The sequence below is a fragment of the Collibacillus ludicampi genome, from assembly GCF_023705585.1.
GTDB classification, from domain to species: Bacteria; Bacillota; Bacilli; order Tumebacillales; family BOQE01; genus Collibacillus; species Collibacillus ludicampi.
In genome coordinates, this window is sequence record NZ_BOQE01000001.1 from 863,874 (window position 1) to 921,544 (window position 57,671).

Consider the following 57,671-nt stretch of genomic DNA (forward strand, 5'->3'; position numbering starts at 1 on the left):
AGCCGGATCGAAATCCGACTCACATGAGTGATTTTATAAAGACGTCGAGCTTGCAATCATTGTTAGAGCTGTCCGTCGAAAAGCTTGAACAACGCTTGCGTTCCGCTGTTCTCCTCTCCTTTTTCGGCCAGTATCTCATATAGCTCTTTCGCCAATTGAAGGCCAGGCAACTTCACATCCATTTCTTCTGCCGCTTCCAGTGCGATCTTCATATCTTTAATGAAATGTTTAACATAGAACCCCGGGGAAAAGTCTCCGCGAAGCATCCTCGGAGCAAGATTGCTGAGAGACCAGCTCCCTGCAGCGCCCGTCTGTATGCTTTGCAGTACCTTTTCCGGATCTAAGCCCGCTTTTTTGGCGTACGCAATCGCTTCGCAAACACCAATCATGTTGGAAGCGATCGCGATCTGATTGCACATCTTGGTATGTTGCCCCGCACCGGGCCCTCCTTGAAGCACGATATTGTTGCCCAGAATCTCAAAAATAGGTTTGACAGCTTCGAACACTTCCGGGTCTCCGCCAACCATAATCGCGAGTCTCGCTTCCCGTGCCCCTACATCGCCTCCTGAAACCGGCGCATCCAACGCATAGATCCCCTTCGTTCGCGCCTCGTTGTAGATTCTTCGTGCCAACAAGGGGCTCGATGTCGTCATATCAATCACGTATGTACCAGGCTGAGCATGGGGAACAATCCCATTGGGGCCAAGATACACTTCTTCAACATCTCGCGGAAAACCGACCATTGTAACGATCACATTCGCTTGAGAAGCCAGTTCGGCGACACTTTCTTTCCAAACGGCCCCTTGCCGAATCAGTTCGTCTGCCTTTGATTTCGTCCGATTGTAAACGAGAACCGGGTAACCCGCTTTCAACAGATGACCAACCATACTTTTTCCCATGACACCCGTTCCGATAAACCCGATGATCGTGTTATCTTTCGTGAGTACCACGCGATCTCCCCCTTTTTCGATTTTTTCGACTCTTTTTCTATTATACTTGAGATTGATGGGGTATCAAAATTTGTCATTGTACGAAGAGTAGTCACATGAGTAGTCCAATCTGGAGAGAGGTTGAAGTTCAGAACAAAAGCCCAACTTTATTAGGGATAAGCGCCCTTTTAGGGGATACGAGCATAGTCTGAATCGTGATCGAAATTACAAAAGGGAGGATCTCTCATGAGTAAACTTGATTCAGATCGCCAGTATGGTCAATATCACCCTTATCCCCACCCATTGCCATACCCTGGTCATCATTACCCATGGTTCCACTATCCGCACCCATTCCCGCATCCCTACTTCCATCACTTTCCTTACCCGTTCCCTCATCATGGTTATTATCCTCACTATTGGCCAACTCATCCGGGAATGCATCCGTATAGTCAACGGTAATCAACATTGATGATATTCATCTTTATGAAAAACTCCTAAGTCTGCACAAGTGTGCCAGCGTCACTTTTTACATGTCTTTTATATAACTAAACCTAAACGCCGATCCTCTTGGCCATTCAACCAGGATCGGCGAATCTTTTGATTTCGAATTGTATAGGGTGAGCCTCATAATGTTATTTAAATCTCTTCACAAATCGATATCCAGTAATTTCATACCCTAATTCTTTATAAAATGTAGGAGCCTGTTCTTCTCGTCCAAATCCACTCACAAGCCAAGTTACGATACATCCCTGCTCAGCTGCTAAATTCTCTGCGAACTCCATGAGAAAGCGACCTACACCTTGACGACGGGCTGCTGAATCAACGACAATCACTGATATTTCTCCATATTTACTCACTTCTTCTAAATTCTCACGGACACTAATCCCAATAGTCCCAAAATCGTATCATGATCTTCACAAACATATAGAAAATCGAATGGGCTATCATCAATGAACTGTAAGCGATTCTCCATGTCCTCAAAGGATATCTCATGTCCCGTTAATTCATACATTAAATGACATAACGATGGAATATCATCTTTTTTAACGGTACGGATGGTGAACGACATATGACTATCTCCTTCTATCTTTTACCGTAGCTCGCCTTTGACAACTGTCACCGCTTGCCCAGCCAATAATACACGCCCTTCTTGAATCTGTACTTTCAAAATACCCTCTCGCACCGACAATTGTTTGGCCAGGAAATGGTTTTTTCCTAACTTTGACTGCCAGTAAGGTGCTAACGCGCAATGGGCCGATCCCGTAACGGGATCCTCATTCACCCCAACAGCCGGAAAAAAGCAGCGCGACACAAAATCAAACGGCTCTTCCTCCGCCCGACTGGTAACCAAAATTCCCCTTGCTTTTATGGTAGCTAGCTTCGTAAAATTCGGCTGAAGTTCTCGAATTTGACGCTCTGATTCCACTTCTACCAGTACATCCATGCGATTCGATCCGACAAACAGGAGTTCCACACCAAGGGCATCTTCTAACGGCTCAGGCACTTTACAAGGCTCCACTTTTTCAAGCGGAAAATTTAATTCAATCCAGTCCTCATCCATCTTCGCGGATAACCACCCGCTTTTCGTCAAAAACCGGAGTTCTTTTCCTTTCGGCTCGATCCCTGTCTCCCACAGATAATGGGCACTCGCAAGGGTTGCATGTCCACACAGATCCACCTCTTTCACCGGCGTGAACCACCTCAATTCATACCCATCTTTTAACGGATACAGAAAAGCGGTCTCCGACAAGTTCATCTCCATGGCGACGTTCTGCATCCATTGATCACCTTTTCGTTCCTCCAACAGACACACGGCAGCCGGATTTCCTTTAAACGGTTCATTCGTGAAAGCATCAATGATGTATAGATTCATATGGATCCACTCCTTTGGTATGGATTGATCGCGGGTTCTTTGTATCCAAAATCGCATTCCAGTCCATGGGTAGATAATTTTAGATTGGTTACTAATCATGAAAGATTTCTTAACGAGTGTTTGGGAACCTGAGAAAACGATTAACCAGAAAATTCCTAACTCTTATTGTACCATCATATACCAAAACAGAAAAGATACTATACAAGAAATATAGTAATTTTAAAAATAATTGAGGAATTGTCATGTCGCGTATTTGTATCATGTCAAACGTCTTTATTTCATTGGTATATGATGGTATTCTATTAGACAGGAAGTTTTTGGTGGAATACATGGAGATTAAAAAATGGAAGGGAGGTAGAATAGTTAAATGAAAAATAGCCTATACGTTATATATGCTATCGTTTTGGCAGCAATCTCCATATACACTCGTGAAATAGTAACTTTTATCATGCTTGGATTCATTTTGCTAACCTTAAATAACATCTTAAAGATATTAGTTAAATTCTAGATATCGTAAGCAAAAAGTGAATGATTCAGTTGATCCCGGTCTTAATAAACGAATGGTTCATTCTCGAATAAACAAACAAATCATTGTCATCGAATGATTTTTTAGATCTTTTATTATTAACAAATTACTCTTGAAATAAAGATGGTGAAATTTTAAGATAATACCTAAAGCAAACGGAGGTGGATATGTATGAAAACACTCGAACGAATCAGTCAATTTGTCGGTGGAACCTTTGCAGTTTGGGTACTGCTTTTTGCAACTCTTGGTTTTTTCTTACCGAACACATTTATAACATTTAAATCCTACATCTCCCCGCTCTTAGGAATTGTAATGTTTGGAATGGGTCTTACTTTATCCGGTAGTGACTTTAAAGAGGTATTTAAGCGGCCCAAAGACGTGGCTATTGGCGTTATCGGTCATTATATTATTATGCCGCTTGTGGCTTATCTCCTTGCCATTGGGCTTCATCTTCCGCCTGAAATCGCCATCGGCGTGATTCTGGTTGGAAGTTGCCCGAGTGGTACGGCATCCAATGTTATGACCTTTCTCGCCAAGGGGGATGTGGCGCTTGCCGTCTCAATCGCGACCGTTTCCACTCTGCTCGCACCTTTTGTAACGCCGTTTTTAATCTCCGTTTTGGCAGGTAAATGGACACCTGTCGATCCACTGGCTTTATTTAAAGACATCATTGAAATCGTCATTTTACCGATCGCGTTGGGGATCATTGTCAAAGCGTTCTTTAAAAAGCAAGCCCAGGCGAGTGTCAAAATGCTTCCGCTTGTCTCTACCTTGGCCATTGTTTTGATCATTTCTGCGGTTGTAGCCGGAAGTCACGACCGAATCTTGAAAACAGGTTTTTTAAATTTTTGCCGTTGTCATACTACATAACGTTTTAGGCTTTTTGTTAGGCTATTTCTTCACGAAACTGTTTGGTATGGAGCTACCCAAAAGAAAAGCGGTCGCATTTGAAGTCGGCATGCAAAATTCCGGGCTTGGGGTCGCACTCGCAACCGCCCACTTTCATCCTTTAACAGCCGTTCCAAGCGCTATCTTTAGCGTTTGGCACAATCTATCGGGATCGATTCTCGCAACGTTTTTTGCCAAAATGGAAGAAAACCGAGAAACAGGTATAGAAACGAGAAATAACCTGACCAAATGACAAACTAGTGCTTGGGTGGGTGTATCGCTTTGCGCTTGGGTTCGATGAAGGTCGTCCCGCCTGGATTCTTAACAGTGGTTGCGGAACGACCTTCAACTCACCTCTGCGCTGCAAAGCGATACAACCCACCCAAAAGACACTCGGTTGCATTAGGCAGCTTAATTCTCTCTTCCCGTACAAGAAACTTTTCATCCTCTGATTTCGCTGATTGCGGCATGGGAGACTATTTTGAAATCGACGGAATGGGTGCCCTGCTGATTCAAGCAGCAGGGCGCTTCTGTCTACCGTCGCTCTCTATGCTATTTGTCGCTTTTCGTTACATCGATAAACGGAGTTGCACCACCCGTCACTTGTGGAAGTTTTCCATCCCATTTCTCGAGCGCTTTTTCTTGAACTTCAATTTCTTTGAGACGTACAAGTTCGGGTGTCACCTCTTGCTTTTTCAAGCGCAACGCTTCAGCTTCTGCTTTTGCCTGCTCGACTCTTTGTTGCGCTTCAATCTGGATTCTTTTCAGGTCGTTCTCTGCTTTCATCGCTTGTTGAGCGGCTACCTGTTTCGCTTCGATCGATTGATTGAACGCATCGGAGAAAGTAAAGTTTACGATCGATATATCGGCCACTTGCAAATCATAACGAGATAAGCGCTTCGTCAGGCCCTCTTGCACCTGGGAAGCGACCACATCACGCTTGGAAATCAATTCTTCCGCAGGATAACGTGCTGTCACCTCTTTAAGCACTTCCTGAATGGCTGGTGCTATAATCTTCGTTTCATATCCTTCACCAACATTCATCAGTAACTTATACGCAGATGTCTCGTCCACTCGATAGTTCACTGCGATATGAGTTCGTACAGGTTGCAAGTCTCTTGACGATGCACTTGCATCCGCCTCCGCTTTTGCCACTTGCACATTGACCTGAATGATGTCCTGAATAAACGGCCATTTAAGATGTATGCCGGGTTGAAGAATGTCCTCCCCCAATTTACCAAATGTTTTTCGTAGTCCCACATGGCCGTAATCGACTTTAGCGAACGAACCAAAAACTACTGATATCGCGACGATTACAACCACAGCACCTATCATACTCTTTCGAATCCATCCAACATTTGCGGAATTCTTTTCAGGATTAGGTTTTAAATCCACCACATCAATCCCTCCGAATTTTTGATTGAATCAGTAGTTTTTTCCATTATCTCATTATTTTTTCTCTTTTACCACCTCGATTCACAAGGTCAAGCTTATTAAAAGCTTACGTTTTTATCCGGTTATACGTCCGTTCGCTCATAAGGAATCATATGCGTTGTCAAATAGAATAGCCCTGCCGATTCAAGCAGGGCTCCGATTCGCACCGCTATCGATTTTATCTTCCGCGGTGTTTCGCTTTTGCTTTTTGGATTTTAATCTCGCGTTTTTTTTCTTTCAGCAATTCGCGCTGCATTTTTGAAAAGGTTTTTCTTTCTTTTTTCGCACTCTCGAACTGTAATCGGATAGCTTCTTGTGCTTTGGTTGAAATCCCCTTTTGTTTCAGCGTTTTAGCCACTTCCCTTTGAAGCCGCTTTGGGTTCAGTTTCTTCTCGCGTTTTTGCACGATCTCGATGCCATCATGACGGCTTTGTGCCATAAGGGGCAGCAACCGGTACTTGACGAAGTGGAAAACTTCCGGGTCACTTGGTTCCGTACCAAAAACATACCGGTACACGCTCAACTTGGATTTCATCACTTGTTCGATGACTCCAACCCAAAATTGACCATCATGATATACGGTCAATTTCACGTTGATCCCTCCTCTGAAAACACTCTGTGGAATGATGGACATCCCGAGGAGGGGAAGGTTACTGACATCGTGGTAACGATGCGCCCGGACTACCAACCGGACCGTGTTTTTTCATTCCATAATTGATAGTATATGACATTTCTATTTTCAGCGCATTGTATTTGCCGTCGATGACGCACCATTGTGCCTCAATTCCTTGCCGCTTGTCACTCAAACGTGAAAAATCCTTTAATATTACTTCATTGCACGAACGGTGACCAATGGAAGAGCGAGCATTGTGACTTTTCCTCTTTACTTATTGAAGTAACGGGCAGTATAGTTCAACATAATATGGGGGAAAAATTTAATCTGACTGGAGTGAAATTCATATGAACTTTGAAGTAAAAACCAAAATTAAAATATTAAAGCCAGTAAGTGATGTATTCGAAGCTATCGTAGATCCTGCAAAAATGTCCAATTATTGGTTTTCATCGGGTTCTGGAAGATTGGAACAAGGTAAGACAGTTACGTTGAGATATGATGAATATGATGCAAAATTGGATATAAAAGTAATTGAATACGAGGTTAATAAGAAAATTGTGTACTTGTGGTCGGCAAGTGGTGAAGAAACGGTTGTTACAATTACACTGAAAGAGTTAGATACTACGGGTACAATTATTGAAGTTAACGAAAAAGGTTGGAAAAAAGATGATGATTCATTAATAAGCAAATTATTAGGACAAAAAGAAGGTTGGGTTTATGTATTGACTTGTTTAAAAGCGTATCTTGAATTTGGTGTTAATTTGAGAGGAGCATTGGTATTCTAGTGTTTCTCTAAATGGAGTACAAATAAAGATCACTTATGCAATAATTTTAATCGGGAATCGATAACGTAATAAACAAATGCCGGTTCTTCCTTCCTTAGCGTAGGAAAAATCGGCTTTTTGTTTCGAAAATATGTATTATTGCACGTTTTCCGCGTTTTGCTGGTACTACCCCATTAAGCGATTAGGGGTCGAATCATGAAAGCGCACATCACAAGTTGTCCACCAGTCCTTGGAATCAAAATTTTTCTTTTAGGAAACCTAAAAAGAAGGAGGCGAGAGTATGAAAAAAAGACGATTCGCTAGTATGATGATGGCTGTCCCGATGACTTTCGGTCTGATCTTGGGAACACCTGTTGCTTTTGCCGGATCCGACATCGATTCCTTTGATGCGTTGGAAGTGCAAACACAGGAACAAACACATCCGCACAAACATCATCGTCCGACGTTTAAAAGCTCTGTTCAACTGACGGATGAACAAGAGAAGGAGGCACATTTAGCAGCCCGGGAAGCGTTCGAGCGGGCGATGCGTGAAAAACTGGGCAAATTGGCCAAAGTCAGCCCTGAACAAGCAAAGAAAGCGGCGCTTCAAGCATCTCCAGGATACACCGTTCATCACGTGATTTTACGCCCCGTCCATCATAACCTGGTATACGTTGTATTCATGACCCACAGAGAGAAGGCCCGTCTCATTGCCGTCGTAGATGCCGGGAACGGAAAAGTCTTGGAGAAACATGAGTTAAAACCACACCCAGAGCATCATAAACGCACGTTTGAGAAGCAGGTCAACGTGAACGAATGAATCATTTCATGAACCTTTTCCTTCAACAACAGCACCCACGTCTTTTGCATGGGTGCTGTTTTCAATCGATTTCATCAATCGAATCAAATGGATCGGCGCTATTTTCAATGATGGTAGACCGGTCGAACCCCAGTCACTTTGGCCGTAAAATCATCGAGAGCCGCGAGATCTTTTTTCGAGACTTCCTTGATGCTTCTTTTTCCAAGTGCGCGAACAGAGATTTTCATCTCTTCCATACATGAATGTAAATAATTGGCCAGGTGTAGACTGGCGAGAGCAGGGTCAAGCTTTTCTTTATGTTTCCCCGTGTAGAAAACCATTTGTGTAGGAGGCTCCCAAGGAACCGCTTTGAACACTTGTGTATGTGCCATCGCATAGAGAACGGAAGTCCCCAAGTAAACTGCATCAGCCCCGAGAGCGAGCGCTTTCAAAAAGTGATCGGGGGTGAAGAGACCCCCGCTGACAATAAGACTGATTTGCTCCCGTTTTCCGCTCTGTTCAAGAAAGTGAACCGCACGTGATAATGCGTATATGGTTGGCAGTCCGAAATCGTCTTGAAAAATCGGCGGGCTCTCATGTGAACCCCCTTGTCCTCCGTCAATGGCTATCACGTCCACACTTGCTTCAAGCGCAATTTGCAAGTCCCTTTCCATCCAGTTACCCGCAGCAAACTTGACACCAATCGGAATACCTTCCGTAAGCGTTCGCAACTTCTCGACTAATTTCCTGAGATCCTCTGGGTCTTGCACCTCTTCATGCCGGGAATGGAGAACGGCATCTTCTCCAGGTCGTAGATTCATGATCCGACGGGCACGCCCTTGCAATAACTCCGGTTGAATCCGCTCGGCCGCCCCTGCGATCGCACCTTGTCCGAATCGGATTTCAATCATATCCGCCTGTTTAAGAATGCTAGGATCCTTTGACCATTTTCCTGTGTGATATTGGAGAATTAAGTGTTTCGCGAGATTACGTTCTTCCGGTAGAAAGCCGCCTTTTCCCACATTGCTCGCCGTTCCAACCATCGAGGTTCCCAATGCGAAAGCCAGTCTCGCTTGTTCGCTGACACCTACCCCATAGCCCATGGCCGATACAATTAACGGTATATCCAAAACGAGCGGCTTCTTGCTAGCGGGGCCGATCATTGTCGTCGTTTCCACAGGCGTATCTTCGGGCGTAGGAAGCTTCGCAACCTGAGCGGGAGAAAAAATCAGCCCGTCAAAGTTCAGAAACTTGCGAGGACTCCCCAGAGGCCGTTGGATAACGCTTCCCGTATGAGCACGGAGAGCATTTTCCAAAACCCATTGGGGTGACATGCGTGTGAGAGCAGAAACCAGTTCCCATACATTCTCTGCATATCTGTCCGACATGAAACGCTTGACCACACCCTTGACCATCGAAGCAAGGACAACCCTTCTCACCATATACATCATGAATAAAAAAACGCTCAGCCCCAGAAAAACGGCAAACACTTGGATGACTATCACTTTCCATGTCGTCAAGCCAGACACTCCATTACACATTTTTTATAAAATGTGTCCAGAACATGGATTGTATTCAAATGGAGATCTCACGCCCGATCAAAATCTTTTTTTAACCATTCGATCAGTTCCCGTTCCCGCTCTTCGTTCATTTTCTGCGAAAATTCGGGTGTCCATCGATAGAAACCCTCTCCATTCTTCTGGCCATATTTCCCCTCGTCGACCAAACGGCGCATGGTAGGCAAAGACTCTTGCTGGGTACCTAAATCGGGGAATAAGTAATTGGAAATCGAATCAAATACATCCAAGCCTCCCATGTCAGCCGACATAAACACTCCCGTTACCGGGAGACGTCTCCCGATGCTGTAACGGACTGCCGCATCAATATCCTCTACAGTTGCAATCCCTTGTTCGAGGATATTCTGTGCCTCCCTAAACAGTGCAAACTGCAAACGATTGCCGATAGAACCCAGAATTTCTTTTTTCAAAACCACCGGTTTTTTGTTCATCTTGTGCAGTAACGCCAACGTGCGATCTACAGTAGCATCGGAAGTATATGTACCGCGAACGACTTCAACAAGTGGGATCAGATGGGCGGGATTCCAAAAATGAGTAACGATCGTTCTCTCCTTATGGACAGTATGTAATGCGATATCAGTAGGACTGAGTCCCGATGTATTGCTCGCCAGTATTACATTCGTAGGACATTGCTCATCTAATGATCGGAACCACTCTTGTTTCAGAGCGAGATCTTCCGGTATCGCCTCAATCAAAAAGGTGGCATTTTGCACACATTCATCCAACTCGCAAGTAAATGTCACTCGCTCTTTAATCGCCTCAGACTCAGGTGAACGGATGGCATCATAACGAAGCAGCACCTGAAGTTTCTCCGCGATTCCTTTTCGTCCCCGTTCGATATCTTCTTGATCTTGCCCCCAGACGTTCACAGACATGCCAGCCAGCGCTGCAGACAAAGCGATCGAATGTCCCATCGTTCCTGTACCCAGTACCACAAGTTTCTCTTGTTCAGTCATGACGATTCCCCTCTTCCAGAGTTTTTCGAAGGCATCAGTAATTAGAAAACGAGCAAAACCACTGAAACGGATATAATTATAATTTTAATATGAGTGGAAATCGTTCGCAAAAATTAAGTTCCATCGTCGTATATGAAGAAGCCTGCCGCTTTCGTTCGTGTGAAGCAATATGGTTTCGCAGTGAACACACGAAAAAAGCATGCCCTGTTTCTCAAGGCATGCCAAGATCATCGATCATTTTGTTTTTCCTTTCATATCCTGTTTTCCATGGCGGCGTTCCAATTCGGCGAGAACTTCATCGAACGGAAGTCCTTGTTGGCGCAACAGAACGAGCAAATGATACATCAAGTCGCCCGCTTCGCATGTCAATTCATGCGCATCATGATTCTTCGCGGCGACGATCACTTCCGTGGACTCTTCCCCGACTTTCTTAAGGATCTTATCCAATCCCTTCTCAAACAGATAGGTGGTATATGCGCCTTCCGGCCGTTCCGCGTCGCGACGGGCGATCGTCTGAATGAGTTCATCCAAGATGGCGAAACGGTCACCTTCCTGTACATTCCGTTCACCACCTGCAGCCGGTGTAAAGAAACAGGAGTATTTTCCGGTATGGCAGGCAGCCCCCGTTTGTCTGACTTCCACGAGTAGAGTATCTTTGTCGCAATCATAGGAGATGCGCACCACTTTCTGAATATGACCGGAAGTCGCCCCTTTGTTCCAATACTCCTGACGTGAGCGGCTCCAAAACCAGGTCGTTCCCGTCTCGATCGTCTTGATCAACGACTCCCTATTCATGTACGCCAGCATCAGGACTTCTTTGCTCTGCACATCTTGCACAATCGCCGGTATCAACCCGGTCTCTTTATCAAACTGAAGCGTATCGATCCAAGCGTATTCACTCATCGAATCGGAACCCCTTTGCTTTTCAAGTAATTTTTCACTTCGCCGATCGATGTTTCTTTAAAGTGAAAGATCGATGCGGCAAGCGCCGCGTCTGCCTTTCCTTCCGTAAACACATCATAAAAATGTTCTTTCTTTCCTGCGCCACCTGATGCGATCACAGGAATCGATACCGCTTCGGAAACCAGCGCGGTCAGTTTGAGGTCATATCCGTCACGCTGCCCATCCTGGTCGAACGATGTCAACAAGATCTCCCCCGCTCCCAAACTTTCCACCTTCTTCGCCCATTCGATCACCGAGAGGCCTGTCGACACGCGTCCTCCACTGATCAACACTTCCCAGTCGCCTTTGTTCCGGTCATATCGTCCGTCGATCGCCACAACGATACACTGCTGGCCGAACCGCTTGGCGCCTTCCGCAACGAGCTGGGGATTTTTCACCGCCGATGTATTGATCGATACCTTGTCCGCGCCCGCTTTCAAGATCTCGCGGATATCATCGACAGAAGAGATCCCGCCACCAACCGTGAAGGGGATGTATACCTGTTCCGCCGTCCTGCGCACGATATCCATCATCGTCGAACGACCCTCCAACGATGCGGATATATCCAAAAGCACCAACTCGTCTGCGCCTTGTTCATCATAAAAGCGCGCGAGTTCCACCGGGTCGCCCGCATCCCTCTGATTGGTAAGAAACGATTGGAATTTGACGACACGTCCGTCTTTCACATCGAAGCAAGGAATAATTCGCTTCGTTAACATCTCATGCACCGCCTCAGCTATTCTAAAACTTTGTGGTTCGTAAGCGTATCCATTCTAAGGCAATTTGTACTCATAGGATAGCATCTGCCTATGCGGCAAGGGTGGCTACTTGGCAGTCCTTTCAATCTCCGCAATCGCCTGACGCAAATCGATATTCCCTGTGTAAATGGCTTTGCCGATAATCGCGCCCGCTACCCCTTGATTCCGGTATTCCGCGAGTTTGAGCAAATCGCTCGTCTCTTTCACGCCTCCGGATGCGATCACGGAAAGCTCCGTTTGCTTCGCCATTTCGACGATCGCCGGAATGTTAGGGCCCGTCAGCGTCCCATCGCGCGAAATGTCTGTAAAGATAATCCGTGTGGCGCCCCATTGTTTTAATTGCTTGCCAAGCTCGATAGCAGAAACGCTGGATGTTTCGAGCCAACCATTGACAGCCACCCTACCGTCTTTCGCATCGATGCCGATAGCGATCTTCTCACCGTACTCTTTTAATGCGTCTTTGACAAAATCGGGCTTTTCCACAGCGGCCGTACCGAGGATACAACGAGAGACACCGAGTGCAAACAGCGCTTCCAACGTTTCGCCGTTGCGAATTCCGCCGCCCACTTGCACGGGCACCTGCACACTTTTGACGATTTCAGCGATCACCGCGCGATTTTGTTGGCTTCCTTCTTTGGCGCCGTCCAAATCGACGACATGTATGAAGCGCGCTCCCTGTTCCTCAAACCCTTTCGCGACAGACGCAGGGTTGTCGTTATAGACCGTCACCGCATGATAATCACCGCGCAACAACCGCACCGCTTTCCCCTCATGGATGTCGATCGCCGGATATAAGAGAAACTCTTTCATGCATGCACACCGTCCTTGACGAGCTTGGCGAAATTCGTAAGCATCTGCAGTCCCGCATGGGAACTTTTTTCTGGGTGAAACTGGATACCGAATACGTTATTTTTTTGCACGATCGCCGGTACGTCCCCGTGATAGTCGGCCGACGCGAGGATCACCTGCCGATCCATAGGCTCCACATAATAGCTGTGTACAAAGTACACATAGTCACCGTTCTTCACATGCTCGAGAATCGGGCTCTGCGCATGTAAGGTCAGCGAGTTCCAGCCCATATGGGGAATCTTGAAATCCCCTTTGAAACGGCGGACATGACCGGGGATCAAATTCAAGCCGACATGCATCCCATGTTCCTCGGATGTGGAAAAGAGCAGTTGCATCCCTAAGCAAATCCCGAGAAAAGGGGTTCCCTCTTTCACGACTTTCTTGATGGCGTCGATCATGCCTAAGTGTTTCAAATTGTACATCGCATCCCCGAATGCGCCCACTCCCGGCAAAATGACACCGGAAGCGCGTTTCACCTCTTCGGGGTCGCATGTAACGATCGCCTGATATCCCACTTTTTCAATCGCTTTCTGTACGGAGCGAAGGTTTCCCATACCGTAATCGATAATCGCGATCATCACAAAACCCCCTTCGTGGAAAGAACACCACGGATCTTCTCGTCCCGCGCCACCGCTTCCGCAAGCGCACCGCCGAACGCTTTGAAAATCGCTTCAATCATATGATGGGTATTCGTGCCGTAATGGAGATTCACGTGGAGTGTCACACCGGCATTGCTAGTGAACGCGCGGAAAAACTCCTCCACAAGTTCCGTCGGGAACGTGCCGACCCTTTCACTGGGGAATTCCGCGTGGAAGACGAGAAACGAACGTCCAGAAATATCGATCGTTACTTGCGCCAACGATTCGTCCATCGGTGTGAAGCGATTGCCGTAACGGCGAATCCCTTTTTTATCGCCGATGGCTTGTCGGAACGCCTGCCCCAGGCAAATGCCGATATCTTCGACCGTGTGATGATCATCGATTTCCACATCGCCTTTCGCGTCAAGCGTTAAGTCAAAGCCGCCATGTTTCGCGAACAAATCCAACATGTGCGCCAAAAAGGGGACAGGGAGCGAAAGATCCCGTTTCCCTTCTCCGTCCAGATTGAGTGTCAAAGAAATTTGCGTTTCTGTCGTTTCGCGCCGGATCGTTCCTATACGTCCATCCACGCTCATTCACCCTTTCCCTCTTTTTCAAGCCGGATGCGGATCGCATTCGCGTGTGCTTCAAGCCCTTCCACCTGAGCCATCTCGATAATTTTCCGGCCGTTTTTCATGAGTGCTTCTTTGCTGTAACGAATCAGCGACTGTTTCTTGAGGAAATCATCTACGTTGAGCGGGGAGGAAAAACGTGCGGTGCCTTCTGTCGGCAACACGTGATTGGTTCCGCAGAAATAGTCGCCGACCGGTTCGCTCGAATAGGCTCCCACGAAAATCGCCCCCGCATTTTCGATTTGGGAGATGTATTCTTCCGCATCGCGAACCAAGAGTTCCAGATGCTCCGGCGCCACACGGTTAGCGATGGCAACCGCCTCTTGCAGATCTTTCGTCACGACGATTGCCCCCATGTTGCGGATCGCTGCTTCCGCAATGGCACGACGCGGCAATTTCGCTACTTGGTGAACGATCTGCGCAGCCACCTGTTCGGCCAATGTCCGTGAAGGGGTCAGCAAAATCGCTTGAGACAGTTCTCCATGTTCCGCCTGTGAGAGCAAATCGGCCGCAACATATTCCGGATCTGCGGAATCGTCCGCAATCACAAGGATATCGGACGGTCCAGCCATGCTTTCGATTCCCACTTTTCCGAACACCGCTTGCTTGGCTAATGCGACATAGATGTTTCCGGGACCTACGATCTTGTCGACAGCACGTATCGTTTCCGTACCGTAAGCGAGCGCGGCGATCGCTTGCGCGCCTCCGATACGGTAGACCTCCTTCACACCGAGCTCGTGGATGGCCACCAGCACCCCGGGGCTGATATTCCCTTCACGATCCGGTGGGGTGACGAGCACAATTTCTTTCACACCTGCGACCTGTGCGGGAATCACGTTCATCAAAACGGATGACGGATACGCTGCTGTCCCGCCCGGTACATACACTCCAACCCGTTTCAGCGGGCGAATCAACTGTCCCAATAACACCCCATCCGCCATCGGCGTTAAAGTGGACGGCCGTAATTGTCCTTCATGATACTTGCGGATATTGCGAATCGCATCACGCAAGGCTTCCAAAAACAGCGGGCTGACTTGTTGGTAGGCAGCTTCATACTGTTCGAAAGGGACGCGAAAATCATGTAGATCGATTCCGTCAAAACGACGGGTGAAAGCACGTACGGCTTCATCCCCGTGCTGCCGGACCTGTTTGATCATGTCGATGACGATTTCCCGCTCTTTTGCATGCAAATCCTGTTCTTCCCGTTTCAGCGTGAACTCATCCGACTGTACGATGCGTATCATAGGACATCCCCCTTCACTACTTGGCGCAGACGTGTAATCATGTCGTCAATCAAGGCGCTTTTCAAGCGGAAACTCATGCGGTTGGCGACGACACGCGTGCTGATCTGGATGATTTCTTCATGGATCACGAGACCGTTTTCTTTCAAGGTTCGCCCCGTTTCAACAAGGTCGACGATCCGTTCGGCCAGTCCGATGAGAGGAGCCAATTCCACCGACCCGTTCAAAAATATCACTTCCACTTGCCGACCCTTGTTGCGAAAATGGTTGGTTGCGATTCTCGGATATTTCGAGGCAACGCGTGTCACCGCGCTTTCTTTTTCTTCAGGGAGTCCGCATACGCACATGCGGCATTTGCCGATTCCCAGATCAAGCAATTCGTATAGGTCGCGCCCGGCTTCAAGCAAGACGTCTTTCCCCACGATGCCGATATCCGCTGCCCCATACTCCACATACGTCGGTACATCGACGGGCTTGGCAAGGATGAACTTCATCTTCATATCGGGGGATTGCAAGATCAGTTTGCGCGATTCATCGATATCTTCAGGCACGGAGATTCCCGCATCGCGCATCAAGGATAATGTATCTTTGAGGATGCGCCCTTTTGAGAGGGCGATCGTGAGTTGTTCGCTCATATCAGTCACTCCTACAGGCCGCTACTTTTGAAAGTTTAGTGCTTGGGTGGATGTATCGCTTTGCGCTTGGGTTCGATTATCGGGCATATGCTTTACGTTCATGCTCCGTGGAGGTCGTCTCGCTTGGAATATATTTAATTGTTGCGAGACGACCTCCAAAGTCGCTGTTTCACGCCAAGCATATGCCCCTCACCAGCCAAAAAGGAAGCGAGACGACCTCCAAAGTCGCTTTCTTACGCAAAGCATTACGCCCACCCAAAGACACTATTCACTCTTCTGATGGCCCCTCTAAAAGCATGGGTGGCAACACTGAAAGTTAGTGCTTGAGCAGTTACGTTGGAAAAATTCCCACATCAGTGTACTTGCTGCTCCAAGAAGGCATCATAATGAATACGTACCGCTTCATCTTCTGTTTCCAAACGGCCATTTTCCAGTCGGCAGATGATGGCTCCGTCGCCTTGTTCATTCTCCGGCAAGTCAAGAATCCGTTGGGTTGTTACCGTATAGCCTTGTCTGCGCAGATAGGCGGCGAAACCTAACGAGATATGGCGATCCCGAGGGAGATAGTATAAAAGATGCCTTGCTGCTCCCTTTTGATTTCCTTTTCTTTCTAATACTTCCAATACGCGTTCGATCCCGATCATAAACCCTGTCGCCGGGAGAGAACGACCGAATTTTTCCAACAAGTCATCATATCTCCCTCCCCCACAGAGAGGAAAGCCAATTTGCGGTGCGTAACCTTCGAAGATCGCACCTGTATAATAGTTGAGACCAAGAACCAGGCCAAGGTCGATCTGTACCCACTGTTCGACACCGTAGAGCACAAGGATCTCCCATATTTCTTCCAGATTACCGAGAGCTTGAAGCGCCGTCTCATGCGTGGTGAGCGCGCGGGCCCGTTGCAGGACATCCAATCCCCCGCGCAACTGCGGGATGTGAAGAAGGACTTCGCGTGCGCGCGTATCGTCCACTTGTGCCACTAGATGCTCAAAACCTACATAGTTTTTGTCCGCGAGCACGAAACGCATGCGGTCGGCAAGTTCGTGATCCGCGACGTGTTCCGCGAGGATACCATTCACGAAGCCGACTTGCCCCAAGGCCAACCGAAAGTCTTGCACACCGAGCGAGCGGAGCGTTGTGACTGCCAGTGCAATCATTTCCGCATCCGCGTCGGGTGAACCGTCTCCGATCAACTCGACGCCCGCTTGCGTAAACTCAGCATCCCGACCTGCAACAAATTCTTGTTGACGGAAAATATTAGCATTATATGACAAGCGTAAAGGCAAAGGTTCATCGCGCAATAGGGAGGCAACTACCCGAGCGATCGGGGTCGTCATGTCCGGCCGCAAGACAACCGTCTTGCCAGAGCGCTCAATAAACTTAAACACACGGTCCTCTTCCCCGCGCAAACCGTTTTGAAAGGTTTCCATATATTCAAACGTAGGAGTGATCACTTCTTGATATCCCCAGCTCGCGTAGCAGTCGGCTATGTTCCGTTCGATCTCACGTTTCCGTTTGGCAATACCCGGTAGAAAATCCCGCACACCCTGCGGCTTTTCAAATACAATCGGTTTGTTCATACCCGGATTTCTCCTCGTTCACTTTACTATGGTAGAGAAATAAAGCGTTTATATTTACAAGTATCCTAACATGTACCCGTATTTTCGTCAATTCATTCGATTTCATTCTTTGGCACGTCGACGCTTACAATTCATTCTCTTCTAAGAATTTCACTTCTGTTCCGTTGCCATGGCGGATGATGCGTATCGGGTTACCCGCTGCGAACACACCTGAAGGAATATCCCGATTGACGAGAGACCCGGCACCGATCACGGCCCCATCCCCGATTTCGATTCCGGGCAACAATGTAGAATTCGCTCCGATCATCACGCGGTCACCGATTCGCACATCGCCGATCCGATACTCGTCGATCAGATATTCGTGGCAGAGGATCGTCGTGTTGTAACCGATAATGGAATTCTTGCCGATACGGATTCTCTCCGGAAACATCACATCCATCATGACCATCAAAGCGATCGCCGTTTGTTCACCAACTTCCATCTTTAAAAATTGGCGGTACATCCAGTTTTTTAGAGGTAAAAACGGAATGTAGCGGCAGAGTTGGATCACCAGAAAGTTTTTGCATACTTTCAAAAAAGGGACGGTTCGATACACCTGCCACAAGGAATTGGCTCCTCGAACCTTGTACCGCTCTGTGCGACGTGCCATAATAATGGCTCACCCCCGAACGATGGACAATAACTCCCTCATATCATCGATGATATAATCAGGCTTTAGTTCCGCCAAAGCTTCACGACCGCGCAAACTCCAAGCCACCCCGCAACTGGCTATTTCCGCCGCTTTCGCCCCGAGCAAGTCGTACGGGGAATCTCCAACCATAATCGTTCTCTCACGTTCCGCGCCCAGTTTGTCCATCGCCAATAAGAGAGGTTCCGGATCCGGTTTGTGCTTTTCCGTATCTTCAACAGCAACAATCGCTTCAAAGAATGGTGTCAGAAGGAACAAATCGAGGCCCATCTGTGCGGTTTTTCTCATTTTCGACGTCACGACAGCCAGCCTTACTCCTTCCGCGTGCAATGCAGCCAGCACTTCCGATACATGCGGAAACAATGCAACATATTGATCATGCATCGCGATGTTATATTCGCGATACGTATCCACCATCTGCTGAACATGATTTTCAAGACGGGCGGCATCTTCACCCGCATAAAATTCCATCTGTTGAATCAGGGGTTGTCCCATGAGTGGAAGGATATCCGTTCGCGTATATCGTCCCGGATAAAATTTCTCCAATGTATATTCAAACGAACGTATGATCAGTTCATTCGTATCCAAGAGGGTCCCATCCAAGTCAAAAAGCACATATCTGTATTTCATGATCGTTCTCCTTTTACATGGAAGAGTGAAGGTTCTTTCTTTATGAAATTATATCACAAAAAAAGGAAGTCATTGAGACTTCCTTACATGTAGGGTCCCGGGTTGACACGAACGCCACCGACATGCACCTCATAATGCAAGTGCGGTCCAGTCGCTTCACCGGTCATGCCCACTTTGCCGATCATTTGTCCTTTATCCACCAAATCACCCACAGAGACTTCAACCGCGGAAAGGTGACCGTAGATGGATACGATGCCATTCCCGTGATCGATGCGCACACAGAGGCCATATCCGCCATTATCCCATCCCGCAAAAATCACCCTTCCGCTGTTGGTCGCCCAGACCGGGCTTCCAAAAGGTGCACCGATATCCACACCTGGATGGGCTTCATTGCCGCGCCATTCGCCGTACGGAGAAGTGATTACACGGGAGTCGGTCGGCCAAATCCAATCACCATCCGCTTCCCCCGTTTGCTTCGTGCCACGGGCGATGATTTTATCAACTTTCTCCTTCAGCGTTTCTTCCCTCAGCACATCTTCCTTGACAACTGTTCCATTACGTTTGATTTGTCGGATCCATTGTTTCTTTTGCCCTTCTTGGCCCTCCGTAATCACTTTCGTTTGCCCCGCTGGAAGCGACGGGTCATCCTGGTATTTTACGTCATAATCGATGTCCACCGTCCGCTCGATGTCGTTCACCGTTTTCACGGTTAAAAGCGGTTGGGTGGTCACCAAATCGAGCGTTTGTCCCTCTGTTATCTCGTTTTCATTTTCTATCCCAGGATTCGCCGATTTCAGCGCGTCAACCGAAATCTTATTTTTTTCCGCGATCGTCCACAAAGAATCGCCTCGTGCCACCAAATATTTTTGCGGTTGAGGTGTACCCTTTAACAGCAGCGAGACAGCTTCCGTCTCTGTCAAGATTTGCTCCAATGTCGCCATCGTTGGCACAAAATCGATTTTCTGCTCGATCGTCACACTTGAACTTCCGTCCGCATATTTACCTTCTATATCCTGTATGACCTTTTTGGCTGTCGCTTCATCCGCCACGGTAGCGACACTACGGCCATTCACTTCGATCGCAACAGCATCATGTTTTTTCTGTAACTCGTCTTCCAATGCATAAGCAACTGCCCAATCGTTCCATTCGGATGGGGGCGATTGCCGAACTTCCGTCCATGTCAGCTTCGCCGGCAGATTCGGATCCCATTCAGCCGCCTTTTGAGTGATCAACGTGAGATCCCTTACGACACCGATATACTTTCCATTATAGTACACGCGATACATCAATATTGAATTTTCCACTTTTGCATGAACCGTGTGTATGCCAAACGACACAGCCGACAAAACGGTCAAGATTGTAACAGATGTTCGAAGATCAAATGTTGAACGTACCTGTAACTTTACACTCTGCAAAAAATGTACCCAATCGCCCGATCGTAGCCGTGAAAACCATGTCTTTTTTCCCTTGTCCATAGGTCCCTCCCTGTATATGCAACCGTTTCCTTTTTCCTAATCCCGAAAAAAGTTTATTCGACAAATTTTGCGTTTTTCCTGTTTTGTAACGGGATTGTAATATTGAAACCGTCGCAGAAAAAATGATCTTCCAACAAGGAATTTTGCCTTTCCAATTCCTCTGTATGATTTATGTGACAAAAAGAAAAAAAATCACTCGTTGACCGAGTGATGAGACTTTCGATCTATTTTATCTGTTTTCCGTTTCTATTCGTCATGATTTTCGATCGTTGCCATCAGTTTTTCGGATAATTCTTTCGCCGCATTGTAACCCATCATTTTGAGGCGTTGATTCATCGCAGCTACTTCGATAATGACGGCCAGGTTACGTCCGGGACGAACGGGAAGCGTGATTGACGGAATCTCGGTATCGAGGATCTTGACCGTATGCTCATCAAGCCCCAAACGATCATAAGCGACATCGTCCCTCCATGCTTCCAGATGGATCACGAGCTCGATCTTTTTCTTCGCACGCACCGCACCGGCTCCAAAGAGCGTCATGGCATTCAGAATGCCAAGGCCGCGAATTTCTAAGAGATTATTCAATAGTTCCGGTGACTCTCCATAGAGTGTATTCTCTTCCACCTGGCGAATGACGACCGCATCGTCAGCGACGAGACGATGACCCCGTTTAATCAATTCAAGAGCGGTTTCACTTTTCCCGATCCCCGAATTCCCCGTGATCAGAATACCGATGCCATATACATCGACGAGAACGCCATGCATTTGCGTTTCCGGAGCAAAGGTATGTTCCAGAAACCGCTGCAATTGTCCAGCCAGTTTCGTCGTAGCTAGGCGCGAGCGCAAAATCGGGAGGCGATACCGAGTCGCCACTTCAATCAGGATCTCCGGAACTTCCATTTGGCGTGAAACGATGATACAGGGAGTTTCCGGATGACGGCAAAGCCTGTCTGCACATTCCCACTGTTTTCTTTCCGTCATTTGTTCAAAGAATGAGATTTCTGTTCTCCCTAATAATTGGATACGCTCTTCTGGAAAAAATTTTAAAAATCCTGCCATTAACAATCCCGGACGGTTCATGTCCGATCCGGTAATGGGTCGGTCGAGTATAGCGTCAGGGACGATCTGTTCGAAACGAAACTCGTGAATCAAATCTTCCGTCGTTATGATTTTGCCCATTCCTTGAGATTCATCTCCCATTTTGAAAATCTCTGGCTCCGCTTTTTCACTGATTATACATGCGTTTCACAAAAGAATCCATGATAATCATAAAACCCATCGGGCGAGCGCCCCCGATGGGTTGTCAAATTAAAAAACAGCAACTTCCGTTTCTTTATTAAAAATATGATATTTGTTCATATCAAACGCTAGTTTTACGTTTGAACCTACGTGTACATCAGCACGTGTATTGACGCGTGCCGTAACCGTTTGACCACCGACATTGAGATAAAGATACATTTCATGTCCCATCAGCTCAACGACTTCCGCCGAAGCACAGATCGTTGCGTTAGGAAATGTTTCAAAATAGAACCCTTCATCATGGATGTTTTCCGGACGGATGCCGAATACGACTTCTCTGCCGACGACACCAGCGTCACGAAGCTGCTTGTATCGGCCTTCGGGAAGTTCAATGTTTAATTCCGGTGCACGGAAATAGATCTTGCCACCGTCCTCCACCAATTGTCCATGAAGGAAGTTCATAGCCGGTGAACCGATAAAGGAAGCGACAAACATATTGGCCGGATGATTATAGATTTGCTGAGGAGTCGCTACTTGTTGAATGACTCCATCTTTCATGACCACAATCCGGTGGCCCATCGTCATCGCTTCCGTCTGGTCATGTGTCACGTAGATCGTTGTCGTCTTCAAACGTTGCTGCAATTTTGAGATTTCCGTACGCATTTGCACGCGCAGTTTCGCATCGAGATTGGAAAGCGGCTCGTCCATTAGAAATACCTGCGGTTCACGTACAATCGCACGCCCCAAAGCCACACGTTGACGCTGGCCTCCGGAGAGCGCTTTCGGCTTGCGGTCAAGCAAATGAGCGATATCGAGAATCTTTGCCGCTTCACGTACACGACGGTCGATCTCTGCTTTTGGAACTTTGCGAAGTTTCAGCCCAAACGCCATATTGTCATACACATTCATATGAGGATAGAGCGCGTAGTTCTGGAATACCATGGCGATATCCCTGTCTTTCGGATGTACGTCGTTAACCAGACGGTCTCCGATCCATAACTCACCTTCAGAGATCTCTTCCAAACCTGCCACCATGCGCAACGTCGTCGATTTCCCGCAACCGGACGGACCGACGAGTACCAGAAATTCTTCATCGCGAATATCAAGATTAAGATCTTTTACGGTTGCCACATTTCCGGAATAGCGCTTATAAATATGTTTCAACTGTACCCTTGCCATCGAACCCTCTCCCCGTTTGATTGTACTATTAGTATGACAGACAGAAAAATTCTGTACAATTGTATAGATTGCACAAAATTCACATATTTTCTTTTAGTGAAAGTGACTGATGCAAGAGCAGAGCGATCCAGAGGGTTACCATATCTTCAAGATTTCTCATATCCAGACCGGTGATCTCCCTGGTTTTTTCCAACCGATAGATCAGAGAATTGCGATGCAGATACAATGCCCGCGCCGTCTCCGCAATGTTGGCTCCGTTTTCCACTAACGCGAAGATGGTCTCACGCATTTCCCATGTCAATTGTCGATACGTTTCAATAGGGAGTACTTCCTGCAAAAACTGCTCGCTTACGTTCTGCGGAATACCTGATAATAGCTTGACAAGTCCCAAGCGATCATAGCGATATACGCGTTCCCGAGGCCGAAAACGCAAGCCGGCCTCAAGTGCAAGTTGTGCTTCCTTCTCCGCTTGCATCAGATCTTTCACCGCGATACAAGGAGTCCCCCAGCCCACTCCTCCTTCCAGGTACAATTCGCTAGACAACGTATCCAGCCACGCATGAGCTGTCCGTTCCAAGATTTTCCCTACATCTTCGCGAGTATACGGCAAAGGAAAGTAAACGCGGAAATCTCCTGGAGCGACTTCGACAACTCCTGCCCCTTCCTGGTCAGCCACGACAAGCTGCAATACATGGTAAGCATCGGTGACTTCATCCCCCCAGACGCGTATACAAGCGATAGCTGCCATCCCATCTTTCATCAGTCCCGCAGCCTGCGCTTCACGTAAAAACAATGATTCATTCTGCTCATAGACTCCCATGGCTAGCCGGCGCAACAAGTGACTGACGCGAATCCCTTTACCCGTCTCCCACCCGATCAAAAAACGCGCCAGTTCGGCCGCATCCGGCGATAATCTTGCTGTATCGAGAACCTTCCATGATCGGATCGTTTCGTCATACACCCACCATTCCGATTCGCGCCAAAAAAATCCTCCTCCTTGTTCAGGAGCAGGACCTTCATGTACGCGAACCGCATGCTCAACTCGTTGCAGCAGTTCTTGCAACCAGCCGCTATGCAAGCATCACACCTCCTCAAGTGCAGCTTGTGCTTGTGCCCATTCCACCGTCCGGCGTAATCCCTCTTCAAGAGTCACTTGTGGTTCCCAACCTAACACCTGACGAATCCGTTCGTTTGAAAGAGTACTATGTACGATATCCCCAGGACGAACCGGACCATGTATGGGTAGTATGTCTTTTTTTGTAATTGAGAGAAGGATCCGCACCAATTCGTTCACGGAAACTTTTTTTCCTGTCGCGACATTCAACGTTTCGCCATCACCCGCAGTCAGCGCCAGTCGATTCGCGATGGCGACATCACCTACATACACGTAATCGCGTGTCGCTTCACCGTCCCCGAAGATCGTCGGTGCTTGCCCTTTACAAAACTGATCGACGAAAATGGCCACAACCCCCGCTTCTCCTTTGGGATTTTGCCGGGGGCCGTAGATATTGGCATAACGAAGAATCGTATACCGTAATCCGTAAATTTCATGATACACACGCAAGTAATATTCTGGAGTCAACTTGCTGATTCCGTACGGCGATAATGGGGATAATGGATGTTCTTCAGGAATCGGCAGTTTTACGGGAGTCCCATATACTGCCGCGGAAGAAGCGTAAATCACCTTTTTGATTCCGTGCATGCGGCAAGCTTCCAGAAGTTTGATCGTACCCAGAATATTGACTTCCGCATCGATTATGGGTTCTTTTAAGGAACGCGGTACATTCGGTTGTGCCGCATGATGTATAACAATATCAAATCCCTGAGCGAACACAGGGTTCAAATCATCCTTATAAATATCCACCTTCAGGAATTTTGCTTGCGGATGGACATTTTGCAATTGACCGGTAGAAAGATTATCCACTACTGTTACTTCATGCCCATGCTGCAACAATTCATCGACGATATGAGATCCGATAAATCCGGCTCCCCCTGTTACCAAGACTTTCACAATGTCCACTCCTTCTAGGAACCTTCATTCATCTATCATACCACATGTTAAAAAAGGCTTCTACAGAAGCGTATGCAACGAAGCAAAGAGCGGTCATTGCAGAAGCCTTTTTTTGACGTCCAGAAGTATAATACTTTTCTATAACGAAAAAAATCGACACCACAATTTCGGGGCATCCTCTTTTCATGTGGATATGGTATAATCTCAGCAAAAAATGGGATGGAGAAACGATGAGCAAATGGCGATTGATTGCGCTCGATATGGATGGAACATTACTTGATCGCGACGGTACCGTGTCGGCAGAAAACCGAAAATGGATCAACAAAGCGCGAGAGGCTGGAATTGAGGTCACATTGGCAACCGGACGGCATATCCGTTCCGCACGCGTATGGATCGAGGAACTCGGTCTCCGAATGCCGGTTGTCACATCAAACGGCGGGGAGGTCTGGACGTTCGATCATGTATTGCTGGATCGGAACACTCTCACATGGGAGGATGTGCATTTCTTATATGATCTCGCCGTCAAATACAAAAAATATGGAACCCACATATGGGCAAATACAGTCGAAGAGATCATCCATTGGGATACGTTTCCCGAAAGGATCGAGCATTTGACCTGGCTGAAGTTTGGTTATCAGAACGACAACCTCTTAGTAATCAAGGACATCCTGCGGCGTTTGCGCGCATACGGCCGCTTCGAGATTACCAATTCTGATCCCACGAATATCGAAGTGAATCCTGTTGGCGTCAATAAAGCGAACGGCTTGCAAAAAGTATGCGATTATTTAGGCATCCATCATCGTCAGGTCGTCACAATGGGAGACAGTCTCAATGATGTAGCGATGTTGCAATGGGCCGGAATGGGAATCGCGATGGGAAATGCCCAAGAAGAAGTGAAGGCGATCGCAGATTATGTCACAATGCCCCATGACCAAGATGGTGTCGCCAAAGCGATCGAGATGTTGTTAAAAAAATAAGTGGTATACGCGATAATCAAAGGCGATCACTGATCCTGTGATCGCCTTACGTTTAACCATTCGGGTTGTTCAAAAAAGTTTTCATTGAATCGTATTGCACGAAGCCAAGAACGGAACATTGGCGGAAGCGGTTTTGCACACGATCTTTAATGTTCCGTTCTGGAGCCCGTATTGACTCCCCGTTCGGCCGCTTTTTCGTAGAGATTGTAATACCGTGCGGTAAATTCCTGAAGCAAATGTTCATCGATCGCTTCATAATCATCCAATTGATCGATTGCTTGCAAAAGGTGGTTGATCAAACGGAGCATCGCATCCATCGAGTCTTCGATGACAAGAACCTGTTGATCATTGCGTAAGATTCTTACGAGCAACTGGCGCGCACCCGTCGGAGAAGAAGTGACCGAATGACTGAACATTTTCCATCCGAGAGGGTGATAAATTTTGCTTTTGGAACTATGAAAAGCCACGCTGTAACGCGCCACCAGGTATTGAATCCCTTGCACCACGCGTTCATCGACACCGGCGCGGCGCAAATCCTGGATTTCGTCATGTGAACGAATCATATGCAATGCGAGAATCAACATTCTTGTCACGGCAGGCCCTACCAAGATTTCCAAGCTGGTTTCTAACTCCAGCACTTCGGAATCCCGTCTTTCGAGACAAGAGCGAATCACATTCTCCACTTGATCCATAATCCCCGGTCGCTCATCCATGAGGGCCGCACATTGAAGTAAACCTTCTTTCATACGTCGGTACACCTCATGAGGAAGCACCATCAGATGGGGTTCATTCAACGACATACAACTCCTTCAACCGCTCCCCCGAGAGACGATCGTTTCTCAGGGAATCATTCATCGTTTTTTCCTTCGTTGTTCTTCCCGAACACTTACTGTATCGTATTCCTTGCCTCCTGAAAAGATGTATTTTCATTCAATCCTGGTTCATTCGCTTAGATCACTGCTACTTGTTTTTCTTCCCGTTGTTTCTTCCGCTCTTTGTCGCGCTCCAGAATCGGCCCCAAAAAGCGGCCGGTATGTGAGCCGGGATGTGCAGCCACGTCTTCGGGAGTGCCTGTACATACGATCGTTCCGCCTTTATCTCCGCCTTCAGGCCCCAGATCAATCAAGTAGTCCGCCACTTTGATCACATCCAGGTTGTGTTCGATCACAACGACCGTATCCCCGTTGTCAACCAAGCGTTGAAGTACATGTAAGAGACGATCGATATCAGCGACATGTAAACCGGTCGTCGGCTCGTCGAGAATATAGATCGTTCGCCCCGTGCTCCGCCGGTACAGCTCGGAAGCCAATTTGACCCGTTGCGCTTCACCCCCCGAAAGGGTAGTGGCCGGTTGTCCCAAGCGCATATAACCTAAGCCTACATCCACGAGCGTTTGCAGTTTCCGCTGAATACGAGGAACATTCTTGAAAAACTCGGCCGCATCTTCAATCGTCATATCCAACACTTCGGCGATATTCTTCCCTTTGTAACGAACTTCAAGCGTTTCGCGATTGTACCGTTTGCCTTTGCACACCTCACAAGGCACATACACGTCGGGGAGAAAGTGCATTTCGATTTTAATGATTCCATCCCCTTTGCAGGCTTCACACCGGCCCCCTTTCACGTTGAAGGAAAAGCGTCCTTTCTTGTACCCCCTCATCTTCGCTTCGTTCGTCGCCGCGAAAACGTCACGGATATCATCGAATACCCCTGTATAGGTGGCCGGATTCGAGCGTGGGGTTCTGCCAATTGGGGACTGGTCGATATTCACCACTTTATCCAAATGCTCGATCCCTTTGATCGTTTTGTGCGCGCCTGGTTTACATCTCGCTTTATTTAATGATTGTGCCAAGGATTTATACAGGATTTCGTTAACCAGGGTCGACTTTCCTGATCCCGATACGCCTGTGACGCACGTGAACGTACCCAATGGAAAACGAACGTTCACATTTTTCAAATTATGTTCTCTAGCTCCCACAATTTCCAGCCATTTGCCGTTTGGCTCACGTCTTTTCTCCGGGACTGGGATGAACTTGCGGCCCGACAGGTACGCCCCTGTCAGAGAACGCTCGTCCTTCATGATTTCTTCCGGTGTTCCTGCCGCCACAACCTGACCACCATGCACCCCCGCCCCCGGGCCGATATCGATGATGTAGTCGGCAGCCAGCATCGTGTCTTCATCGTGTTCAACGACGATCAATGTATTTCCCAGATCTCGCATATGCTCTAATGTACGGATCAAACGTTCATTATCCCTTTGATGCAAGCCGATGGAAGGTTCATCAAGCACATAGAGAACCCCCATCAAAGCAGAGCCGATCTGCGTGGCCAGGCGGATCCGTTGCGCTTCACCGCCGGATAACGTCCCGGCGGAACGAGAAAGAGTGAGATACTCCAAGCCTACGTCGCGCAAGAATCCCAGACGCCCTTTGATCTCCTTGAGAATCAAGCGGGCGATCATCTCTTGCTTCTCGTTTAATTGCAATTTCTCAAAGAATTGCAAGGCTTCTTCCACCGACAACTGGGTCACGTGAGCGATATTGGCTCCTCCTACTTTGACAGCCAACACTTCGGGTTTTAAACGAGAACCTTTGCAAGCGGGGCATGGTTTCGCACTCATGTATTCTTCAATGAACTCGCGGATGTATTCAGAAGATGTCTCCCTGTAGCGTCTTTCCAAATTGGGGATGATCCCTTCGAAATAGATTTCCGCTGTTTTCGTTTGGCCAAAGTCGTTTTCATACTGAAAACGAATCTTTTCATGCGGTTCTCCATACAAGAGCTTATCCAGCTGTTCCTTTGGAATCTGTGATACGGGAGTGTTTTCATAATCGATCCCGAAATGGCGGCATGCCGCCGCGAGAAGTTGCGGATAGTAATTGGATGCACTCCCGGCCCAGGGTTCCAAAGCTCCTTCCGCTAACGTTTTCTCGGGATCAGGAATCAACAGATCCAGATCAATCTCCATATTCGTCCCAAGGCCCATGCATGTTTCACAAGCCCCGTAGGGAGAGTTAAAAGAAAACATCCGTGGCGACAGTTCTTCGATCGCAAAGCCGCAATCGGGACAAGCGAGATTTTGAGAAAACAACATTTCCTCTCCGTCAACGATACCGACAGTCACAAGACCGCCTGACAATTGCAACGCGGTCTCCAAAGAATCAGCCAAACGTGTCGCCACATCAGGTTTCACGACAATTCTGTCGACCACCACTTCGATCGTGTGCTTTTTATTTTTTTCCAACTTGATCGGTTCCGTGACTTCACGGATTTCTCCATCGATACGCACGCGGACAAACCCTTGTTTCGCTACGCTCTCCAACAGTTTTACGTGTTCGCCTTTCCGCCCGCGAACGAGCGGCGCGAAGATCTGAATACGCGTTCGCTCCGGCAATTCCAAGATACGGTCGACCATTTGCTCGACGGTCTGTGAAGTAATGGCAATATCGCAATGCGGGCAATAGGGTTGCCCAATGCGCGCGAAAAGCAGCCGCAAATAATCGTAAATCTCCGTAACCGTCCCTACGGTCGAACGGGGATTGCGGCTTGTCGTCTTTTGATCGATCGAAATGGCAGGCGACAACCCATCAATCGAATCGACATCCGGTTTGTCCATTTGTCCCAAAAATTGTCGGGCGTACGCCGACAACGATTCCACATAACGGCGTTGGCCCTCCGCATAGATCGTGTCGAACGCCAACGACGACTTGCCTGACCCGGACAATCCTGTAAGCACAACGAACTTGTCGCGCGGGATCTTCACATCGATATTCTTTAGATTGTGTGCCCGCGCGCCTTTCACGACAATGTATTCATTCGTCATCGTTTTCTCCCTCTTTAATCCGTCAAGAATCTACATTTCCCCGGAAATATGTCGAAGTCCTTGATTATGACGCGGATAGTTCGATGATGATATCGCGCAATTCGGCGGCTCTCTCAAATTGCAGCGCTTTTGCCGCCTCTTTCATTTCTTTTTCCAAACGGTTAATCAGTTCTTTGCGCTCTTCTTTTGTCATCTTGTCAATCTTCTTCTCCGTCACGTAATCGGTTTTATCTTCCGCCACGCGAGTCGCTTCAATCACATCACGAACCGCTTTGCGAACGGTTTGCGGCGTGATTCCGTGCTTCTTATTATACTCCATCTGAATGGCACGGCGTCGGTTCGTTTCATCGATAGCAACCTGCATGGAACGGGTGATCGTATCCGCATACATGATCACATACCCTTCCGCGTTGCGTGCCGCTCTCCCGATCGTCTGTATGAGCGAACGTTCCGCCCGCAGGAATCCTTCTTTATCCGCGTCCAAGATCGCCACGAGAGAAACTTCAGGCAGATCCAATCCTTCCCTCAGCAAGTTAATCCCCACCAGAACATCGAACACACCGAGACGCAGATCTCGCAGGATTTGCATCCTCTCCAAAGTTTTAATGTCGGAGTGAAGATAACGGACTTTGATACCCAGCTCTTTTAAATAATCGGTTAAATCCTCCGCCATTTTTTTCGTCAGAGTGGTGACAAGTACACGTTCATCTTTCTTGATCCGTTTATTGATTTCACCCACCAGATCATCGATCTGACCTTTGACAGGCCGGACTTCGATGACCGGATCGACGAGACCTGTCGGACGGATAATTTGTTCGACCACCTGGGAGGCATGTTCCAATTCATAAGGTCCCGGTGTTGCCGAGACATAGATCACTTGATGGATCTTTTTCTCGAATTCCTCAAACTTGAGCGGGCGGTTATCGGCAGCGGATGGCAAACGAAAACCGTGTTCAATCAAGGTCAATTTCCGTGCACGGTCTCCGTTGTACATCCCTCCGATCTGTGGAATGGACACATGCGATTCATCGATGAACAAGAGAAAGTCATCAGGAAAATAATCAAATAACGTGTTGGGCGTAGAACCGGCTGGACGTCCTTCGAGATGACGCGAATAGTTCTCAATCCCTGAACAAAAGCCGATTTCTTGCATCATTTCAATATCATAATTGGTTCTCTGTTCCAAACGTTGGGCTTCCAACAGTTTTCCCGCATCCCTTAATTCCTTTAAACGTTCCTCCAATTCAAGGCGAATCGATTCGATCGCCCGCTTCATCTTGTCGCCCGATGTGACGAAGTGGGAAGCCGGAAACACGGCGATATGATCGCGCAGACCGACGATTTCGCCCGTCACCACATCGATTTCAGTGATTCGATCCACTTCATCACCGAATAGTTCCACACGAAACGCCCGTTCCGAACGGGAAGCGGGGAAAATCTCCACGACATCTCCGCGCACACGAAATGTTCCCCGGGTAAAATTGATATCGTTTCGTTCATATTGCATGTCGACGAGCCTGCGAAGAATCATATCCCTTGGTTTCTCATCGCCGACACGTATCGACAACACATGTTTCTTATATTCGGTGGGACTACCCAAACCGTAGATCGCGGAAACGGATGCGACGATCAATACGTCATTTCGTTCCAACAAAGCAGATGTCGCCGAATGGCGCAACTTATCGATCTCGTCGTTGATCTTTGCATCTTTCTCGATATACGTATCGCTCGAAGGAATGTACGCTTCCGGTTGATAATAATCATAATACGACACAAAATACTCGACCGCATTGTTCGGGAAAAATTCCTTGAATTCCGCACAGAGTTGTGCCGCCAATGTTTTATTATGCGCCAGCACCAATGTCGGTTTGTTCACTTTCGCAATGATGTTGGCCATGGTAAATGTTTTTCCCGAACCGGTAACCCCTAACAGAATCTGATGTTTATCTCCTCGTTGTATTCCTTCGACCAATTGTTCAATCGCTTTGGGTTGGTCTCCTCGCGGGGCATAGTCTGATACCAGCTCAAAAGAACCTGGCCGTTTCGACATACGCATCTCCCCACCTTTCATTCAACGGATCATATAAATTTCATCATAGCGTAAAATCAGTCACTCTATAATTGTATCATAATAAAAAATGCCCGGAACGCTTCCAGGCTTTGTCTCTTTTGAAAATCACCGATTGGCAAAAGGAAAACTTCGGAGTGATAAGCGGGGTTTTCAAATATAAAGTCCCCCGGTATACATCGCTGTAAGATTATGAACAATATCTTTTATAGAAAATCGATGTTCGTTCCTCACGATTTCCCACAAGTACATCTCATTGGCATAAAACCAACCCCGAGCGATCAGATAGTTGTCAACATCTGTTCGGGCCAAGCCGCTTTTTTGAGAATAGGCGACATCTTGTGCTATCCGTTGTATAAAGCGCTCACGAATTGCTTGCCAATTCTTGCGGACATCGTCGGAAAGTCGGATGGCTTCTTCAATGACCCGCATCATCGGACGTTCTTTATTTGCCATTTCCAAGAATAAACCAACCTGTTTCTCGATCAATCTGTAAGCTTCTTGTCTTGATTTTGGCTCGAAAGGCAATTCAGCAATCTCATAAAATCGATTCATCACATCTTCCATCAATTCAATTAAAATATCATCTTTATTTTTAAAGTGTACATACGCTGTACCGTATCCTGTATGGGCTTTTTTTATGATTTCGGAAATCGTCGCTTTTTGAAAACCGTATTCTATAAAGACTTCACGTCCAGCCGCCAACAGCTTGTTTCTCGTTTGGAGGGACTTTAAATTTCTTGACGATAGTCGATCCCTTGTCTTGTCCATTTCCGTTCATTCCTTTGAACTATTAAAATCTTATCATTCATTGTTTGCTTATTGTAGAAGAATGTATGACATGATGTCAATGACATCGTGTCATTGACATCATGTCATGTTTAAAGTACAGTAAATTCAGGCACAACTATCTGACTGAAAATTCTTGAAGGTGGTAACCAAATGAGTGACCAAATCTTTGATCCTTCTTATGAATGTGCTCTTCGATTAGATAAGCAGGATGAATTATCATCATTTCGGGATGAATTTTATATAAAGGAGGGAACGATTTATTTGGATGGAAACTCACTCGGATTGCTTTCCAGAAGAGCTGAAAAATCACTGCTTGATGTACTCGAGTCATGGAAGCAGTTTGGGATTAACGGGTGGATGGAGGGCAAATATCCGTGGTTTTATTTGTCTGAGCGATTAGGGAAAATGACCGCTCCTTTAATCGGAGCTTTGCCTGAAGAAGTGATTGTAACCGGTTCCACGACAGTGAACATTCATCAAGTCGTTGCGACTTTTTACGAACCCAAAGGCAAGCGGACGAAAATTCTCGCCGATGAATTGACTTTTCCTACAGATATTTACGCCTTACAAAGCCAACTCAAACTAAAAGGGTATGATCCGGAGGAACATCTCGTTCGGGTTAAAAGTCGTGACGGCCGCATACTCGAGGAAGAAGATATGATTTCTGCGATGACCGATGAAATCGCTTTGATCCTTTTGCCGAGTGTCCTGTACCGTAGTGGACAAATCCTGGATATGAAACGTTTGACAGAGGAAGCTCACAAACGCCATATTCTTATCGGTTTTGATTGTTGTCATTCCATCGGCTCCATCCCGCATGCATTCGATGAATGGGGAGTGGATTTCGCTGTCTGGTGCAATTATAAATATTTGAACGCCGGTCCGGGAAGCGTAGCCGGTTTATACATCAACAAAAAACATTTTAACCGTACACCTGGGCTCACAGGTTGGTTTGGGTCCCGCAAGGACAAACAATTTGACATGGAACATACACTGACTCCAGCCGAAAACGCTGGCGCTTTTCAACTCGGTACGCCACATCTGTTAAGTATCGCTCCTTTAATCGGTTCTTTAGAAATCTTCGCAGATGCAGGCATCGATCGCTTACGTCAAAAATCTCTTCAACTTACACGCTATATGATGTTTCTGATCTCACACGAATTAGGAAAATATGGATTTACCGTAGGAAATCCGCTTGAAGATCATCGGCGTGGCGGTCACATCTTTTTAGAGCATGAGGAAGCGGCACGGATTTGCAAAGCTTTAAAAGCAAACGGAGTGATTCCGGATTTCCGTGCACCGAACGGCATTCGTCTAGCCCCAGTGCCTCTCTACAATACGTACGAGGATGTTTGGAATGCGGTGAGAATTATTAGAGAAATCATGGAAACTGATCAATATAAAAAATTTGAAAATACTAGAGATGTTGTGGCTTAAAAAGCTTAAGAGGAGGACAACATGGAGTGGTTTGATATTTCGCAACCTTTAAACAAAAATATTGCCGTTTGGCCCGGTGACACGCCATTCTCGTTTGAGCTCTCCTGTACGAAAGAACATAGCGGTTCCGTTAATATCGGAAAGTTGACAATGAGCACGCACACAGGGACTCATATTGATGCTCCGTTTCACTTTGATCATGAAGGCCGTAAGGTACTTGATTTAGATATTCATATTTATATTGGGCCTGCGCGAGTCATTGACGTATCAAACTATGACAGCATTGGGGCAAAAGAACTTTCCGCTTATGATTTGGAAGGTGTAAGCCGACTGCTCCTCCGGACTTCTTCGTCTTCGAATCCTCATCGATTCCCGGAGACGATTACAAGTTTACGAGCGGATATCGCACCGTTTCTTCAAGAAAAAGGAGTGCGGTTGATCGGTGTTGATGTCCCGTCTGTAGATCCTCTTGATAGTAAGGAACTGCCCGCCCATCATGCGCTGTTCAAACACGGGATTCATATTTTAGAAAATCTTATGCTTCACCATGTAGAACCGGGTATGTATGAACTGATTGCTCTGCCGTTGGCACTCGAAGAAGCGGATGCCAGTCCGGTGCGCGCTGTGCTAAAACCCATTTCAACAAAAGAATGAACATACCATGATTGCGAAAACCGAAAAAGGAGAATCTCTATGACGGAAAACCATCTGCATGCGAAAGAAAAATGGTTTGAAGAAAAAGGAATTCATACCGATTTTCAGAACCGAATGACGTATGGTGAATACTTGTGCCTGGACAAAATCTTATCCAGCCAAAAACGGTTATCCGGTCACCATGATGAAATGCTCTTTATCATCATCCATCAAGTAAGCGAACTTTGGATGAAATTAATTTTGCATGAGATAAAAGCCGCGACTGATTCGATCCAGAAAGGTAATCTTTCTGCCGCTTTTAAAATGCTGGCCCGGGTCTCCAAAATTCAATCGCAAATCATTGAGTCTTGGGATGTTCTATCCACGCTGACACCTACCGAATATATGGAGTTTCGCGACAAATTGGGGCAAGCATCCGGATTTCAATCTTACCAATACAGGATGATCGAGTTTGCATTAGGATATAAAACCCATCATATCCTTGAAATTTACAAAAAAGACCAGGAATTATACGATCGGTTAAACGAAGCATTGCATGCACCCAGTCTATACGACGTATCGATACAAGCACTGTCAAAAGCAGGATTTGAAATTCATCCACGTGTACTGCATAGAGATTATACCCAACCTTACGAAGCGGATCCCAGTGTAGAAGCAGCCTGGCTTACAGTCTATCGGGATGTCGAAACGTACTGGGATCTCTATGAATTAGCGGAGAAATTGGTCGATATAGAAGACTGGCTGCAACAGTGGCGTTTTCGCCATATGAAAACCGTTGAGCGAATCATCGGTTTCAAGATGGGAACAGGCGGTTCATCAGGGGTGAATTATCTCAAAAAAGTTCTCGATCAACGTTTCTTCCCTGAGCTATGGGTTTTGCGTACCAAATTATGAAATTGGTTTGTAATTGCAATAAATAATTCATAAAAATGTGATAATTGTGAGGAGGGGATTCAAATGCCAAGGTTGGTCTATCCCCTCCGTATGTATCAACGCTGTCATCAAATGACCGCTTCTCTCTTACACCAGGTGGAAGTTACGATTCTGTTTTTGATAATCTCACGCCCATTGATTTCATTTAAAAATCGCCTTACTTTGCGTGATTCATCTCTATATGCATATCCCTTCGCTACCTCAATGCTTAACTCTCAACAATAAGTAAATGCATGCGACCTCATAGATCGTTAACGATTCATTGAAAATGGTTACGTCTATGCTCGTAAACTTCGTAATACTTTCATAGGAAGCAGTCGCCAAGATTTGCTTTGTCTCCATATCCGTGAAACGGACGATCTTTTCTCCGATATCTCGCATGACCATGATCTTATGATTGAGACCTTCATATACAATCCGCTCATTTGTCTTGATTACAGTCTTGTTATTGATTTCGGATGTCTTTACCCTTCCGGCTTCATCTGTAATTTCCAGTCTCCATTTATCCCTAATTAAAGATTTGAAGTTGAATAATTCCATAATATCAATACGCGTTTTTCCATGGATATCCCTAGCTTGTACATTGAAAATTAGATGATCGAATATTAAATCGATGAACCAATGCCACTTATATTTGAAATACCGCTGCATCTCACCAACCTTATTCCCATCTTCATCAAGCAAATCGATCGTGCGTAAGCTCAATTTCCATAGCGGTATTTTAAATCTGTACTTCTTCACTGGATGCTCCCTCAACCCCATATTTTTGATGTAGGTACCTATTCTTCGATACCTAGAAAAGCGAATCATTTCTATCGCCCGATATATTTTGCGATTTCTCCCGAACATCCTAATTCATCGAATACTTTTGACAAATGTTCAAATGAAATGCTATTCCATCCTAATTGATGAGTAGGAATTCTGATCTGCAGCTGATTTCCCTTGACCCTCATTTCTAGGTGAATGTCTGGACCGGTTATTTGAGCGATCCGTTGATCTTTGCGATCTTTCTTTATGGTAATTGTACGATCTCCAAGAAAAATATCTTTGATGATTTTATCGAACATGAAAACTCATCTCCCTTTTTGTGTATGATCGATACATCTTATATTAGACAGAGAGTAATATTTTTCCTTTGAAAAAATTATCTTATCACTTCCCGTACCGATCCGTATCCCATTCCATTTATAAAAACACTTGACGATAAATGAACATGGATATATAATCCATAATAATTCAATATGGTTACTATGAATATTACGGATTCTCTTATCCAGAGTGGTGGAGGGACTGGCCCGATGAAACCCGGCAACCAACCGTGAATGATACGGTCAGGTGCTAATTCCTGCAAAACGTAATGTTTTGAAAGATAAGAGAGTAGGAGTTACGAGTTAACGCCTCTCTGAATCTTTCAGGAGGCGTTTTTCATTTCAAAGGAGGGATGATTATTGATGATTACAGTTAGATCGGGACCTGACAGCTATATTTGTCAACCGGGCATTTTAGAACAAATCGATCGGTTATTAAATACATACCGATTTCAAAAAGGTTTGCTAATAACCGGAGAAAAGTCCTGGGAAGCTTCTAAATCTTATTTCCCGCACAAGACCAATTTTGAATTTTGGATAGAAAAGTATCATGGCGAGTGCTCTGACAGTGAAATAAATCGGTTGACAAACAAAGCAGAAGAGTTTAAGTCACACGTCGTCATTGGCGTAGGTGGTGGCAAAGTATTGGATCTGGCAAAATCGGTGGCAAACCGGTCCGGTCTTCCGGCTATTTTGATTCCCACCCTCGCCTCCACATGTGCAGCATGGACACCGCTTAGCGTCATATATAACGATGAAGGACAGTATATCCGGTTTGATGTTTTTCCGAAAGGAACTCTGCTTGTTCTGGTAGAGCCTGAGATTTTATTGAATGCGCCTCTTTCAACATTGCGTGCAGGAATTGGCGATACACTTGCCAAGTGGTACGAGGCGGAGGCTTTAACGAGAACATTAACGAACAAACCGATGGCCGTACAAATGGCAATTAAATCCGCAGAATTATGTAAAGATGTTTTATTGAAAGACGGCTTTGAGGCTATACAGGCAGCGCAACGAAAAACGTTAAACCCTGCGTTCCTTCGAGTGGTTGAAAGCATTGTGATGATTGGCGGAATGGTAGGAGGGTTTGGTGACAAATATGGCAGAATTGCCGGCGCTCATTCTGTCCATAATGCGCTTACACATATTTATGAGACACATCACTTGTTGCACGGTGAAAAGGTGGCATACGGCATTCTGGTACAACTGGCTCTCGAAAAAAAATTTACTGAAATCAACCGATTAGTGGACTTTTATAAATTGATTCATCTTCCATACTGTCTGAAAGATTTGGGGATTCACCCTGGTGATCAAAACTGCATACAGTTGATTGCACAATATACGCTCGCAAAGGGAGAATCGATCCATTATATGGACGAGTCTTACAATGAATCTGATCTGATAGAGGCTATAAACGAACTTGAAGAGATCATATTTCAACATGCAAAAAGATAAGGGGGATTTTCAACATGAAAAAAGGGAAACTATTTCTATCTATCGCGATGATTCTTACATCTTTTTTATCAGGTTGCGGTCAACAGTCGAGCGGAGAGTCAAATAAGCTTAGTGATAACAAACTGGTGATTGGGGTGACTGCGGGACCGCATGAACAAATTATGGAAAAAGTAAAAGAAGTGGCAAAGAAAGATGGGCTGGATATAGAAATCAAAGTGTTTAATGATTATGTAATGCCCAACATCGCTCTATCGGAAAAAGAATTGGACGCAAACAGCTTCCAAACAAAGCCCTATCTCGAGCAGTTTAAGAAAGACCGACATCTCGATCTTGTTGATGTGTTTAATACCGTGACATTCCCAATGGGGATCTATTCTAACAAGATTAAGAATATCAAGGATATACCTAATGGAGCGAAACTCGGTGTTCCAAACGATCCTGTGAACGAAGAGCGAGCCCTCCAATTATTCGAAAAAGCGGGAGTCATTAAGATGAAACAGGATAACACAGGAAATCATTTGACGCCAAAGAATATTGTGGAAAATCCGAAAAATGTGCAGTTTGTGGAACTGGAAGCATCCCAAATTCCGCGTCAGTTAGATGAACTGACAGCTGCCGCGATCAACACGAACTTTGCCATCGAGCATGGTTTCTTGCCTTCTCGAGATGCCATTTTTATGGAAGGTAAAGATTCACCCTATGTGAACTTGGTGGCTGTCCGTACGGAAAACAAAAATGATCCGGTCATTAAGAAACTTGAAAAAGCTTATCATTCGCCAGAAGTCAAAGCGTTTATCGAAAAGCAATTCAAGGGATCTGTGATTCCGTCCTGGTAAGAATCAAAGAAAATGAAAGGAGTGGAGAGAGTGATTCAACTGTCAAATGTGTCCAAAACTTTTTATACAAAAAAAGGAAAAGTGGATGCGTTGAAAAACGTTTCTCTCCAGGTGAATAAGGGTGAAATTTTCGGAGTGATCGGATACAGTGGCGCAGGCAAAAGCACGCTGATCCGCTGTGTCAACTTACTCGAACGACCAACGGGAGGCAGGGTAACGGTTAACGGTGTGGAGTTAACCGCCCTTAACTCCGGAAAGCTGAAAGAAATGAGAAAAAAGATCGGAATGATTTTTCAGGGCTTCAACCTGTTAAAAACGGCAACTGTTTACGATAATATCGCCATCCCGTTTCGACTGGCTGGTGTTCCAAAAAGTGAGATACACAAACGTGTAGAAAAATATTTGGCAATTGTCGGTTTGCAGGATCGACATGATTCGTATCCTTCTCAACTATCCGGCGGGCAAAAACAACGGGTTGCCATAGCCCGGGCACTGGCACTCGAACCGGAAGTGCTCTTAAGTGATGAGGCTACGAGCGCACTGGATCCGGAGACGACAGAGACGATTCTCGACCTGCTTTTAAAAATTAATGATGTGTTGGGGATTACGATTCTATTAATCACCCACGAGATGAATGTGGTTCAGCGGATTTGCGATCGGGTTGCCGTCATGGAGAACGGAGAAATCGTTGAAACAGGGAGTCTGTCGCAAATATTTACAGCACCAAAGCACGAAACGACCAAGAAATTTGTAAACAGCCTGTTTCATCAACCTCTGCCTAAAAGCTTGGTGAATGAATTAAAAAGCTCTGGTCCGATCGTGACCTTATCGTTTACCGACACCTCTTCCGGTGAACCGGCTCTCGCTTTAGTGAGCAAAAAATTTGATGTATACCCGAACATTCTATCCGGCAATGTCATCCAATTAAAAAACGAACCCTACGGCAAATTGATCGTACATCTGCAAGGCAACGCAGAAGAAACAAAGAAAGCTGTCCAATTCCTGGAACAACGGGGCGTAAGGGTAGAAGGAGTGAATGTTCATGACTTTAAAAATCAACGAATTTCTTGATTTATGGGGGAACTCCATTTGGGAAGCATCCATTCAAACTTTTCAAATGGCTGGAATTTCGCTTTCTATTTCTATATTGATCGGCTTGCCTCTGGGTATTCTGCTGGTATTGACTCGTCCGGGAGCCCGTTTTGAAAATCGGTGGATCTATCAAGTTTTAAATGTAATCATTAACATGATTCGATCCATCCCGTTCATTATTTTATTGTTTTTCATTTTGCCTTTTACGAAATTTCTTGTGGGTACAAGCATCGGTATTAAGGGGGCTATCGTACCGTTGGTGGTTTACACGGCGCCCTATATCGCCCGCCTGATGGAAACGGCGTTGCTCGAAGTGGATCGCGGTGTGCTTGAAGCATTTGAGGCGATGGGTATCTCTACGGGAAAGATTATCTGGCATGTCATGATCCGGGAGGCGCGTCCATCCATTGTACTCGGTTTAACCATCGCAACGATCGGGTTAATTGGGGCCACCGCTATGGCCGGGTTAGTCGGTGCGGGAGGACTGGGTGACCTGGCGTACCGGTTCGGTTTTCTCCGCTACGAAGTGGATGTCATGTATGTAACAGTGGCTCTCTTAATCATACTTGTTCAAGGGTTGCAAACGGTGGGAAACCTCTTAGCAGCACGATTGAAAAAGGATTGATCCTATGATAAATCTACATAACTAAACCAACCTTCCGTTTTACTATTCCTTACTGGTTGACTCAATAGAAGCTGGAAACAGTCACCTTCAATATAAAGCTTCCACAAACAACGGAGTAGCTTTTGTGTGGGTCGTATCGCTTTGCGGCGCAGAGGTGAGTGGAAGGTCGTCTCGCTTCCTTTTGAACGTTAAAGGGGCATATGCTTGGTGTGAAACAGCGACTTTGGAGGTCGTCTCGCAACAATTAAATATATTCCAAGCGAGACGACCTCCACGGAGCATGAACGCCAAGCATATGCCCGCCAAACTCCATATTTTTCTAGATCGTATGAGGCCCCTTCCCCATCTCCACCTTTTGCTTTTTGATTTTTCGTCCTGGTTATATGTCGTCGTCCGACGGAACTCTGAAGGGCAGAGTCCGATTTGTTTCTCTTCCATGTTTCAACCTCATGAATCGGTATCGTAACTCCGCTTTCGCTTCCGCATCCAATATGACTTTGTTGTAGTGGGCTTCCTTCATTTCCCCGTTTTCTAAGTATTTCACACGAACATCATGGAATAAAGTATCGTGATCCGCAAGCTCGATTCCTTGTTCCATTAAACGTCTTCTGATTTCAAGGATCTCATCTTCGATCACTGTATGCAAAGGATCAGACAAGCTCAGTGATTTCAGCATAACAACACGCAAAAGAAGATCATGAATCATATCTTTTGTTAACATATCATCACCTTATTTTTCATTTTAGCGCTCGGGTGATGAAAAAGTGTATCTAAAAATAATCACCCCTACCTTTTTGTAAAGTTAGGAGTGTAAAGGTAGATATGTTAAACAATTGAAATTACAGCTCCAACAGAAAGACCAATTTCCCCGTAATACAGCTTGGCTATGGTTCGTAATTACAAGAGTATTCTTGTAAGGAACAATGATTCACATTGAAAAAGAAGAGTACCTCCTGTTAGCATCCTGGGTGGCAAGCTGTACCCTTATCCCTAAATACCAGAGGAGATACTCTCTATGAAAAAACTTTGAACATGAGTTGTATTGTTTCGTATCGGATGAATGAAAATCCATTCATTTTGCAGAAGCGTTATTCTCTATCGGCAAACGGTGCACCACGATATTCACCCTGCGGTTTTTGCTTTGATTTTCCTCCGTATCATTCGGGGCGACCGGCTGAAATTCTCCGTACGCGGTTGCAGACATCCGATTGGGTTGAATTCCTTGGTCCTCCAAGTAGTGAAGGACGGTTAACGCACGAGCGGACGAAAGTTCCCAGTTGGACGGAAATTGTTCCGTATGAATCGGACGATTGTCGGTATGGCCTTCAATCGTGATCTTGTTTGTAATCCCTTTGAAAAAGGGAGCGATATCACTTAATGTTTTCTTCGCTTCCGCTTTCAAATTCGCCTCTCCCGTATCAAAGAGAGCGACATCACGGAAGGTGATCTGTACGCTTTCATCTGTTTGGTTTAGAAAGACCTTGTTCTGTAATCCGTTCTTCTCGACATATTCCTGCAATTTCTTTTTAAGATCTTCCAATTTCTTCTCTTCTGCATCCAATTGTTTCAGTCGTTCCGCCTTTTTCTGCATTTCTTCATCTGTCACGACGTTCTGCGGCGTATCTCCCCTGTCCTGACGGGGAGCACCCGTGTCCAGCCCTCCGACTGCGCCTCCGTTTAAATCGATCATGCTCTTGCTCATCAACGCTTGACTTAACGAGACGGACAAAGACTTGAATTTGGCAACATCGATTTGCGAACTCGCATACATTACGACAAAGAAAATCATCAAAAGAGTAATCAAATCCGAATATGTGATCAGCCATCGCTCATGGTTAGCATGCTTTTCTTCACGTCTACGCCGTCTCGACATCCGCCTGTTTCACCTCGGGTTTGGCTTCGCGCATTCTTGGGGAGAGGAATGCTTTCAACTTTTGCTCCAAAATCATCGGATTCTCTCCCGCTTGTATCGATAGAATCCCCTCAATCATCAGTTCGCGAATCAAAACTTCTTCCTTGGAACGTACTCGCAGTTTATTGGCAATAGGCAAGTAGATGACGTTCGCAGAAGCCACGCCGTATAATGTGGCAATGAAAGCCAAGGCAATCTTCGGCCCAAGTTCTCCCACATTGGATAAGCTGCCTAATACTTGGACAAGCCCCATGACTGTCCCGATGATCCCCATCGTCGGTGCAAAACCGCCGGCAGCTTCAAACACGGCGATCCCTTGAGCATGGCGCGCTTCAAGATATGACAATTCCGTTTCCAGAATACTGCGCACCAGATCGGGTTCCGTTCCATCCACGACATACCGAATCCCGTTTTTGAAAAACTCGTCATCATAACTCTCAATTTTTTCTTCAAGCGCGAGAATCCCTTCACGTCTCGCTATCATCGCCAACTGAACCATATCCTCGATCACGGTAAGCGGATCCTTTTTTCTCTGTGTGAACGCGATCGCAATGATCTTTGGAACTTCTTTCAATTGCTCTAACGGGAGACCCGCGACGACCGCGCCGATCGTGCCTCCGAATACGATGAGAGCAGCCGTCAACTGAAACAAGGATTGAATTTGTCCGCCCTCCAAAGTGAAACCCAAAACCAGTGTGGCAACCCCCACAATTAAACCGACTAGCGTTGTTATATCCATAAGTTCCTCCTGCAACTTCAAGCGATTCTTTTAGACCCTTGTTCATACGGATGTTTCATGCCTTTTCTTCCAGATCGCTCTCCATAAAGGTATGGACTCGATCCGAACGTAATGATCGCTTTCCTCATCCGGAACCAGAATGACACCCAGCGCATAACGCTCCCCTTCATAGAGAGGTTTTTGGACCAACCGGATTTCCCCGCGCATATCGGCGACCTCCAGCTTCACAAACGCAGGATTCCGGTCGATAGCAACATGCATGTCATACTTGGTATTCACTTCCATACCGTTGACCTTCACGATCGATTCTCCGGAACGCAATCCCATCTCGTTTGCAGGACTATCCGGCAATACTTCCAGGATCCGCAGTCCACGCTCCGGGTGAACATAGAGAGGCGTGCGATTCCGCTCATCCGCCCGATCCCATAATACGAGCATTTCATGTGCGAGGGGGGCGAAGACAGCAGCAAGCCAGATGAAGCCTTGCGCGTAGGAACTGCCGATCACGAGCAGAAGCAAACATACAGAGTATAAACCGATCGCACGAGAGGTGCGTTTCGCCTTCGTCCGCGGTTCGTGCGCTACAGCCACTCCCGAGTAGCCGAGCACCGCAGGGATCGGTATGATTTCCAAGCCGGACAACACAGACAAAGGCAGAATCCCCCACCATGGGGGTGGGTGTAAAGACGTAGATGTACCTGTCAAGACGACAGCGGCCATAGGGAGAACCCAAAATTTCTGCAAAGCAAATCCTCCCACCAAGCGGCCGCGTTTACCGATGACAAAAACGGGGGTATTTCTTTCTCCTCCCTGCAACCGGACGAGTGCCGCTTCAATCAAATGCAAAACAGCTACCAGTGAAAGAACATGCGGTACCTGAAGTGCGAGCAGATCATGGTAGATCGCATCGATAAACGGCATGGTGAAAGATAGAGGGGGGAGCGTATGCAAAAGCAAAGAGAGGAGTGAAAGCAGTCCCCCCGCATAAGCAAAACATATGTACCGCACATTGAAAAGCGACAACAACAACGCGACTGTCCAGATATATGTAAAATCCCTGGGATTCAAAACGACGCCTAGCAATGATAACAAGACGGTGACGATCGCACCGGCAACCACTCCATAAATGAATGACAAAACCGTTTGCTCCAGAGGGGAAGTCACCCGCAGACCAAACATTTGCCGTTCCAATCGATTCTGCCTGCGATATTGAAAAAAAACGAGAAGAAGTGCGACATAGAACAGAGGAGAACCCACATTTCCCACATATCCATGCAGCAACTCCCATGCATACGCTGTAATGGTCATGCTTGTCCCCCTTTTCTTATAGAGGTTGTTCAAAAAGTCCGGAAAATAGGGCCTGCCGCGCCTCGAAATGCTCGGTCCTATTTGTCCTCTTTTTGAACATTCATTTGCCGCAGGCGCAAATAAAAACAACCCCAAGGGGCAAAAGTCCACCTTGAGGTAAAAATTCGACATAAAGTCCCAAATTTCCTGCTATTGAATCATGTTCCGCATTACATCGATTGCTTTTTGCAATTGAGGATCGTTTGCCCTGATTTTTGCACGCACCGCATCATTGATCGTCCGGCTCGTATCCCCTTGGACGATCCCTGTAACCGGAAGACCTTTGATCTTCTGGAATACCTTGACCGCTTCTTCCGTTTGTTCATTGAAATAACCGTCATCCCGCCCCGGAGCGAACCCTAATCCTTCAAGAAATTGTTGAAGAACTTTGACCTGCGGATCATTCATTTCTTTCTTCAACTCGGTGTCCGGATTCAAAGGAGGCAGTTTTGCATATGCGGGCAAGGATACCGGATAATCAGGCTCGAGACCTTTTTTGTGTATCCAATTCCCATTCGGGGTGAGCCATTTGGCCATCGTGAATTTGAAGTTCGAGCCGTCATCAAACGCCTGCGTCGTTTGTACGGTTCCTTTACCAAACGATTTCTCGCCGACTAACGGATAGCCGCCTGATTCCTTCAGCGCCGCCGCAAGAATCTCGGCCGCGGACGCCGAGCCCCCGTCGATCAGGACAACGATCGGAACCTTGCCTTTGTCAAGAGAAGAACGGTATACCTCCTTCTTACCGTCACGATACTCGACCTGCAGAATCACTTTTTTATCGGGGATCAGTTGGTTGGCGATATCGACAACCGAATTTAACAGCCCGCCCGGGTCGTTGCGCAGGTCGATGATCAACCCTTTCATTCCTTGCGATTCCAGCTTGGATAATTCCTCCTTGAACCGGTCGGCCGTCTTTTCGGCGAATGAAGTGATTTGGATCTTGCCGATTCCTCCCGGCAACATGTCCGAATACACGGTTTCCAGCGGAATCTCGTCGCGAACCACCGTGACTTTTAAAACATCGTTTGATCCGGGACGCGTGATTTCCAGGTTGACTTTTGTACCTTTCTTTCCGCGGATTAACAAAACCGCCTGATTCAAATCCATACCGTCGAGGACTTTTCCGTCCGCTTTGCGGATCTGATCCCCTGGACGCAATCCGGCCTTCTCTGCCGGGGAATTTTTATATGGGGCAACGATCGTCACTTTCCCGTCTTCCGATTTGATTTCCGCGCCGATTCCTTCAAAAGAAGAGGAAAGCGACTCTTGAAATTGGGCGGCCGTTTCCTTATCCATATAAGTGGAAAAGGGATCATCGAGCGCATTGATCATTCCGGCGATCGCACCGTCGATCAGCTTGCGGTCATCGACTTGCGTATAATACCGATCTTTTAATGTCTTATAGGTCTCCATCAGCTTCGCGAACTCCGACGAATCACGACTTAACAGCCCACTTTGTGCATCGGCACCCGCAAAGTCGACCCTCTGCCAACGAAGCACAGAAACTGTCAACGCACTGCTGAGTACAAGGGTCGATAACACCGAGAGCAGCAGGGTTCGACCTCGGATGTACATAAAAGCACCACCTTTGTCCCTTTTACCACGAGTATATGACAAGCGGGGATCGAGTATGTTTTTACTTTACACGCGCAAGAAACGACGCATCGAGATGACGCTTCCCCACATGCCGATCAACGCACCGATCATCAACATGACGGCACTGACATTGAAAATCAACGGGTGAAACGACAGCAAGCGGAAGATATAAAGACTCTCCGCATGGACAACGTAGTAATATCCGATCGCTATGAGCACAATCGGGATGATCGCCCCGATCACGCCCATCAAGACGCCTTCCACAAGAAAAGGCCAACGAATAAACCAGTTGGTAGCTCCCACCAGCTTCATGATCTCAATTTCCCGACGTCTTGCGAAAATGGTGATCTTGATCGTATTGGAAATCAGGAACATGGCGGTAAACATCAAACCGATGATAAACGCCACTCCCACATTCCGTACCACTTTTGTGACTTGAAACAGCTTCTCCACCGTCTGTTTTGCGTAATCCACTTTATCCACATTCGGTAAAGTCCAAATCTTTTCCGCCAAAACAGGCGTCTGTTTGGGATCGACCGTTTGTACAACAATCTTGTCCGGCAATGGATTTTGCATCTCCAAACCGTTAAGGGCACTGCCGTCTTCCTTGAGACGCTGTTTGAGATTGGTCAGTCCTTCTTCCTTGGAAACAAACCTCACCGATTTAACGCCGGGCATCGCTTGAATCTGTTTCTCCAGGGTGTCGATCTGGCTTCTCTGCGTGCCGTCTTTGATCATCACGTTCATTTCTACTTGATTTTCCACATCTTTCACAAACGATTGCAGGTTTAATGCCATGACCAGAAAAACACCTAGTATAAGCAGTGTCACGGTCACCGCCGATACAGAGGCGAATGTCATCCAACCATTACGCCCCAAATTTCGTACCCCTTCACGCAGATGGCGCCGGAACGTACTAATCTTCATAGCCGTACACCCCCCGTCGTTCGTCACGCACAATCTGACCGTTCTCGATAGCAATGACACGACGTTTCATCTTGTTGACGATATCTTTGTTATGGGTAGCCATGACGACCGTTGTACCTCTCGAATTGATTTGATCAAAAAGATACATGATCTCCCAAGAGGTATCCGGATCCAAATTCCCCGTCGGCTCGTCCGCAATGATCACGGCAGGGCGATTCACAAGCGCCCGAGCGATCGCCACCCGCTGTTGTTCGCCTCCGGAGAGTTGGTTGGGCAACGCGTCCAACTTATCTCCCAATCCTACCATCTCCAATACTTCTTGAACGCGACCTTTCAGTTTCTTGCGCGGGGTTTCAATCACTTCGAGTGCAAACGCCACATTCTCATATGCGGTTAATTTGGGCAACAATTTAAAATCCTGAAAGACGACACCGATCTGCCTGCGCAAGAGCGGAATCTTTTTTTCTTTCACCATTTCCACATTAAAATTATTAACAAAAATCGTTCCCTTGGTTGGCTTCTCTTCACGGTACATCAACTTGATAAACGTTGACTTGCCCGCACCTGACGGCCCAACCACGTAAACGAATTCCCCTTTTTCTATTTTGACGTTAATGCCGCGCAAAGCTTCTGCACCGTTAGGATAAGTTTTCCAGACATCGTACATCTCAATCATACCGGACAATCACTTCCTTTCGTTGGGATTGTTCGGCCGAAGATAAAACATTGAAGAGACAATGTAATCTAGCATTCGTTCACTAGCTTTTCGACCACAAAATATTATACTAGACTTTGTCGATTCGTCCCACTTTTCGAGCGCAGAAAAATGTCGAAATCTTGAACACCCTTCATGGAAAGGACGCATCTATGGTAAAATACGAAGAGAAATTCCTAAGTGGAAGCTTGTTTCGTATGAAGAAAGGTGGATTCGAGTGAAACGTAGTCCCCTTCGCTTTCTCAAGTTAAAAGGGCTGCAATTAATGCGATCTCCGGGAGGGCCGCGCATGGTTGCCACCGGCTTCTCGATCGGGCTCGCCGTTGAATTTATAACACTGATCACGTTCGGAGTCGCATTTTTCTTGATATTTCCTCTTGTCAAGATTTTCCGCGGAAATTTGGCATCCGCTTTTGTCGGTTTCGTATTCGGTAAACTCGTTCTCCCGATCTTCGCGCCGATCGGATATCATATAGGAAGAACACTTTTCCATCTTCACATACGCGGTTTACCCTTTCAGGATGTTATAAACATGCACTTCCCCGGTGTGCGCATACAAATCGTTCTGGAAAAGTGGATGAGTACGTTCCTGGGAATGTTTTTGCTCGGGGTTATCGCCGGGCTTGTGATGTATTACCCGGTTTACTTACTCTATTCCACATTCCACAAACGCCGCCAAATGAAACGTAAAATGAAAAAAGAAGAAAAGCTGAAAGGAAAAATGGAGGCTTAACTTCCAAACCTCAAAAAAGCATGGGCTGTAATCATATGGCACCATGCTTTTTTCATGATTATTTTCTTCATGAATCTTTTTACAAACAACCATTCCTCAACCATTCGTTTTGGTATAGATGGCAGGATTCCCCGAAAGGATCAAGCTTATCTGAACGAGACTGCCTGTTGACCTAATTGTATCCAAGAGGCCATAAATTGGTTTCTGTCCACAGCTTCTCCCGCCGTTCCATCTAACGGGTTATTGATAAAAATCTGTTTATCGTTGAAACCCACGATGAGTACGGCGTGTTCATTGAACGTCGCACGTACCGGACCATTCGGCCCTTGCCATGTTACCCAGGAAGACGTTGGGCTGAAGGTAACGGTTGTCCAGGCTACTACGGGCTTGCCGGAAGCTATGTAACGAAGGATATTGTCGAATGAGCTGCCGGTAAGATCAACTGCTTGTCCCGGGAGAATCGTATTGAGAAGACGGTAAACAGGACCATGATAGACTCCATAGCCAGGGTTTTTTCCCGTGATGTCACCGACAAAACCGACATTCGGATCTCCCCAAGAAACGATATTCCCGTTGCTGTCATATCCAATCGGTGTTGGGTCTTTGGGAATTTCGTTAGCGAGAGTCATTTTGTCAACCGGGTGACCCGCTGCGGAGAGCAACATCGATAAACTTGTTACTTCGCAACCGTTATACAGTTCCGGGTCTTGCGAAGCGGCAGGTACGTTTATAAAGGCTGATTTCGCAGATACGTTCTGCGTAATGTTCCAATTCGTTCCGTCCCAATCGCTTTCTACATTCATCCGATTGAGGATTTTCATAATATACCAGATAGGTACAAAAGTCGTCGGTGCCCCTGAATAGGGATCGTTTTTCACAATACCCGGAGAATTTTGTATCAAGGTTCCGTTTAGATATATGCGAATCGGCGCCTGACCTGGCTGGATATTGGAGAGATCCACCGAATATGTGGATGGTGTTGTGAGATTCCAACGATGTCCATCCCAATCGCTCGTAATTCCTAGGTTTTCTAGAGCTTTCATAACATACCATATCGGCATGTACGTTGTCCCATCGTAAGCGAATCCATATGGATTCGAAATTTTCTTCCCATTTAAATATATACTTTTTTGGCTCATGTTTATATCTGCCGCAGCCATTGATGTCAACGGTAACTGCGTGCTGATTAAAGAAGAGATCAATAGAGATGCAACGAATTTCTTGTTCGTTCGAAACATCAATCATCCTACTCCAATCTAGTTTAGCAAGAACAAGTATACCAAAATAATACGGAAAAATTGAGGGATTTTTGTCTTCGATATTGTTGAGGAAAAACGTGATTGCGGTTAAAAAAAGTGCTCTTACTCCGGAAAGTCACGAGTAAGAGCGCTTTTTCTTTCGATTGCATTAAGCTTCCAGATTGGCTTCGATCCACGCATGCAGATCAGCAAGCGATTGTTTCGCCTGCACTAACGCTTGCTCTACACGACGACTGCCCGTACCACCGTGTACATCGCGGGCATCCACCACTTGTTTGATGTCGATGACTTGCAAGCAGTCTTCGTCAAACAAATCGGAGTGGGCGCGATATTCTTCAAGCGTAAGATCAGCAAGGAACTTTCCGTGTTCGATGCAGTACAACACGAGTCTGCCGATGACTTCATGCGCCTGACGGAAAGGAAGGCCTTTCCGCACAAGATAGTCAGCCAGATCGGTCGCATTTGAAAAATCTTGTTTGACCGCCTGCTGCAAGCGTTCCCGTCGCACCTGCATCGTACGGATCATACCGGCAAACAGAGCCAGCGAACCTTTCAGCGTGTCCACCGTATCGAACATGCCTTCCTTGTCTTCTTGCAAATCTTTATTGTATGCGAGCGGCAGGCTCTTCAGTACAGTCAAAAGACCAAAGAGATTTCCGTATACCCTACCCGTCTTTCCACGAATCAATTCCGCCACGTCCGGATTTTTCTTCTGCGGCATGATCGATGAACCGGTGGTATAAGCGTCATCCAACTCGACGAAAGAGAATTCGGTCGATGACCATAACACCAGTTCCTCACAAAACCGCGACAAATGCATCATGAGAATCGATGCGGCCGAGAGAAACTCCAGAATAAAATCGCGGTCAGAAACGGCATCCATGGAATTGTCATAGATGCGTGAGAAACCAAGTTCTTCAGCCACCATCGTGCGATCGATCGGGAACGTGGTTCCTGCCAATGCTCCTGCACCGAGCGGCATGATGTCGATCCGCTTCAAAGCGTCCTGCATCCTCTCCGCATCACGCATGAACATCCCCACATAGGCCAACATGTGATGTGCGAACAAAACAGGTTGTGCTCTTTGCAGATGCGTATATCCGGGGATGATCACATCTTTGTTCGCTTCCGCAACATTGACGATGGCATCGAGCACGTCCGCCAGGAGCGCGATGATACGCTTCGTCTCTTTTCGCAAGTACAGATGCATATCAAGCGCCACTTGATCGTTGCGTGACCGACCTGTATGCAGTTTTCCTCCTACAGGGCCAATTCGCTCGATCAAGAGCTTCTCAATATTCATGTGCACATCTTCGTTTTCAACGGAAAATTCGATTTTACCCGCTTTGTAATCTGCGAGTATACTGAGCAATCCTTTGCGGATCGCATCCGCATCCTTTTGCGGGATGATCCCGCACGCGCCGAGCATCTTGACGTGTGCGAGCGATCCCTTGATATCTTCTTCCGCTAACTTCTTATCGAAATGAATCGAAGCGGTAAACTCTTCGACGAGTTGATCCGTCGGTTTTGTAAAACGTCCACCCCATAATTTCATGGCAAGCCCTCTTTAGTTGACTTTTTCTTCCGACTTTCTATTTACACTTGCATAGACCTTCGTCGGCAGGCCCCATAACTTGATAAAGCCGACCGCCGCATTGTGGTCGAATGCGTCTGCAGGACTGTATGTCGCCAGATCGAGATCATAGAGCGAGTGTTCCGATTTGCGGCCCACCGGTTGGAAGGTGCCTTTGTACAGTTTCATGCGTACGGTACCAGTAACCGTTTGCTGTGTTTCTTCGATAAACGCGTCGATCGCTTTTTTCAACGGAGAAAACCACAATCCATTATAGACAAGCTCGGTATATTTCAGCTCGAGCATCGGTTTGAATTGGAAGACTTCACGCGGCAATGTGATCGTCTCCAGCTCTTGGTGTGCCTTAATCAAAACGAGTGCCGCCGGCGCTTCATATACTTCGCGCGATTTGATACCGATCAAACGGTTCTCCACATGGTCGATGCGGCCTACACCATGCTTGCCGGCGATTTGGTTCAATTTTTCGATCAAAGTCACCAATGGAAGAGCTTCGCCGTTCAGGGACACAGGTACACCTTTTTCAAAGCCGATTTCTACATATTCCGGTTCATTAGGAGCATCTACGGGATTGGTCGTCCAATCGAATGCCGCTTCAGGCGCTTCCGTCCACGGATCTTCCAGAACGCCCGCTTCACAGGAACGGCCCCAGAGGTTCACGTCGATCGAGAAAGGATTCTCTTTGTCGATTGGAATCGGGATGTTATGCTTCTTCGCGTACTCGATCTCTTCATCTCTAGACCAGCCCCACTCACGCACGGGAGCGATGATTTCCAAGTTCGGATTCAATGCGGTCACGGAAACGTCAAAACGTACCTGGTCGTTCCCTTTGCCCGTACATCCGTGCGCAACGGCCACAGCTCCTTCTTCTTCCGCCACTTGCACGAGGAGCTTTGAAATCAGCGGACGGGAAAGAGCGGCTGACATTGGATATTTATGTTCATACAACGCATTTGCTTTCAGGGACGGGAGAATGAATTCCTTCGCGAACATCTCGCGCGCGTCGATCATGTAGGATTTGATCGCTCCCACTTTGAGCGCTTTATCGCGAATAAATTCGAGATCCTTGCCTTCACCAACGTCGAGCGACAGGGCGATCACATCATACCCGCATGTTTCTTGTAACCATTTTATAGCAACCGAGGTGTCAAGTCCTCCGGAATAAGCCAATACCACTTTCTTTTTATCACTCATGTTTCTTTCCTCACTTTCTATCGATAAGATCCTGACGTGCATCTCTTTTACAAGTGCTAGTATAGCATATAAATTCATTTTTGTGTATCTTTATTCATAAAATCAGGCACGAACGTTTGTCCGAGAGAGATGGCTTTTTTAAAAATACACGATTATGAAAACTAGTGCTTGGGTGGATGTATCGCTTTGCGTTTGGGTTCGATGAAGGTCGTTCCGCCCGGATTCTTAACAGAAGTTGCGGAACGACCTTCAACTCACCTCTGCACTGCAAAGCGATAACATCCACCCAAAAGCCACTCCACTACTTGCGGGAGAGCATATCCTCTCTTCCTGTACATGAAAATTTTTATTTTCTGATAACACCGCTTTCAGCATGGGTGGCTATCTTTAAAAAGAATAGTTTGGCGGTCAGATGCTTTGCGCTTATGCTCCGTGAAGGTCGTCTCGCATGGAATCATAATCATTTGTTGCGAGACGACCTTTAAAGTCGCTATTACGCGCAAAGCATTACGCCCATCCAAAGATACGATTCACTGTTCTGCTGGTGCCGCTTGCCGCGGAGCGCTCATCATTCGGCGATCACTGCTTGTGGTTTTTCCCCTTTTTTCCTGACGTCTTTCATGAAGAAAGCCAAGAAGATCGCAAGTAGAGTCACGATGGTGATCACCCAAAACACGTCATCCATTCCCCGTACGATCGCACTGAGTTGGACTTGTTGCCCGATGTATGACAATGCCGACTGAGCGGCCTGTTGAACCGATTGCCCAGAACTCATGAAGGCTGCCTTCGCCTGTGCCAACGTTTGCATCGCAGCCACTGACGATTCGTTCACCTGTTCCGCCCCAACCGCCATGTGAAAGGTCACTCTTTGCGAGAACAGTGTCGATAACCAAGCGATCCCGAGTGATGCGCTGACTTGTCGTATGGCATTCGTCAGCGCCGTCGCTTGCCCCACTTTCGGAGGCGGAACGGTATTCATGCCGGCTGTCGTTACAGGCATCATCACCCCGCCGATTCCAATGGCGCGAATGATTAACCATGCTGAAATGGTGGAATACGCGGTCGTAACATCCAACGATTGCATTAAGAAATACCCGTAGGCGGTAATCGTGAGTCCCACAACTGCCAGCCATTTGGCTCCAATTTTGTCAAATAAAAATCCCGAGATCGGCATCATGATTCCGGCAGCGATCCCTTGCGGCAGTAACACGAGACCGGTATCTAGGGCAGAAAGCCCGGATACGTTTTGCAAAAAAACGGGTAACAAAAACAGACTGGCAAAAAGAATGATGCTCGCGATGCTGGTGATTGCAAGCGATAATGAAAATAATCCGTTTTTCATCAGGCGCAGATCGATCATCGGTTCTTCGATGGTCAATTCGATCCACGTGAACAAAGCGAGACAGACGAGACCGAAAGTGATATATGATATAACCTCGATATCCGACCATCCCTTATCGGCCACGATACCGAGTCCGTACAACAGGGATGCCAGCCCGGCAGAAGAAGTGAGAAATCCCCAAAAATCGAACTTGCGACCGGCTGCTGGACGCGTTTCTTCCAAAATGATGCTGGCGAGGATGATATCGATGATCCCGATCGGTACGTTGATATAAAAGATCAAACGCCAATCCATGTATTCGGTGATATAACCGCCGAGCGTCGGGCCAAAAGCGGGAGCAAACATGATGGCGATTCCGAAGATCCCCATAGAAAAGCCGCGGCGTTCCGGAGGAAACATGCGAAACATCATCGCCATACTGATCGGCATGATTGCGCCTCCGCCGATCGCCTGAATGATCCGGAAGATGATCATCGCCCGATTGCTCCATGCCATCCCGCATAAAGCCGACCCCAAGGTAAACAAGATCACCGAATAGAGAAAGATCCGTTTATACCCGAAGCGGTCACCGAGATACCCAGTGATGGGTACTAATGCTCCTACCACCAATGAATAAGCGGTCACGACCCATTGAATATCCGTTGTACCTACTCCGAATACGGCCATCATCTTGGGGATCGATACATTGACAATCGTGTTATCGAGGACCGACATGAAAGCGGCAAGCACTAGCACCAATACCGAAAGCAAGATACCCAGCTTTGGTTGGGCTGCTGACTGTTGTTCTACCTGTTCGTGTTTTTCCATACACCCCTCCGTAGATTCGAAAAATGATTCCTGTCAGGCTGAGAATCAACTTCATCAATGTAAGATTAACCGATTCGCTGATCTTTTGCACGTATTCAATTTTTCTTACAATCATTTTTTGTGTAACGCATAACTCGAAACATCTGAATTTTCAATTACCTATCACGATTTTACTCATTGATGACATTTTCTCGAAATGAGGGAGCTAACGTCCTCTTGATGACCCATGTTTTTTACGGAAGAAACGGTGTATGGACTCCTGCCGACAACCTTAGAAAGTTTTGGAACCAGTAAGAAGAAGTGGAAAAAAGCAGCACATCGTCTGTGTCATAAATCTTTTTTTGCCCGAGATTTTTGTTATCGAGTTCAATTTCAATACCGAAAATCCAGTAACTCATAAATGCTTACACCACTTAAAGTTCCGGTTCTATGGACTGATAAAAACGATCGGGCCATTCCATTTTAGGATGAAAATTGTAAAGTAGAGCATGAGTAAATATGACTGCATTTACCCATTTCGTCTTGTATATAAGAGGTTTTTGTTGCAGCCATTTTAATGGATCTATGAGATCCGAAAAATCGGTATATTCCTCAAAAGTCCCTTCAAATCCTTTAGGCCAGAATCTCTTCAATGGATGGGAAGGAACACGACCGCCCTTCTTTACATGTTCATAAGTCTCCCTTAGCCATTGGAGTATAGATACTCCCGTCAATGGTTCGTGCATGTTTTCCCACCCACAAAGGAGGGAGCCATGCTTTCCCCATTCAATCCGAACGATCGCACGCTGCTGATTTCTTCTGGCCTCTATCACGGCTTCTTTAGATTCCAAAACACGAGAGTGAAACCAGCACATAACATTTGTCACTTCTTCTTTTTCCGGGTCATATTGAACCCAAATCTCTTCATGATCGCATGGTTCATAGTCGTCCGGGAAATCATAGTCATCTTCCCAAAAAAGGTGATAGCCAATCAATGGTTTTGATGGATGATGTACAGCGACTACATCCTTTAGCGGAAAGCATTCTTTCGGGTTAACCAGGAGAATCGGACAGAATTTTTCAACCAACCGTTTTTCCTCTTCCGATACGAGAATGATGGGATCCATCTCCAATACACGTCGGTATAGATCTCCTGCTTTACGCAAATATCCGTCCAAATGGTAGAATTCTGCTTGGCGTGAAATATACGAGACATTATCCGGGTCCGCTTTTTTCAAGAGTTCCAATTGTGCAATGGCCAGTTGATAAAAATCGACACCGGAAATCCTTCCTTCTCTTGTGGAGTCCATGATTTCTTCATTTCTTCTCTTAAATTCAAACAAAAACGTATCAATCATATGTATCACCTACAGTATCTTTCTCCTGCTTTTGCATTTTTAGCTGTATGAGTGTTCGTACATCATTGCTCGTGATAGAATGTACTCCCATGTCTAAAAAGGTTTCCATCGCCAGAGGATCATCCACTGTCCAAACGAATACAGGCAGGCAGCGAAGAGCGGCATGGTCCAATAATTCTTCCCTGCAAAAATGGTAGTTGATGTTAATTCCACAGCACGAAGCGGATATTGCATCCTGGCAGGTTTCTTTGATAAAGGAATCATAATCCTCTCCAGAGGCTGCAAACAGGCTTATACTAGCATTCAGCAGCACTTGGTACGGCCGATAATTTCCCTTTACGTATGCCGCCCTCTCTTTTTCACATCCGCTTATGATGACATAATCCCTCATTTTATATTTTTCGACGGTTCTAATCATCGGTATGATGGCACGATCATCTTTCACATCGAGATTGATCATTCGATGATTTTCAAGAATCAACGGCAAAATCTCTTCAAGACGGGTGATTTCTTCGTTTTTGGCCAGATCCTTCAATTCCTCGAAATTTAAATCCTGTATCTTTCGGATCCCGAATGGGGTCATTACCTCTTCATCATGCCGAAGGACAACAACCCCATCGTTTGTTACCCTGACATCCACTTCAATAATATCTGCTCCAGCGCTCAGCCCCATCAAAACGGACGAGATGGAATTAGGCGGGGTATTCATGCAGCCACTATGGGCTGTGATCAAAGGCCATCTCATGGGTACCACCGTTCTTTTAAAGTTTAATGGTCTCTAGGAATTCCTTATGAATCAGGCTGTTGGAAGCAACCAGCGAATCATGATAAAGGCGGTAGGGATTTCCTTCCTTATCTGTAACACATCCTCCCGCCTCCGTAAGAATGAGAATACCCGCAGCCGTATCCCATGGATTGAGCCCCTCATGCCATAATCCGGTTAACTTTCCCGATGCGATCCAGCATAAGTCCAGGCTAGCCGCCCCAATTATCCGGACATTCCTGCTTTTGCCCGCAATCTGGTCGATCTGGCGAACCAGCCGGGATCCCGAATTCCAATCGTTTGCATGAAATCCTGTGGCGAGAACCGCTTCAGCCAATTGTAACTCCTTTCCTACCCGGATGAGTTTTCCATTCAGATAAGCGCCCTTGGATTTTCTTGCTGTGTACAATTCATTCGTGACCGGATTGTAAACTATACCAATGATCGGTTTCCCGTCCTTTACAATTCCGATAGAAATTGAGAAATGTGGAATTCCGTGAATGAAATTGGTTGTTCCGTCAATCGGATCGATGATCCAACCGTAACCAGATTTCTGTCTTTTAAAAATCTCATAAGCATTCGCCTGACAGGAATCTTCCTCCGATAGAATCCAGTGGCCAGGATATTCTTGCTGAATCTGGTTGCGCAACAACATCTCGCTCATCCGGTCAACCTCTGTCACAAGGTCAGACGCATTCTTTTTCTGCTCAATCCTGCCCGTGTTCCCCATGTGTTCGAGAACGAGTCTTCCCGCTTGTTTCGCATATTCCAGCGCCGATTCATACAATTTGATCTGCAAATCCTGTTGCATTCCTATTTCCATGTTGTCT

General features: G+C 46.6%; 54 protein-coding genes, 2 pseudogenes and 1 riboswitch (1 of these 57 only partly in view). Of the genes and pseudogenes, 12 read left to right on the plus strand and 44 right to left on the minus strand.

The annotated features are described in order from the left end of the window. Positions 1–62 precede the first annotated feature (62 nt). From DNHGIG_RS04420 to DNHGIG_RS04435, 4 genes and pseudogenes are all read right to left on the minus strand, one after another. A complete protein-coding gene (locus tag DNHGIG_RS04420) occupies positions 63–950 on the minus strand; it encodes an NAD(P)-dependent oxidoreductase (RefSeq protein WP_282198527.1) in 888 nt (295 codons plus the stop codon). Positions 951–1,173: 223 nt separating this feature from the next. Next, positions 1,174–1,395, minus strand: coding sequence for a hypothetical protein (locus DNHGIG_RS04425; protein ID WP_282198528.1), 222 nt, complete (start codon positions 1,393–1,395; stop codon positions 1,174–1,176). A gap of 166 nt (positions 1,396–1,561) precedes the next feature. Further along, a pseudogene (locus DNHGIG_RS04430) lies at positions 1,562–1,998 on the minus strand (GNAT family N-acetyltransferase). Positions 1,999–2,019: 21 nt separating this feature from the next. Beyond that, on the minus strand, positions 2,020–2,802 hold the full coding sequence (locus DNHGIG_RS04435; protein ID WP_282198529.1) for a PhzF family phenazine biosynthesis protein: 783 nt from the start codon (positions 2,800–2,802) through the stop codon (positions 2,020–2,022). Between the two features lie 697 nt (positions 2,803–3,499). Between DNHGIG_RS04435 and DNHGIG_RS04440 the strand changes: the two are divergent. Further along, a pseudogene (locus DNHGIG_RS04440) lies at positions 3,500–4,469 on the plus strand (bile acid:sodium symporter family protein). A gap of 299 nt (positions 4,470–4,768) precedes the next feature. On the opposite strand, the gene DNHGIG_RS04445 reads toward DNHGIG_RS04440, so the two are convergent. Beyond that, a complete protein-coding gene (locus DNHGIG_RS04445) occupies positions 4,769–5,551 on the minus strand; it encodes a prohibitin family protein (protein WP_282201352.1) in 783 nt (260 codons plus the stop codon). A 277-nt stretch (positions 5,552–5,828) separates the two neighbouring features. Continuing rightward, the gene (locus tag DNHGIG_RS04450; RefSeq protein ID WP_282198530.1) at positions 5,829–6,242 is read right to left on the minus strand and encodes a YjdF family protein; all 414 of its coding nucleotides are present in this window, start codon (positions 6,240–6,242) and stop codon (positions 5,829–5,831) included. 368 nt (positions 6,243–6,610) lie between these two features. Between DNHGIG_RS04450 and DNHGIG_RS04455 the strand changes: the two genes are divergently transcribed. Then, complete coding sequence (locus DNHGIG_RS04455; RefSeq protein WP_282198531.1) at positions 6,611–7,048, plus strand: SRPBCC family protein; 438 nt, start codon at positions 6,611–6,613, stop codon at positions 7,046–7,048. A 280-nt stretch (positions 7,049–7,328) separates the two neighbouring features. Further along, on the plus strand, positions 7,329–7,847 hold the full coding sequence (locus DNHGIG_RS04460) for a PepSY domain-containing protein (RefSeq protein WP_282198532.1): 519 nt from the start codon (positions 7,329–7,331) through the stop codon (positions 7,845–7,847). Positions 7,848–7,951: 104 nt separating this feature from the next. Here DNHGIG_RS04460 and DNHGIG_RS04465 read toward each other — a convergent pair whose 3' ends face one another. From DNHGIG_RS04465 to DNHGIG_RS04545, 17 genes are all read right to left on the minus strand, one after another. After that, positions 7,952–9,346, minus strand: coding sequence for an FMN-binding glutamate synthase family protein (locus tag DNHGIG_RS04465; RefSeq protein ID WP_282198533.1), 1,395 nt, complete (start codon positions 9,344–9,346; stop codon positions 7,952–7,954). A gap of 68 nt (positions 9,347–9,414) precedes the next feature. Continuing rightward, the gene (locus DNHGIG_RS04470) at positions 9,415–10,359 is read right to left on the minus strand and encodes a 3-hydroxyacyl-CoA dehydrogenase family protein (RefSeq protein ID WP_282198534.1); all 945 of its coding nucleotides are present in this window, start codon (positions 10,357–10,359) and stop codon (positions 9,415–9,417) included. Positions 10,360–10,593: 234 nt separating this feature from the next. Then, a complete protein-coding gene (gene hisIE, locus DNHGIG_RS04475) occupies positions 10,594–11,262 on the minus strand; it encodes a bifunctional phosphoribosyl-AMP cyclohydrolase/phosphoribosyl-ATP diphosphatase HisIE (RefSeq protein ID WP_282198535.1) in 669 nt (222 codons plus the stop codon). Next, positions 11,259–12,020 (minus strand): imidazole glycerol phosphate synthase subunit HisF, encoded by a 762-nt coding sequence (gene hisF / locus DNHGIG_RS04480; RefSeq protein ID WP_282198536.1) that lies wholly within the window; start codon positions 12,018–12,020, stop codon positions 11,259–11,261. The genes hisIE and hisF overlap by 4 nt, the downstream gene beginning before the upstream one ends. A 105-nt stretch (positions 12,021–12,125) precedes the next feature. After that, complete coding sequence (hisA, locus tag DNHGIG_RS04485) at positions 12,126–12,869, minus strand: 1-(5-phosphoribosyl)-5-[(5-phosphoribosylamino)methylideneamino]imidazole-4-carboxamide isomerase (protein ID WP_282198537.1); 744 nt, start codon at positions 12,867–12,869, stop codon at positions 12,126–12,128. Then, positions 12,866–13,486: an imidazole glycerol phosphate synthase subunit HisH gene (hisH, locus tag DNHGIG_RS04490; RefSeq protein ID WP_282198538.1), complete on the minus strand. Its 621-nt coding sequence runs from the start codon at positions 13,484–13,486 to the stop codon at positions 12,866–12,868. The genes hisA and hisH overlap by 4 nt, the downstream gene beginning before the upstream one ends. Then, on the minus strand, positions 13,486–14,082 hold the full coding sequence (gene hisB / locus DNHGIG_RS04495) for an imidazoleglycerol-phosphate dehydratase HisB (RefSeq protein ID WP_282198539.1): 597 nt from the start codon (positions 14,080–14,082) through the stop codon (positions 13,486–13,488). Before hisB ends, hisH begins: the two co-directional genes overlap by 1 nt. Beyond that, on the minus strand, positions 14,079–15,359 hold the full coding sequence (hisD, locus tag DNHGIG_RS04500) for a histidinol dehydrogenase (RefSeq protein WP_282201353.1): 1,281 nt from the start codon (positions 15,357–15,359) through the stop codon (positions 14,079–14,081). Before hisD ends, hisB begins: the two co-directional genes overlap by 4 nt. Further along, positions 15,359–15,994, minus strand: a complete 636-nt coding sequence (hisG, locus tag DNHGIG_RS04505) for an ATP phosphoribosyltransferase (RefSeq protein WP_282198540.1) — start codon at positions 15,992–15,994, stop codon at positions 15,359–15,361. The genes hisD and hisG overlap by 1 nt, the downstream gene beginning before the upstream one ends. A 353-nt stretch (positions 15,995–16,347) precedes the next feature. After that, the gene (hisZ, locus tag DNHGIG_RS04510) at positions 16,348–17,574 is read right to left on the minus strand and encodes an ATP phosphoribosyltransferase regulatory subunit (RefSeq protein WP_282198541.1); all 1,227 of its coding nucleotides are present in this window, start codon (positions 17,572–17,574) and stop codon (positions 16,348–16,350) included. Between the two features lie 124 nt (positions 17,575–17,698). Beyond that, positions 17,699–18,223, minus strand: a complete 525-nt coding sequence (locus DNHGIG_RS04515; protein ID WP_282198542.1) for an acyltransferase — start codon at positions 18,221–18,223, stop codon at positions 17,699–17,701. Between the two features lie 9 nt (positions 18,224–18,232). After that, entirely contained in the window at positions 18,233–18,892 is a 660-nt protein-coding gene (gene ppaX / locus DNHGIG_RS04520; protein ID WP_282198543.1) for a pyrophosphatase PpaX, read from the minus strand. A gap of 83 nt (positions 18,893–18,975) precedes the next feature. Then, the gene (locus DNHGIG_RS04525; protein WP_282198544.1) at positions 18,976–20,367 is read right to left on the minus strand and encodes a peptidoglycan DD-metalloendopeptidase family protein; all 1,392 of its coding nucleotides are present in this window, start codon (positions 20,365–20,367) and stop codon (positions 18,976–18,978) included. A 246-nt stretch (positions 20,368–20,613) separates the two neighbouring features. Beyond that, a complete protein-coding gene (gene hprK, locus DNHGIG_RS04530) occupies positions 20,614–21,546 on the minus strand; it encodes an HPr(Ser) kinase/phosphatase (protein WP_282198545.1) in 933 nt (310 codons plus the stop codon). Between the two features lie 129 nt (positions 21,547–21,675). Further along, on the minus strand, positions 21,676–22,785 hold the full coding sequence (locus DNHGIG_RS04535) for an ABC transporter ATP-binding protein (RefSeq protein WP_282198546.1): 1,110 nt from the start codon (positions 22,783–22,785) through the stop codon (positions 21,676–21,678). Between the two features lie 79 nt (positions 22,786–22,864). Beyond that, positions 22,865–23,863 (minus strand): PucR family transcriptional regulator, encoded by a 999-nt coding sequence (locus DNHGIG_RS04540; protein ID WP_282198547.1) that lies wholly within the window; start codon positions 23,861–23,863, stop codon positions 22,865–22,867. A 3-nt stretch (positions 23,864–23,866) separates the two neighbouring features. Beyond that, positions 23,867–24,796 carry an SDR family oxidoreductase gene (locus DNHGIG_RS04545; protein WP_282198548.1) on the minus strand — a complete coding sequence of 310 codons (930 nt, stop codon included), beginning with the start codon at positions 24,794–24,796 and terminating at the stop codon, positions 23,867–23,869. Between the two features lie 230 nt (positions 24,797–25,026). Between DNHGIG_RS04545 and DNHGIG_RS04550 the strand changes: the two genes are divergently transcribed. Continuing rightward, on the plus strand, positions 25,027–25,773 hold the full coding sequence (locus tag DNHGIG_RS04550) for a Cof-type HAD-IIB family hydrolase (protein ID WP_282198549.1): 747 nt from the start codon (positions 25,027–25,029) through the stop codon (positions 25,771–25,773). A gap of 146 nt (positions 25,774–25,919) precedes the next feature. Here the strand turns inward: DNHGIG_RS04550 and DNHGIG_RS04555 are convergent, their stop codons facing one another. From DNHGIG_RS04555 to DNHGIG_RS04570, 4 genes are all read right to left on the minus strand, one after another. Beyond that, complete coding sequence (locus tag DNHGIG_RS04555) at positions 25,920–26,519, minus strand: hypothetical protein (protein WP_282198550.1); 600 nt, start codon at positions 26,517–26,519, stop codon at positions 25,920–25,922. Positions 26,520–26,722: 203 nt separating this feature from the next. Further along, entirely contained in the window at positions 26,723–29,596 is a 2,874-nt protein-coding gene (uvrA, locus tag DNHGIG_RS04560; protein WP_282198551.1) for an excinuclease ABC subunit UvrA, read from the minus strand. Positions 29,597–29,660: 64 nt separating this feature from the next. Beyond that, positions 29,661–31,646, minus strand: coding sequence for an excinuclease ABC subunit UvrB (gene uvrB, locus DNHGIG_RS04565; protein ID WP_282198552.1), 1,986 nt, complete (start codon positions 31,644–31,646; stop codon positions 29,661–29,663). 171 nt (positions 31,647–31,817) lie between these two features. Then, positions 31,818–32,435: a TetR/AcrR family transcriptional regulator gene (locus DNHGIG_RS04570; RefSeq protein ID WP_282198553.1), complete on the minus strand. Its 618-nt coding sequence runs from the start codon at positions 32,433–32,435 to the stop codon at positions 31,818–31,820. A 171-nt stretch (positions 32,436–32,606) separates the two neighbouring features. Here DNHGIG_RS04570 and kynU point away from each other — a divergent pair, with 171 nt between their 5' ends. From kynU to kynA, 3 genes are read left to right on the plus strand one after another with little or no spacing between them, the layout of a single operon-like run. After that, positions 32,607–33,893, plus strand: a complete 1,287-nt coding sequence (gene kynU, locus DNHGIG_RS04575) for a kynureninase (protein WP_282198554.1) — start codon at positions 32,607–32,609, stop codon at positions 33,891–33,893. A 21-nt stretch (positions 33,894–33,914) separates the two neighbouring features. Next, entirely contained in the window at positions 33,915–34,547 is a 633-nt protein-coding gene (kynB, locus tag DNHGIG_RS04580) for an arylformamidase (RefSeq protein WP_282198555.1), read from the plus strand. 39 nt (positions 34,548–34,586) lie between these two features. Next, entirely contained in the window at positions 34,587–35,441 is an 855-nt protein-coding gene (kynA, locus tag DNHGIG_RS04585) for a tryptophan 2,3-dioxygenase (protein WP_282198556.1), read from the plus strand. Between the two features lie 240 nt (positions 35,442–35,681). Here the strand turns inward: kynA and DNHGIG_RS04590 are convergent, their stop codons facing one another. Continuing rightward, complete coding sequence (locus DNHGIG_RS04590; protein ID WP_282198557.1) at positions 35,682–36,221, minus strand: tubby C-terminal domain-like protein; 540 nt, start codon at positions 36,219–36,221, stop codon at positions 35,682–35,684. Positions 36,222–36,292: 71 nt separating this feature from the next. Then, a complete protein-coding gene (locus tag DNHGIG_RS04595) occupies positions 36,293–36,547 on the minus strand; it encodes a hypothetical protein (protein WP_282198558.1) in 255 nt (84 codons plus the stop codon). A gap of 199 nt (positions 36,548–36,746) precedes the next feature. Further along, positions 36,747–36,856: riboswitch (SAM riboswitch) on the plus strand. Between the two features lie 75 nt (positions 36,857–36,931). On the opposite strand from DNHGIG_RS04595, the gene DNHGIG_RS04600 reads away from it, so the two are divergent. Genes DNHGIG_RS04600 through DNHGIG_RS04615 form a run of 4 tightly spaced genes read left to right on the plus strand, consistent with a single transcriptional unit; the run spans position 36,932 to position 40,576 of the window. Further along, positions 36,932–38,023, plus strand: coding sequence for an iron-containing alcohol dehydrogenase family protein (locus tag DNHGIG_RS04600; RefSeq protein WP_282198559.1), 1,092 nt, complete (start codon positions 36,932–36,934; stop codon positions 38,021–38,023). 14 nt (positions 38,024–38,037) lie between these two features. Further along, entirely contained in the window at positions 38,038–38,859 is an 822-nt protein-coding gene (locus DNHGIG_RS04605; RefSeq protein WP_439647725.1) for a MetQ/NlpA family ABC transporter substrate-binding protein, read from the plus strand. Between the two features lie 30 nt (positions 38,860–38,889). Beyond that, on the plus strand, positions 38,890–39,930 hold the full coding sequence (locus DNHGIG_RS04610) for a methionine ABC transporter ATP-binding protein (protein ID WP_282198560.1): 1,041 nt from the start codon (positions 38,890–38,892) through the stop codon (positions 39,928–39,930). Then, complete coding sequence (locus tag DNHGIG_RS04615) at positions 39,902–40,576, plus strand: methionine ABC transporter permease (RefSeq protein ID WP_282198561.1); 675 nt, start codon at positions 39,902–39,904, stop codon at positions 40,574–40,576. Before DNHGIG_RS04610 ends, DNHGIG_RS04615 begins: the two co-directional genes overlap by 29 nt. Before the next feature lie 379 nt (positions 40,577–40,955). Here DNHGIG_RS04615 and DNHGIG_RS04620 read toward each other — a convergent pair whose 3' ends face one another. The 7 genes from DNHGIG_RS04620 to ftsE form a co-directional block, all read right to left on the minus strand. Then, the gene (locus tag DNHGIG_RS04620) at positions 40,956–41,297 is read right to left on the minus strand and encodes a hypothetical protein (protein WP_282198562.1); all 342 of its coding nucleotides are present in this window, start codon (positions 41,295–41,297) and stop codon (positions 40,956–40,958) included. Positions 41,298–41,648: 351 nt separating this feature from the next. Further along, a complete protein-coding gene (locus DNHGIG_RS04625) occupies positions 41,649–42,449 on the minus strand; it encodes an OmpA family protein (RefSeq protein WP_282198563.1) in 801 nt (266 codons plus the stop codon). Then, positions 42,433–43,227, minus strand: coding sequence for a flagellar motor protein (locus DNHGIG_RS04630; RefSeq protein WP_282198564.1), 795 nt, complete (start codon positions 43,225–43,227; stop codon positions 42,433–42,435). Before DNHGIG_RS04630 ends, DNHGIG_RS04625 begins: the two co-directional genes overlap by 17 nt. 42 nt (positions 43,228–43,269) lie before the next feature. Further along, positions 43,270–44,535 carry a PDZ domain-containing protein gene (locus tag DNHGIG_RS04635; protein WP_282198565.1) on the minus strand — a complete coding sequence of 422 codons (1,266 nt, stop codon included), beginning with the start codon at positions 44,533–44,535 and terminating at the stop codon, positions 43,270–43,272. 189 nt (positions 44,536–44,724) lie between these two features. Continuing rightward, complete coding sequence (locus DNHGIG_RS04640) at positions 44,725–46,152, minus strand: S41 family peptidase (protein ID WP_282198566.1); 1,428 nt, start codon at positions 46,150–46,152, stop codon at positions 44,725–44,727. 66 nt (positions 46,153–46,218) lie between these two features. Further along, positions 46,219–47,100, minus strand: coding sequence for a permease-like cell division protein FtsX (ftsX, locus tag DNHGIG_RS04645; RefSeq protein ID WP_282198567.1), 882 nt, complete (start codon positions 47,098–47,100; stop codon positions 46,219–46,221). Then, positions 47,090–47,776, minus strand: coding sequence for a cell division ATP-binding protein FtsE (ftsE, locus tag DNHGIG_RS04650; RefSeq protein ID WP_282198568.1), 687 nt, complete (start codon positions 47,774–47,776; stop codon positions 47,090–47,092). Before ftsE ends, ftsX begins: the two co-directional genes overlap by 11 nt. 256 nt (positions 47,777–48,032) lie before the next feature. Between ftsE and DNHGIG_RS04655 the strand changes: the two genes are divergently transcribed. Beyond that, complete coding sequence (locus tag DNHGIG_RS04655; RefSeq protein ID WP_282198569.1) at positions 48,033–48,548, plus strand: DUF2062 domain-containing protein; 516 nt, start codon at positions 48,033–48,035, stop codon at positions 48,546–48,548. A 146-nt stretch (positions 48,549–48,694) separates the two neighbouring features. On the opposite strand, the gene DNHGIG_RS04660 is transcribed toward DNHGIG_RS04655, so the two are convergent. From DNHGIG_RS04660 to DNHGIG_RS04695, 8 genes are all read right to left on the minus strand, one after another. Next, entirely contained in the window at positions 48,695–49,786 is a 1,092-nt protein-coding gene (locus DNHGIG_RS04660) for a C39 family peptidase (RefSeq protein ID WP_282198570.1), read from the minus strand. 169 nt (positions 49,787–49,955) lie between these two features. After that, positions 49,956–51,362: an argininosuccinate lyase gene (argH, locus tag DNHGIG_RS04665; protein WP_282198571.1), complete on the minus strand. Its 1,407-nt coding sequence runs from the start codon at positions 51,360–51,362 to the stop codon at positions 49,956–49,958. A 12-nt stretch (positions 51,363–51,374) separates the two neighbouring features. Next, on the minus strand, positions 51,375–52,592 hold the full coding sequence (locus DNHGIG_RS04670; protein WP_282198572.1) for an argininosuccinate synthase: 1,218 nt from the start codon (positions 52,590–52,592) through the stop codon (positions 51,375–51,377). 568 nt (positions 52,593–53,160) lie between these two features. Then, on the minus strand, positions 53,161–54,741 hold the full coding sequence (locus DNHGIG_RS04675) for a DHA2 family efflux MFS transporter permease subunit (RefSeq protein ID WP_282198573.1): 1,581 nt from the start codon (positions 54,739–54,741) through the stop codon (positions 53,161–53,163). Between the two features lie 233 nt (positions 54,742–54,974). Further along, positions 54,975–55,139, minus strand: a complete 165-nt coding sequence (locus DNHGIG_RS04680) for a hypothetical protein (protein ID WP_282198574.1) — start codon at positions 55,137–55,139, stop codon at positions 54,975–54,977. A gap of 15 nt (positions 55,140–55,154) precedes the next feature. Further along, entirely contained in the window at positions 55,155–56,078 is a 924-nt protein-coding gene (locus DNHGIG_RS04685) for a hypothetical protein (RefSeq protein ID WP_282198575.1), read from the minus strand. After that, positions 56,071–56,823 (minus strand): glycerophosphodiester phosphodiesterase, encoded by a 753-nt coding sequence (locus DNHGIG_RS04690; protein WP_282198576.1) that lies wholly within the window; start codon positions 56,821–56,823, stop codon positions 56,071–56,073. The genes DNHGIG_RS04685 and DNHGIG_RS04690 overlap by 8 nt, the downstream gene beginning before the upstream one ends. Before the next feature lie 16 nt (positions 56,824–56,839). After that, positions 56,840–57,671 carry the 3' portion of an inositol monophosphatase family protein gene (locus DNHGIG_RS04695; protein WP_282198577.1) on the minus strand. The gene runs 5 nt beyond the window's last position, so 832 of the gene's 837 nt are visible here — the last part of the coding sequence; its start codon lies off the right edge, out of view; it ends in the stop codon at positions 56,840–56,842.

What these genes read in the sequence shown, in the direction of transcription:
- hisG (WP_282198540.1), bottom strand. Translation starts at nt 15,994, where the DNA reads ATGAGCGAACAACTCACGATCGCCCTCTCAAAAGGGCGCATCCTCAAA.
- DNHGIG_RS04550 (WP_282198549.1), top strand. Translation starts at nt 25,027, where the DNA reads ATGAGCAAATGGCGATTGATTGCGCTCGATATGGATGGAACATTACTT.
- kynA (WP_282198556.1), top strand. Translation starts at nt 34,587, where the DNA reads ATGACGGAAAACCATCTGCATGCGAAAGAAAAATGGTTTGAAGAAAAA.
- ppaX (WP_282198543.1), bottom strand. Translation starts at nt 18,892, where the DNA reads ATGAAATACAGATATGTGCTTTTTGACTTGGATGGGACCCTCTTGGAT.
- DNHGIG_RS04625 (WP_282198563.1), bottom strand. Translation starts at nt 42,449, where the DNA reads ATGTCGAGACGGCGTAGACGTGAAGAAAAGCATGCTAACCATGAGCGA.
- kynB (WP_282198555.1), top strand. Translation starts at nt 33,915, where the DNA reads ATGGAGTGGTTTGATATTTCGCAACCTTTAAACAAAAATATTGCCGTT.
- ftsX (WP_282198567.1), bottom strand. Translation starts at nt 47,100, where the DNA reads ATGAAGATTAGTACGTTCCGGCGCCATCTGCGTGAAGGGGTACGAAAT.
- DNHGIG_RS04660 (WP_282198570.1), bottom strand. Translation starts at nt 49,786, where the DNA reads ATGTTTCGAACGAACAAGAAATTCGTTGCATCTCTATTGATCTCTTCT.
- DNHGIG_RS04620 (WP_282198562.1), bottom strand. Translation starts at nt 41,297, where the DNA reads ATGTTAACAAAAGATATGATTCATGATCTTCTTTTGCGTGTTGTTATG.
- DNHGIG_RS04460 (WP_282198532.1), top strand. Translation starts at nt 7,329, where the DNA reads ATGAAAAAAAGACGATTCGCTAGTATGATGATGGCTGTCCCGATGACT.
- DNHGIG_RS04675 (WP_282198573.1), bottom strand. Translation starts at nt 54,741, where the DNA reads ATGGAAAAACACGAACAGGTAGAACAACAGTCAGCAGCCCAACCAAAG.
- hisF (WP_282198536.1), bottom strand. Translation starts at nt 12,020, where the DNA reads ATGTTAACGAAGCGAATTATTCCTTGCTTCGATGTGAAAGACGGACGT.
- DNHGIG_RS04685 (WP_282198575.1), bottom strand. Translation starts at nt 56,078, where the DNA reads ATGATTGATACGTTTTTGTTTGAATTTAAGAGAAGAAATGAAGAAATC.
- DNHGIG_RS04605 (WP_439647725.1), top strand. Translation starts at nt 38,038, where the DNA reads ATGAAAAAAGGGAAACTATTTCTATCTATCGCGATGATTCTTACATCT.
- DNHGIG_RS04690 (WP_282198576.1), bottom strand. Translation starts at nt 56,823, where the DNA reads ATGAGATGGCCTTTGATCACAGCCCATAGTGGCTGCATGAATACCCCG.
- DNHGIG_RS04640 (WP_282198566.1), bottom strand. Translation starts at nt 46,152, where the DNA reads ATGTACATCCGAGGTCGAACCCTGCTGCTCTCGGTGTTATCGACCCTT.
- kynU (WP_282198554.1), top strand. Translation starts at nt 32,607, where the DNA reads ATGAGTGACCAAATCTTTGATCCTTCTTATGAATGTGCTCTTCGATTA.
- DNHGIG_RS04570 (WP_282198553.1), bottom strand. Translation starts at nt 32,435, where the DNA reads ATGGACAAGACAAGGGATCGACTATCGTCAAGAAATTTAAAGTCCCTC.
- DNHGIG_RS04435 (WP_282198529.1), bottom strand. Translation starts at nt 2,802, where the DNA reads ATGAATCTATACATCATTGATGCTTTCACGAATGAACCGTTTAAAGGA.
- DNHGIG_RS04555 (WP_282198550.1), bottom strand. Translation starts at nt 26,519, where the DNA reads ATGAAAGAAGGTTTACTTCAATGTGCGGCCCTCATGGATGAGCGACCG.
- uvrA (WP_282198551.1), bottom strand. Translation starts at nt 29,596, where the DNA reads ATGACGAATGAATACATTGTCGTGAAAGGCGCGCGGGCACACAATCTA.
- hisB (WP_282198539.1), bottom strand. Translation starts at nt 14,082, where the DNA reads ATGAGCGTGGATGGACGTATAGGAACGATCCGGCGCGAAACGACAGAA.
- hisA (WP_282198537.1), bottom strand. Translation starts at nt 12,869, where the DNA reads ATGAAAGAGTTTCTCTTATATCCGGCGATCGACATCCATGAGGGGAAA.
- DNHGIG_RS04600 (WP_282198559.1), top strand. Translation starts at nt 36,932, where the DNA reads ATGATTACAGTTAGATCGGGACCTGACAGCTATATTTGTCAACCGGGC.
- DNHGIG_RS04670 (WP_282198572.1), bottom strand. Translation starts at nt 52,592, where the DNA reads ATGAGTGATAAAAAGAAAGTGGTATTGGCTTATTCCGGAGGACTTGAC.
- hisH (WP_282198538.1), bottom strand. Translation starts at nt 13,486, where the DNA reads ATGATCGCGATTATCGATTACGGTATGGGAAACCTTCGCTCCGTACAG.
- DNHGIG_RS04615 (WP_282198561.1), top strand. Translation starts at nt 39,902, where the DNA reads ATGACTTTAAAAATCAACGAATTTCTTGATTTATGGGGGAACTCCATT.
- DNHGIG_RS04425 (WP_282198528.1), bottom strand. Translation starts at nt 1,395, where the DNA reads ATGTTGATTACCGTTGACTATACGGATGCATTCCCGGATGAGTTGGCC.
- hisZ (WP_282198541.1), bottom strand. Translation starts at nt 17,574, where the DNA reads ATGAACAAACCGATTGTATTTGAAAAGCCGCAGGGTGTGCGGGATTTT.
- DNHGIG_RS04515 (WP_282198542.1), bottom strand. Translation starts at nt 18,223, where the DNA reads ATGGCACGTCGCACAGAGCGGTACAAGGTTCGAGGAGCCAATTCCTTG.
- DNHGIG_RS04470 (WP_282198534.1), bottom strand. Translation starts at nt 10,359, where the DNA reads ATGACTGAACAAGAGAAACTTGTGGTACTGGGTACAGGAACGATGGGA.
- DNHGIG_RS04635 (WP_282198565.1), bottom strand. Translation starts at nt 44,535, where the DNA reads ATGACCATTACAGCGTATGCATGGGAGTTGCTGCATGGATATGTGGGA.
- hprK (WP_282198545.1), bottom strand. Translation starts at nt 21,546, where the DNA reads ATGGGCAAAATCATAACGACGGAAGATTTGATTCACGAGTTTCGTTTC.
- DNHGIG_RS04535 (WP_282198546.1), bottom strand. Translation starts at nt 22,785, where the DNA reads ATGGCAAGGGTACAGTTGAAACATATTTATAAGCGCTATTCCGGAAAT.
- ftsE (WP_282198568.1), bottom strand. Translation starts at nt 47,776, where the DNA reads ATGATTGAGATGTACGATGTCTGGAAAACTTATCCTAACGGTGCAGAA.
- DNHGIG_RS04680 (WP_282198574.1), bottom strand. Translation starts at nt 55,139, where the DNA reads ATGAGTTACTGGATTTTCGGTATTGAAATTGAACTCGATAACAAAAAT.
- DNHGIG_RS04445 (WP_282201352.1), bottom strand. Translation starts at nt 5,551, where the DNA reads ATGATAGGTGCTGTGGTTGTAATCGTCGCGATATCAGTAGTTTTTGGT.
- argH (WP_282198571.1), bottom strand. Translation starts at nt 51,362, where the DNA reads ATGAAATTATGGGGTGGACGTTTTACAAAACCGACGGATCAACTCGTC.
- DNHGIG_RS04525 (WP_282198544.1), bottom strand. Translation starts at nt 20,367, where the DNA reads ATGGACAAGGGAAAAAAGACATGGTTTTCACGGCTACGATCGGGCGAT.
- DNHGIG_RS04455 (WP_282198531.1), top strand. Translation starts at nt 6,611, where the DNA reads ATGAACTTTGAAGTAAAAACCAAAATTAAAATATTAAAGCCAGTAAGT.
- DNHGIG_RS04595 (WP_282198558.1), bottom strand. Translation starts at nt 36,547, where the DNA reads ATGTTCGATAAAATCATCAAAGATATTTTTCTTGGAGATCGTACAATT.
- hisIE (WP_282198535.1), bottom strand. Translation starts at nt 11,262, where the DNA reads ATGAGTGAATACGCTTGGATCGATACGCTTCAGTTTGATAAAGAGACC.
- uvrB (WP_282198552.1), bottom strand. Translation starts at nt 31,646, where the DNA reads ATGTCGAAACGGCCAGGTTCTTTTGAGCTGGTATCAGACTATGCCCCG.
- DNHGIG_RS04630 (WP_282198564.1), bottom strand. Translation starts at nt 43,227, where the DNA reads ATGGATATAACAACGCTAGTCGGTTTAATTGTGGGGGTTGCCACACTG.